56 protein-coding genes, 5 tRNA genes and 1 pseudogene (2 of these 62 cut by a window edge) are annotated in these 56,804 nt (G+C 43.5%); 40 read left to right on the forward strand and 22 right to left on the reverse strand.

The window, feature by feature from the left end; genetic code table 11:
• Nucleotides 1-909 carry the 3' portion of a butyrate kinase gene (gene buk, locus I2F54_RS01995; RefSeq protein ID WP_009122210.1) on the forward strand. It extends 153 nt beyond the left edge of the window, so 909 of the gene's 1,062 nt are visible here — the last part of the coding sequence; the start codon falls outside the window, past its left edge; its stop codon occupies nt 907-909.
• A 323-nt stretch (nt 910-1,232) separates the two neighbouring features.
• Here the strand turns inward: buk and I2F54_RS02000 are convergent, their stop codons facing one another.
• The 5 genes from I2F54_RS02000 to pnp form a co-directional block, all read right to left on the reverse strand.
• On the reverse strand, nt 1,233-2,858 hold the full coding sequence (locus tag I2F54_RS02000; RefSeq protein WP_195500402.1) for a SusD/RagB family nutrient-binding outer membrane lipoprotein: 1,626 nt from the start codon (nt 2,856-2,858) through the stop codon (nt 1,233-1,235).
• A 13-nt stretch (nt 2,859-2,871) separates the two neighbouring features.
• Nucleotides 2,872-6,309, reverse strand: coding sequence for a TonB-dependent receptor (locus I2F54_RS02005; RefSeq protein WP_195500403.1), 3,438 nt, complete (start codon nt 6,307-6,309; stop codon nt 2,872-2,874).
• Nucleotides 6,310-6,498: 189 nt separating this feature from the next.
• On the reverse strand, nt 6,499-7,431 hold the full coding sequence (locus tag I2F54_RS02010) for a FecR family protein (protein WP_162614291.1): 933 nt from the start codon (nt 7,429-7,431) through the stop codon (nt 6,499-6,501).
• Between the two features lie 119 nt (nt 7,432-7,550).
• Nucleotides 7,551-8,111, reverse strand: a complete 561-nt coding sequence (locus tag I2F54_RS02015) for an RNA polymerase sigma-70 factor (protein WP_118046125.1) — start codon at nt 8,109-8,111, stop codon at nt 7,551-7,553.
• 169 nt (nt 8,112-8,280) lie between these two features.
• On the reverse strand, nt 8,281-10,431 hold the full coding sequence (pnp, locus tag I2F54_RS02020) for a polyribonucleotide nucleotidyltransferase (protein ID WP_118466968.1): 2,151 nt from the start codon (nt 10,429-10,431) through the stop codon (nt 8,281-8,283).
• Between the two features lie 199 nt (nt 10,432-10,630).
• On the opposite strand from pnp, the gene I2F54_RS02025 reads away from it, so the two are divergent.
• The 3 genes from I2F54_RS02025 (at nt 10,631) to I2F54_RS02035 (ending at nt 12,883) form a co-directional block, all read left to right on the forward strand.
• Complete coding sequence (locus I2F54_RS02025; protein ID WP_022218452.1) at nt 10,631-11,782, forward strand: TlpA disulfide reductase family protein; 1,152 nt, start codon at nt 10,631-10,633, stop codon at nt 11,780-11,782.
• A 190-nt stretch (nt 11,783-11,972) separates the two neighbouring features.
• The gene (gene greA / locus I2F54_RS02030) at nt 11,973-12,437 is read left to right on the forward strand and encodes a transcription elongation factor GreA (protein WP_009122218.1); all 465 of its coding nucleotides are present in this window, start codon (nt 11,973-11,975) and stop codon (nt 12,435-12,437) included.
• A 53-nt stretch (nt 12,438-12,490) separates the two neighbouring features.
• Nucleotides 12,491-12,883 (forward strand): HIT family protein, encoded by a 393-nt coding sequence (locus I2F54_RS02035; RefSeq protein ID WP_195500404.1) that lies wholly within the window; start codon nt 12,491-12,493, stop codon nt 12,881-12,883.
• Nucleotides 12,884-12,978: 95 nt separating this feature from the next.
• Here I2F54_RS02035 and I2F54_RS02040 read toward each other — a convergent pair whose 3' ends face one another.
• Nucleotides 12,979-14,064: a mannose-1-phosphate guanylyltransferase gene (locus I2F54_RS02040; RefSeq protein ID WP_009122220.1), complete on the reverse strand. Its 1,086-nt coding sequence runs from the start codon at nt 14,062-14,064 to the stop codon at nt 12,979-12,981.
• 157 nt (nt 14,065-14,221) lie between these two features.
• Between I2F54_RS02040 and I2F54_RS02045 the strand changes: the two genes are divergently transcribed.
• Nucleotides 14,222-14,305, forward strand: a tRNA-Leu gene (locus I2F54_RS02045).
• Here the strand turns inward: I2F54_RS02045 and I2F54_RS02050 are convergent.
• The 3 genes from I2F54_RS02050 to I2F54_RS02060 form a co-directional block, all read right to left on the reverse strand.
• On the reverse strand, nt 14,271-15,830 hold the full coding sequence (locus I2F54_RS02050) for a recombinase family protein (protein ID WP_195500405.1): 1,560 nt from the start codon (nt 15,828-15,830) through the stop codon (nt 14,271-14,273). The two genes, I2F54_RS02045 and I2F54_RS02050, sit on opposite strands and share 35 nt — an antisense overlap.
• Nucleotides 15,827-15,982, reverse strand: coding sequence for a hypothetical protein (locus I2F54_RS02055; protein ID WP_005804039.1), 156 nt, complete (start codon nt 15,980-15,982; stop codon nt 15,827-15,829). Before I2F54_RS02055 ends, I2F54_RS02050 begins: the two co-directional genes overlap by 4 nt.
• Before the next feature lie 214 nt (nt 15,983-16,196).
• Nucleotides 16,197-16,823 carry a recombinase family protein gene (locus I2F54_RS02060; RefSeq protein WP_195500406.1) on the reverse strand — a complete coding sequence of 209 codons (627 nt, stop codon included), beginning with the start codon at nt 16,821-16,823 and terminating at the stop codon, nt 16,197-16,199.
• 131 nt (nt 16,824-16,954) lie between these two features.
• Here I2F54_RS02060 and I2F54_RS02065 point away from each other — a divergent pair, with 131 nt between their 5' ends.
• The gene (locus I2F54_RS02065) at nt 16,955-17,173 is read left to right on the forward strand and encodes a hypothetical protein (RefSeq protein ID WP_016268865.1); all 219 of its coding nucleotides are present in this window, start codon (nt 16,955-16,957) and stop codon (nt 17,171-17,173) included.
• A gap of 5 nt (nt 17,174-17,178) precedes the next feature.
• Here I2F54_RS02065 and I2F54_RS02070 read toward each other — a convergent pair whose 3' ends face one another.
• Nucleotides 17,179-17,415 carry a helix-turn-helix domain-containing protein gene (locus I2F54_RS02070; protein WP_017141732.1) on the reverse strand — a complete coding sequence of 79 codons (237 nt, stop codon included), beginning with the start codon at nt 17,413-17,415 and terminating at the stop codon, nt 17,179-17,181.
• 89 nt (nt 17,416-17,504) lie between these two features.
• On the opposite strand from I2F54_RS02070, the gene I2F54_RS02075 reads away from it, so the two are divergent.
• Nucleotides 17,505-17,987, forward strand: coding sequence for a hypothetical protein (locus tag I2F54_RS02075; RefSeq protein WP_005804045.1), 483 nt, complete (start codon nt 17,505-17,507; stop codon nt 17,985-17,987).
• Between the two features lie 102 nt (nt 17,988-18,089).
• Here the strand turns inward: I2F54_RS02075 and I2F54_RS02080 are convergent, their stop codons facing one another.
• Together I2F54_RS02080 and I2F54_RS02085 are read right to left on the reverse strand one after the other, a co-directional pair.
• Nucleotides 18,090-19,088: a phage/plasmid replication domain-containing protein gene (locus I2F54_RS02080; RefSeq protein WP_195500407.1), complete on the reverse strand. Its 999-nt coding sequence runs from the start codon at nt 19,086-19,088 to the stop codon at nt 18,090-18,092.
• 106 nt (nt 19,089-19,194) lie between these two features.
• The gene (locus tag I2F54_RS02085; RefSeq protein WP_032571534.1) at nt 19,195-19,392 is read right to left on the reverse strand and encodes a hypothetical protein; all 198 of its coding nucleotides are present in this window, start codon (nt 19,390-19,392) and stop codon (nt 19,195-19,197) included.
• A gap of 646 nt (nt 19,393-20,038) precedes the next feature.
• Here I2F54_RS02085 and I2F54_RS02090 point away from each other — a divergent pair.
• The 8 genes and pseudogenes from I2F54_RS02090 (at nt 20,039) to I2F54_RS02125 (ending at nt 26,716) form a co-directional block, all read left to right on the forward strand.
• Nucleotides 20,039-20,947, forward strand: a complete 909-nt coding sequence (locus tag I2F54_RS02090; protein WP_007479974.1) for a hypothetical protein — start codon at nt 20,039-20,041, stop codon at nt 20,945-20,947.
• Nucleotides 20,948-21,071: 124 nt separating this feature from the next.
• The gene (locus I2F54_RS02095) at nt 21,072-21,359 is read left to right on the forward strand and encodes a helix-turn-helix domain-containing protein (protein WP_149946031.1); all 288 of its coding nucleotides are present in this window, start codon (nt 21,072-21,074) and stop codon (nt 21,357-21,359) included.
• Between the two features lie 5 nt (nt 21,360-21,364).
• A complete protein-coding gene (locus tag I2F54_RS02100; protein WP_195500408.1) occupies nt 21,365-22,438 on the forward strand; it encodes an AAA family ATPase in 1,074 nt (357 codons plus the stop codon).
• 164 nt (nt 22,439-22,602) lie between these two features.
• Nucleotides 22,603-23,568: a toprim domain-containing protein gene (locus I2F54_RS02105; RefSeq protein ID WP_195500409.1), complete on the forward strand. Its 966-nt coding sequence runs from the start codon at nt 22,603-22,605 to the stop codon at nt 23,566-23,568.
• Between the two features lie 147 nt (nt 23,569-23,715).
• Nucleotides 23,716-24,099, forward strand: a complete 384-nt coding sequence (locus I2F54_RS02110; RefSeq protein WP_195500410.1) for a MobC family plasmid mobilization relaxosome protein — start codon at nt 23,716-23,718, stop codon at nt 24,097-24,099.
• On the forward strand, nt 24,065-24,982 hold the full coding sequence (locus I2F54_RS02115; protein ID WP_195500411.1) for a relaxase/mobilization nuclease domain-containing protein: 918 nt from the start codon (nt 24,065-24,067) through the stop codon (nt 24,980-24,982). The genes I2F54_RS02110 and I2F54_RS02115 overlap by 35 nt, the downstream gene beginning before the upstream one ends.
• A gap of 4 nt (nt 24,983-24,986) precedes the next feature.
• A pseudogene (locus I2F54_RS02120) lies at nt 24,987-25,705 on the forward strand (hypothetical protein).
• A gap of 129 nt (nt 25,706-25,834) precedes the next feature.
• Entirely contained in the window at nt 25,835-26,716 is an 882-nt protein-coding gene (locus I2F54_RS02125) for a hypothetical protein (RefSeq protein WP_195500412.1), read from the forward strand.
• Between the two features lie 285 nt (nt 26,717-27,001).
• Here the strand turns inward: I2F54_RS02125 and I2F54_RS02130 are convergent, their stop codons facing one another.
• Together I2F54_RS02130 and I2F54_RS02135 are read right to left on the reverse strand one after the other, a co-directional pair.
• Nucleotides 27,002-28,141, reverse strand: coding sequence for a PDDEXK nuclease domain-containing protein (locus I2F54_RS02130; protein ID WP_195500413.1), 1,140 nt, complete (start codon nt 28,139-28,141; stop codon nt 27,002-27,004).
• A 25-nt stretch (nt 28,142-28,166) separates the two neighbouring features.
• Nucleotides 28,167-29,390, reverse strand: a complete 1,224-nt coding sequence (locus I2F54_RS02135; RefSeq protein ID WP_195500414.1) for a site-specific integrase — start codon at nt 29,388-29,390, stop codon at nt 28,167-28,169.
• Nucleotides 29,391-29,544: 154 nt separating this feature from the next.
• Between I2F54_RS02135 and I2F54_RS16255 the strand changes: the two genes are divergently transcribed.
• The gene (locus tag I2F54_RS16255) at nt 29,545-29,679 is read left to right on the forward strand and encodes a hypothetical protein (protein WP_262894499.1); all 135 of its coding nucleotides are present in this window, start codon (nt 29,545-29,547) and stop codon (nt 29,677-29,679) included.
• Between the two features lie 50 nt (nt 29,680-29,729).
• Here I2F54_RS16255 and I2F54_RS02140 read toward each other — a convergent pair whose 3' ends face one another.
• Entirely contained in the window at nt 29,730-30,692 is a 963-nt protein-coding gene (locus I2F54_RS02140; RefSeq protein WP_195500415.1) for a FimB/Mfa2 family fimbrial subunit, read from the reverse strand.
• A gap of 181 nt (nt 30,693-30,873) precedes the next feature.
• On the opposite strand from I2F54_RS02140, the gene bas-suc reads away from it, so the two are divergent.
• From bas-suc to I2F54_RS02165, 5 genes are all read left to right on the forward strand, one after another.
• A complete protein-coding gene (bas-suc, locus tag I2F54_RS02145) occupies nt 30,874-32,382 on the forward strand; it encodes a 3-succinylated cholic acid synthase (protein ID WP_195500416.1) in 1,509 nt (502 codons plus the stop codon).
• Between the two features lie 54 nt (nt 32,383-32,436).
• Entirely contained in the window at nt 32,437-33,069 is a 633-nt protein-coding gene (locus tag I2F54_RS02150) for a hypothetical protein (RefSeq protein WP_195500457.1), read from the forward strand.
• A gap of 35 nt (nt 33,070-33,104) precedes the next feature.
• Nucleotides 33,105-33,668 (forward strand): cob(I)yrinic acid a,c-diamide adenosyltransferase, encoded by a 564-nt coding sequence (locus I2F54_RS02155; protein WP_022217657.1) that lies wholly within the window; start codon nt 33,105-33,107, stop codon nt 33,666-33,668.
• 71 nt (nt 33,669-33,739) lie between these two features.
• A complete protein-coding gene (locus I2F54_RS02160; protein WP_002558131.1) occupies nt 33,740-33,961 on the forward strand; it encodes a DUF2795 domain-containing protein in 222 nt (73 codons plus the stop codon).
• 122 nt (nt 33,962-34,083) lie between these two features.
• The gene (locus I2F54_RS02165; RefSeq protein ID WP_195500458.1) at nt 34,084-36,519 is read left to right on the forward strand and encodes a DEAD/DEAH box helicase; all 2,436 of its coding nucleotides are present in this window, start codon (nt 34,084-34,086) and stop codon (nt 36,517-36,519) included.
• On the opposite strand, the gene I2F54_RS02170 is transcribed toward I2F54_RS02165, so the two are convergent.
• From I2F54_RS02170 to I2F54_RS02180, 3 genes are all read right to left on the reverse strand, one after another.
• Entirely contained in the window at nt 36,516-36,875 is a 360-nt protein-coding gene (locus tag I2F54_RS02170; RefSeq protein WP_022217659.1) for a DUF488 domain-containing protein, read from the reverse strand. The two genes, I2F54_RS02165 and I2F54_RS02170, sit on opposite strands and share 4 nt — an antisense overlap.
• A complete protein-coding gene (gene ric / locus I2F54_RS02175) occupies nt 36,872-37,603 on the reverse strand; it encodes an iron-sulfur cluster repair di-iron protein (protein WP_195500417.1) in 732 nt (243 codons plus the stop codon). Before ric ends, I2F54_RS02170 begins: the two co-directional genes overlap by 4 nt.
• Before the next feature lie 108 nt (nt 37,604-37,711).
• A complete protein-coding gene (locus tag I2F54_RS02180; protein ID WP_195500418.1) occupies nt 37,712-38,203 on the reverse strand; it encodes an N-acetyltransferase in 492 nt (163 codons plus the stop codon).
• A 249-nt stretch (nt 38,204-38,452) separates the two neighbouring features.
• On the opposite strand from I2F54_RS02180, the gene I2F54_RS02185 reads away from it, so the two are divergent.
• The 3 genes from I2F54_RS02185 to I2F54_RS02195 all read left to right on the forward strand — a co-directional run bounded on the left by I2F54_RS02185 (nt 38,453) and on the right by I2F54_RS02195 (nt 42,135).
• Nucleotides 38,453-39,031 (forward strand): porin family protein, encoded by a 579-nt coding sequence (locus I2F54_RS02185; RefSeq protein ID WP_195500419.1) that lies wholly within the window; start codon nt 38,453-38,455, stop codon nt 39,029-39,031.
• Nucleotides 39,032-39,112: 81 nt separating this feature from the next.
• Complete coding sequence (gene priA / locus I2F54_RS02190; protein WP_195500420.1) at nt 39,113-41,575, forward strand: replication restart helicase PriA; 2,463 nt, start codon at nt 39,113-39,115, stop codon at nt 41,573-41,575.
• 68 nt (nt 41,576-41,643) lie between these two features.
• A complete protein-coding gene (locus I2F54_RS02195; protein ID WP_195500421.1) occupies nt 41,644-42,135 on the forward strand; it encodes a low molecular weight protein-tyrosine-phosphatase in 492 nt (163 codons plus the stop codon).
• Between the two features lie 36 nt (nt 42,136-42,171).
• Here I2F54_RS02195 and I2F54_RS02200 read toward each other — a convergent pair whose 3' ends face one another.
• Both I2F54_RS02200 and I2F54_RS02205 read right to left on the reverse strand, forming a co-directional pair.
• Nucleotides 42,172-42,939 (reverse strand): hypothetical protein, encoded by a 768-nt coding sequence (locus I2F54_RS02200; protein WP_195500422.1) that lies wholly within the window; start codon nt 42,937-42,939, stop codon nt 42,172-42,174.
• A 5-nt stretch (nt 42,940-42,944) separates the two neighbouring features.
• Nucleotides 42,945-45,008: an HD family phosphohydrolase gene (locus tag I2F54_RS02205; RefSeq protein ID WP_195500423.1), complete on the reverse strand. Its 2,064-nt coding sequence runs from the start codon at nt 45,006-45,008 to the stop codon at nt 42,945-42,947.
• Nucleotides 45,009-45,105: 97 nt separating this feature from the next.
• On the opposite strand from I2F54_RS02205, the gene gltX reads away from it, so the two are divergent.
• Together gltX and I2F54_RS02215 are read left to right on the forward strand one after the other, a co-directional pair.
• Nucleotides 45,106-46,632, forward strand: coding sequence for a glutamate--tRNA ligase (gene gltX, locus I2F54_RS02210; RefSeq protein WP_195500424.1), 1,527 nt, complete (start codon nt 45,106-45,108; stop codon nt 46,630-46,632).
• 70 nt (nt 46,633-46,702) lie between these two features.
• Nucleotides 46,703-47,923, forward strand: a complete 1,221-nt coding sequence (locus I2F54_RS02215) for a 3-deoxy-D-manno-octulosonic acid transferase (RefSeq protein ID WP_022217667.1) — start codon at nt 46,703-46,705, stop codon at nt 47,921-47,923.
• A 123-nt stretch (nt 47,924-48,046) separates the two neighbouring features.
• On the opposite strand, the gene I2F54_RS02220 is transcribed toward I2F54_RS02215, so the two are convergent.
• Nucleotides 48,047-48,559, reverse strand: coding sequence for a gamma carbonic anhydrase family protein (locus tag I2F54_RS02220; RefSeq protein ID WP_009122237.1), 513 nt, complete (start codon nt 48,557-48,559; stop codon nt 48,047-48,049).
• A 1-nt stretch (nt 48,560) separates the two neighbouring features.
• Nucleotides 48,561-50,351, reverse strand: coding sequence for an aminopeptidase P family protein (locus I2F54_RS02225; RefSeq protein ID WP_195500425.1), 1,791 nt, complete (start codon nt 50,349-50,351; stop codon nt 48,561-48,563).
• Between the two features lie 266 nt (nt 50,352-50,617).
• Between I2F54_RS02225 and rpsU the strand changes: the two genes are divergently transcribed.
• From rpsU to rplL, 14 genes are all read left to right on the forward strand, one after another.
• On the forward strand, nt 50,618-50,809 hold the full coding sequence (gene rpsU, locus I2F54_RS02230; RefSeq protein ID WP_002558090.1) for a 30S ribosomal protein S21: 192 nt from the start codon (nt 50,618-50,620) through the stop codon (nt 50,807-50,809).
• A gap of 70 nt (nt 50,810-50,879) precedes the next feature.
• The gene (xerA, locus tag I2F54_RS02235) at nt 50,880-51,764 is read left to right on the forward strand and encodes a site-specific tyrosine recombinase/integron integrase (RefSeq protein WP_195500426.1); all 885 of its coding nucleotides are present in this window, start codon (nt 50,880-50,882) and stop codon (nt 51,762-51,764) included.
• 17 nt (nt 51,765-51,781) lie between these two features.
• Nucleotides 51,782-52,081, forward strand: coding sequence for a ribosome hibernation-promoting factor, HPF/YfiA family (gene hpf / locus I2F54_RS02240; RefSeq protein ID WP_087412071.1), 300 nt, complete (start codon nt 51,782-51,784; stop codon nt 52,079-52,081).
• A 93-nt stretch (nt 52,082-52,174) separates the two neighbouring features.
• Nucleotides 52,175-52,248, forward strand: a tRNA-Thr gene (locus I2F54_RS02245).
• A gap of 84 nt (nt 52,249-52,332) precedes the next feature.
• Nucleotides 52,333-52,415, forward strand: a tRNA-Tyr gene (locus I2F54_RS02250).
• Nucleotides 52,416-52,431: 16 nt separating this feature from the next.
• Nucleotides 52,432-52,503 (forward strand) — tRNA-Thr (locus I2F54_RS02255).
• 50 nt (nt 52,504-52,553) lie between these two features.
• Nucleotides 52,554-53,738: an elongation factor Tu gene (gene tuf / locus I2F54_RS02260; protein WP_009122242.1), complete on the forward strand. Its 1,185-nt coding sequence runs from the start codon at nt 52,554-52,556 to the stop codon at nt 53,736-53,738.
• A 55-nt stretch (nt 53,739-53,793) separates the two neighbouring features.
• Nucleotides 53,794-53,866: transfer RNA gene (locus I2F54_RS02265), tRNA-Trp, on the forward strand.
• A gap of 14 nt (nt 53,867-53,880) precedes the next feature.
• A complete protein-coding gene (gene secE, locus I2F54_RS02270; RefSeq protein WP_004291288.1) occupies nt 53,881-54,069 on the forward strand; it encodes a preprotein translocase subunit SecE in 189 nt (62 codons plus the stop codon).
• Between the two features lie 12 nt (nt 54,070-54,081).
• Nucleotides 54,082-54,624 (forward strand): transcription termination/antitermination protein NusG, encoded by a 543-nt coding sequence (nusG, locus tag I2F54_RS02275; protein WP_004291287.1) that lies wholly within the window; start codon nt 54,082-54,084, stop codon nt 54,622-54,624.
• 57 nt (nt 54,625-54,681) lie between these two features.
• Nucleotides 54,682-55,125 carry a 50S ribosomal protein L11 gene (gene rplK, locus I2F54_RS02280; RefSeq protein WP_004291286.1) on the forward strand — a complete coding sequence of 148 codons (444 nt, stop codon included), beginning with the start codon at nt 54,682-54,684 and terminating at the stop codon, nt 55,123-55,125.
• 15 nt (nt 55,126-55,140) lie between these two features.
• Complete coding sequence (rplA, locus tag I2F54_RS02285; protein ID WP_005656564.1) at nt 55,141-55,839, forward strand: 50S ribosomal protein L1; 699 nt, start codon at nt 55,141-55,143, stop codon at nt 55,837-55,839.
• A gap of 15 nt (nt 55,840-55,854) precedes the next feature.
• Nucleotides 55,855-56,376: a 50S ribosomal protein L10 gene (gene rplJ / locus I2F54_RS02290; RefSeq protein ID WP_009122244.1), complete on the forward strand. Its 522-nt coding sequence runs from the start codon at nt 55,855-55,857 to the stop codon at nt 56,374-56,376.
• Between the two features lie 60 nt (nt 56,377-56,436).
• On the forward strand, nt 56,437-56,804 hold the 5' portion of the coding sequence (rplL, locus tag I2F54_RS02295; RefSeq protein WP_009122245.1) for a 50S ribosomal protein L7/L12. It continues 10 nt past the right edge of the window; 368 of the gene's 378 nt are visible here — the first part of the coding sequence; the start codon lies at nt 56,437-56,439; its stop codon lies off the right edge, out of view.

The raw sequence follows: 56,804 nt of genomic DNA on the forward strand, positions 1-56,804 counted from the left end.
TTGGTGCTGAAAGAGTTGGAAGCCAATAATATCCCTTTTGAGTTTGACGCCATAGTGGGGCGCGGCGGACTGCTGAAACCCATACCGGGCGGCGTATACGAGGTGAATGATGCCATGCTGGACGATATTCTTCATGCCATGCGCACCCACGCCTGCAACTTGGGATGCCTCATAGCTTCCGAGCTTGCCGCGCTGCTTCCCGGCTGTCGTGCCTTCATTGCCGACCCCGGCGTTGTGGACGAGCTGGACGAGATAGCCCGCATCACAGGTTCTCCCCTTATGCCCCGCATCACCATCTGGCATGCGCTGAACCAGCGTGCCATTGCCCGCCGCTATGCCGCCGAGCATGATACGCGCTACGAAGAACTCGACCTGATTGTCTGCCATTTGGGCGGCGGCATATCCGTCGGCGTTCATCATCATGGCAAGGCTGTCGACGTAAACAACGCGCTCGACGGTGAAGGCCCGTTCTCGCCGGAACGTGCCGGTACGCTCCCTGCCGGGCAGTTGATAGACCTCTGCTGTTCCGGTCGCTACACAAAAGACGAACTCAAAAAGCGCATCTCCGGCCGTGCCGGACTGACAGCCCACCTGGGCACGACCGATGTTCCCGCCATTGTCCGCCGGATAGAGGAAGGGGACAAACATGCCGAATCGGTGCTGGATGCCATGATTTACCAGATTGCCAAGAGCATCGGTGCGGCTTCCGTTGTGCTGTACGGCCGGATAGATGCCATTCTGCTGACAGGCGGCATGGCACATTCCGATTATATCATTTCCCGTCTGAAGGAGCGCATCTCGTTCCTTGCTCCGGTGCACGTCTACCCGGGTGAGGATGAAATGGAAGCATTGGCGCTGAACGCGCTTGGAGCATTGAGGGGAGAGCTTCCGGTACAGGAATATAAGTAATCTCTCATAGCGCTTACAATCAATAAGATACGTGTACCAGGTTTGTACCAAGCCGTGGTACTTGCCGTACCAACCTTAGGTACACGTCGTACCATTGGTTGGTACGAGAGATACCAACCGTGGGTACATCCCGAAACCCGCGGGCTTATCCGCGTCATCCCCCGTACTTGGGCAAAGAAGCTTCCTGCCTGCTGCCCGCCACTTTCTGCCTACCCTATAAAAAGAAGGAGCAAAGCCCCCCGACTCTGCTCCTTACAACCTTTTTCCCGTAATAACTAATACGGAGAAAACACCACTGATTAAAAAATATATCTTTGTATCATTTAAAAGTTATTCCGTCCGGTATCCCACCAAAGACGTGTGCCGCCATTGTCTGCACCGCCCAGCTTGCCTACTAAAGCGTCATACAACGCTTTGTTGTCCGTTTTGTAGTCTTGGTTGAAGAATACGCGGCGAATCATATCGTCGGTGCTGATGGTGTTGCCGCTGTTGTTCACTGCGACCTTGATGAGCCGGGGATAGCCGGTACGGCGTTGTTCCGCCCATGCTTCGCAACCTTCCGGATAGAGAGCCAGCCACTTTTGGGTGATGATTCTCTCCAGTTTCTGTTCCGGTGTGGCGCTTTCATCCCATTTCGGAGTAATGCTTGTCGGTGCGTCCGCATCGAATTTCTTATCGAATGCGTCCACATAAGCCGCCGGAGTTTCTTCGCTTTCCAGATAGTCGCTTACGCCGTTGGCATCCCATTGCGAGAAGGATACGGTGATACCCTGCTTGTAGCAGTTCTCCACGTCCTCGGAAGTGTAGCCTCTTAAAGCTGCTTCTGCACGCAGGAACCATACTTCGGCCGCACTCATGACAATGATTTTACTGCCGGTGGTAATGGTGGTTTGAGAGTGTGTGGAGTAGCGGTTGTCGGCTACGCCTGTTCCCTGGCGGACACCTTTATAGTCGCCTTCGAGGCTGCCGAGCTGTTTCACGCCGGCCACTTCCTTGATAATGTTGCCGTCTTTGTCTCTGCCGTCTTGCGCGGGATTGAAGTATGATTTGAGACGAGGGTCGTTATAACCTTTTAAGAAAGATTCCAGGTTTGCGTTCATGTATACCTCGCTCCAGCCGGCAACACCGCCCAGCGGATTACGGATGCCGTATTCGCCTACCGTTTCGTTGGCGGTTTCCAGTACGCCGCCGTTGGCTGCATCCAAAGCTGCCTTGGCTTGTTCCTCGGCCAGTTCGGGAGCTGCGTTAGACACGCGCATGGCCAGACGCAAGCGGAGGGAGTTGGCGAATTTCAGCCATTGCGCGGGAGTGCGTTTGCCTTCCGGCATCATGAAGTCGGCGCTTTCAAAGGATACGCCGCCTTTGTAATCTTTCAGTATATTCACGGCTGTGCCCAAATCCTCAAAGAAACGTTTGTAGACTTCTTCCTGCGACTGCGGCTTCTGGTCGGCTGTTCCGAATCCGTCGTAAAGGATGGGGCCGTAATAGTCGCTTACACGATGAAGGGTGGCTACTTTCAGAATCTTGGTAATGGCATGGTAAAGAGGCCATTCCTTTTCTGTATTCAACGCTTCCGCGTCGGCGATGGAAGGCATGACATATCCGTAGGTATACACCCACATGGCGCTGGTCCAGCCGTTGTTCAGATTGTAGGTGGAGTTGTTGGCGTTGAACGAGCCCGTCATGTCGTGGAAATATCCGCAGAACATATCGGCCACCAGGTTCTGTACGATTTGGTATTGCCAGTCGGTGCCGTCCACACCCGTTTGATAGATGATGCCTTTCTGAATGGTGGAGAAAGGTACGAGGTTGGTCTGGTTATCGTATTTCTGCAATTCGTCTGTATAGGCTCCTTCGGTGCTGTTGAAATCGGCAAAGTTATCGGTACAAGATGAAAAACTCAGGAGTCCGCCGAGGAGTAGTGCGGTTGTATATTTTATCTTATTCATATTGTTCGGGTATTTAGAAGGTAAATTTAATGTTGAATCCAATGTTTCTCGTTGAAGGCATGCCGAAGGTGTCCAAGCCTTGGTTATCATTGCCTACCGACATTGTCGCATCCGGATCGAACGGGGCGTCTTTGTAGATGAAGAACAGGTTGCGGGCTACCAGTGAGAGGTCTACACCCTTGATGAAGCCTGTCCTTTCGAGCATCTGTTGCGGGAAGGAATAGCCTAATGAGATTTCGCGCAAACGAATGTTCGTTCCGTCGTAGCGGTAGAATTCCGTGGTACCGTTACCGCGGTCGCCTACCATTTGATAGAATTTCTGCACGTTGTCAATCTTTTGTCCTTCGAGCATATAGTAACCTGCGTTGCGGGCATCGCCGGTAGCTTTGCTTACACCTGCATAGTCCAGTCCGGCTTGTGTCAGCGAGATAACGTCACCGCCTACGCGTGCGTCAATCAGGAAGTAGAGGGAGAAGCCTTTGTAGGTTACGGTGTTGCTCCAGCCCAGTGTCCAGTCGGGATTGAAGTTACCGATTTTGGCGGCTTTGTCGGTAGTTACCTGGGGCAAGCCGGCTTTTGCGTTGGGGTTGCCGTCTTTGTCCGTTGCAGGTTCCAGCAGGATTTTGCCGTTTGCGTCGCGTACGAATACGTTGCCGTAGATGTCGCCCAGCGAACCGCCTTCTACAACCATCATTTTATAAGGCATGCTTACATTGCCCGAAGCGTATTGGAAGTTGGGAGTGCCGCCCAAGGAAACAATCTCGTTCTTGTTGGTAGCGAAGTTGAACTGGGTTTTCCAACGGAAATTATCGTTCATCAACGGAGTGGCTCCCAACGTGATTTCAACCCCCGTATTACGTATCTTACCTGCGTTAATCCAACGGTAAGGGCGCTTTTCGGCGGTAGTGTTTACGCGAATCAACTGGTTCTTGGTGTCGGTACGGTAGAACGTGAAGTCGAAATCCAGACGGCTGTTGAAGAACTTCCATTCGGTGCCTACTTCGATGGAATTGCTGATTTCCGGTTTCAGGTCTTCTGCAAAGTAATAGTCGATGGGTTTCACTACGCCACCTGCCGTGATAGTCTGTGCGGGGCTGGTGATGCCGATGGGAAGGTCGTTACCTACCTGCGCCCATGAAGCGCGTACCTTGCCGAAGCTGATCCATTCCGGCAGATCGAGCGTCTTGTTGAGAATCCATGAAAGACCTACCGAGGGATAGAAGAAACCGGAGTTTTCGCTCTTGGTGTTGGCAAGTGTGGAAGACCAGTCGTTACGTGCGGTAACATCCAGATAAACGCTTTCTTTCCAGCCGATTTGCGCGGTGGCGAATATGGATTGGATGGTACGTCTTTGGTCGGCGGTTTCGTCAATGAATGAAGTGCCCGCACCGCTGAGGTTCATGTTGGGAACCGTAAAGACATTGGCTTTGTACAATCCCGATTTACCGGAGTCGAGGCTCAAGGAGTTGACCTTGGTAGTGTTGATGCTGCTGCCTACGGCCGCGTTCAATGCCCAATCGTTCCATGTTTTGTTGAACATAGCCATGAAGTCGCCGTAAATCATGAAGTCCTGACGGTTCATTTTGATGTAACGGCCGTTTTGGTGCGCTACGTCGGCTGCCGTACCGGCATACATCTTCTGGTCGTAATTGTCGTTGATATAGTCTACGTTACCGCGTGCCTGGACGCTGAACCAGTCGGTTATTTTCAGGTTGGCGCTTAAAGAAGCCAATGTACGGAAACGCTTGTCGGTGCTGGTTACTCTGTTTGTCAGCCAGTAGGGGTTCTGGGTGAAGCCGCTGATGTCTGTGTACCAGTTTTGCAAAGGCATGGCCCGGTTTTCATCGTACTTTTCAAAACCGTTGTCGTTGCGGTAAACTCCGAGGTCTTCACCGCGCGGGAAAGTGTACAGACCTACCAACGGGTTCATGTAATATCCGCCGGAAGTGGGGCGGTTCTTGATTTTCTGGGTCATCAGGTTGACGTTGGCATCCAATGTCAGGCGGTCGTTGAATAAGGAGGCTGTTTCCCGGAACGTGATATTATGTTTTTGCAGTTTGTTTACGTCGACAATACCTTTTGCGGTGGTATTGGCGTAAGAGAAGTAGGTCTGCATTTTTTCCTTACCTGTCATGACAGACAGCGAGTTGGTGGCGGTAACTCCGTTACTGAAATAGTCGCCAACGTTGTCGTAAGCCTTTATGGGTTTTGAGTTTGCATTTTCCGGAACCGTGCCCCAGCTTGTGGCGCCGCTTGCGCCGTATCTGTCTTGGAATTCGGGTAGGCAAATGGCATGGTCTACGGTCAGGTTGGAGTTGAATACGATGCGTTGCATACCGGCTTTCCCTTTCTTGGTGGTAATCAGGATTACGCCGTTGGCGGCCTGAGAGCCGTAGAGGGCTGCTGCGGAAGCGCCTTTCAGAATACTCATGCTTTCAATGTCGTCCGGATTCAAGTTGGAGATGCCGTCGCCGGAGTCGCGGTTGCCGGCATCGTTGTTGCCGCCCATGGCGGAGAATGCCTGTTCGGCCACGTTGTTCAGCATAGGTACGCCGTCGATGACGTATAGCGGTTGGTTGTTGCCGTCGGCATTGGCGGAACGGATACCGCGGATGGAAACTTTGGCGGAACCGCCCAAACCGGAGGAGTTGCGGGTGATGGATACGCCTGCTGTTTTGCCGGCAAGGGCGTTAATCATATTGGGGTCTTTGGCGCGCGTCAGTTCGTCGCCGCCTACCTGTTGGGTGGAGTAGGTAAGAGAGGCTTCTTTTTTCTTGATGCCCATGGCTGTTACGACAACGGTTTCCAGAGCCAGAGCTTCTTCTTTCATTTGGATTTTCAGCGATGTACGGCCGTTAAGCGCAACGTTTATAGGCTCATAGCCGATATAGGAAATGGCTAAAGTGGCATTGGCAGGTGCGTTGAGGGTGAATTCACCGTCCAGATTGGTAATGATGCCGTTGGTCGTTCCCTTCTCCAATACGTTGGCGCCGATAATAGGTTCGCCTTTGGAGTCGGTGACAACACCTTTTACGGTGACTCTTTCTTGTTGTACACCAGCAAGGCTTTCAATATTTTCGCCTTTCTTGGTCAGAACGATGTTCTTGCCTTCCATTACATATCTGATGTTGGTTCCGGCAAAAACTTCGTCCAACAGTTCGGCTACCGATTTGTTTTCAGCTTCCACGTTAACAGTGCGGCGTACATCTACGCTTTTCTTGTTATACACAAACAAATACTCTGTTTGAGATTCGATTTTGGAAAGCACCTGACCCACTCTCAGTTGGGAATTGGGGATACTGACTTTGGCATTCTGAGAGTAACTATTCCCGCAGTATGCTTGGAATGTTACAAACAGGAGAAGGAATAGTGTGATCTTCATAGTACGCAATAATTGCTTAATTTCGAAACTTTTTGGACAAAAAAGCCCATTCAAAGAAATTTTTCTCATATCTTTGTCACTGTGTTAAGTTAATAAATTGATTAAGGTCGATTTTTGACTGTTTCGGATCGGAAAGTATGGGGGTACTTTCCGATCTTTTTTTATCAAAAAAGGGGGAAGTGAATTTTCAGACTGTTTCTGCTATGGTTTCATACTATTTGGTTTTAAGGGGTTAGTACTAAATTTAAAGGTTCTTATTTATTCATATATGATTATCGAGTCTTTCGCTTCATTGATGCTGAACTTGAACGGATGTTCTTTGGAGATGGTTCGCAAGATGTGTTCGATGCCGTCCTGCTCCCTGAATTTGCCGGTCAGCCCTTCGTGGGTCAGTAGTCTGGGGCTGGTAACGCTTATCTTTACATTGTAGTATTTCTCGAGTTTATCTAAAATGCCGCTGAACGGGACGTCGTCGAAACAATACAATCCTTCTTTCCAGCGGAGATACTCGTATGAGGGGAGAATCGTTTTCTTGCAGCGTCCGTCATAGTTGGCGAAGAACTCGTCTTTTTGCAGGCGGGTGATTACCTGGTCGTTGCAGCTTGGATAAATATCTACGATACCCTCTACCAGTGTTGTCTCGAACTCTTTGCTGCCTTTGTATGCGCAGACGTTGAAGCAGGTGCCGACTACTCTTACCTTATTCATCTCCGTATGTACGTAGAATGGTAATTTCTTGTTTTTGGTAACCTCGAAATAGGCTTCGCCGTCCAGTTCTACGTTGCGTTCTTTGCGGCCGAAGTTGGAGGCGTAGGTAAGCGTTGATTGGGCGTTCAACCATACGCGTGTGCCGTCGGCAAGCGTGATTTGGGCGCGTTGTCCGGCAGGAACGGTAATGGTTTGAGGTTGTGCATTCTTATTATATATATAATCTGTGGTCATATAGTAACCGGATACGGCAATGACGATAGCTGCCGCGATACGTGCCGTCCAGCGGAGCATCGGCATGAGGCGCATCGGTTTTTTCTTGCTGTCTTGCTTTGTGGAGAATAGGGATACGTCGAACAGCATACGTTCTTTCAGGTAGGCCTCCCGATTTTCTTCGGAGGCTTCAACCCAATCCAGAATCTGCTTTTCCTCTTCAATGGAGGCTGTTCCTTTAAAATATTTATATAGTAATTCCTGATTCATCATAAAAAGTCGCTTGGTTAAAAGGAGAGCTTTCAGTGCCCTTCTGTATATATAACCGATGAGATGTGGACAACCCTATCGAAATATGGGACTTTTTTGAATAAAAGTGATTTTAATGTTTAGAGGAGTATGGAAGCCAGGTAATCTTTCAGCTCTAATCGCAGTATGCGTAGGGCTTTGGTGATATGCGCCTCTACGGTTTTCAGCGAGATGTTCAACTGCTCTGCGATTTGCTTGTTGGGGAGATTCTGGTAACGGCTTAGCATGAAAATGGTACGGCTCTGCTGAGGCATCTGCTCTAATGCCTTATGGACGATGTGCTGTATCTCGGTGTTGAATATCTGTTCGGGTTCGCAGGCTTTCAGGGTCGATATACGTAAGTTCAACTCCCGCCGGCTGTGGCTGTCGATGTCTTCTTCCGCTCGCAGCCGTATCTGTTTGTGTTCTAAAAGATTGAGGGATTTATTCTTGATAATGGTCAGTAACAAGGCGTGCAGGTTACTGCCTTCTTCCCAGCGTTCGCGGTTCTCCCATAAAGCAATCATGGATTCCATTAACACATCTTCGGCTTCCGCTTTATCTCTGAGATAGGAGTAAGCAAAAGTCAGGAACTTTTCTTGGTTCTCTTGGAAAAAACGCGAGAAAAGGTCCATTGCATGTAATCTGGTAAGATCGGACATTCGGTTTGGGGTTTTTTCGTACGATTTAAGGTTTCGTATGACAAAACAACGCAATCTTTTCGTAATATGCAAACAATGTTTGTTGTTTTTTTGACTTCCGTTGTGTGAGAGGGTAAAAAGAAAGCCCGACAGCAGGCTGTCGGGCTTATATATCCTTATTATATAAGGATTATTTTTCTTTCTTTTCCGGTCTTTCTTGTCTTTCCGGTCTTGGAAGCAATACTTTGCGGGACAGTTTGAATTTACCGGTTTTCGGATCGATGTCGAGTAACTTCACGTCGATTTCGTCACCTTCCTTGATTCCGGCTTCTTCTACCGTTTCCAAACGTTTCCAGTCAATTTCGGAAATGTGGAGTAAACCGTCTTTACCCGGCAAGAACTCAACGAATGCACCGTAAGGCATGATGGAACGTACTTTACCTTTGTAGACTTCGCCTACTTCCGGTACGGCTACGATACCCTTGATGATACGCATTGCGTCGTCAATGGATTTCTTGTTGGTTCCGGCAATTTCAATTCTACCGATGTTGTCTATTTCTTCAATGGTGATCGTTGCGCCGGTCTCTTCCTGCATTCCTTGGATAATCTTTCCGCCCGGGCCGATTACAGCGCCGATGAATTCTTTAGGAATAGTCATGGTTTCGATACGGGGAGCATGCGGTTTCAGGTCGTCATGCGGTTCCGCGATACATTCGGTGATTTTGCTCAGAATGTATTCGCGTCCTTCTTTAGCCTGCAGCAATGCCTTTTCAAGGATTTCATAAGACAGACCGTCTACCTTGATATCCATCTGGGTAGCAGTGATACCGTCTTTTGTACCGGTTACCTTGAAGTCCATATCGCCAAGGTGGTCTTCATCACCGAGGATGTCGGACAGTACGGCATATTTTTCTTCGCCTGCGTTCTTAATCAATCCCATCGCGATACCGGATACGGGTTTCTTGATTTTTACACCGGCATCCATCAGAGCCAATGTTCCGGCACATACGGTAGCCATGGAAGAAGAACCGTTTGATTCGAGAATATCGGATACTACACGTACTACGTACGGATAGTCGGCAGGAATTTGTCCTTTCAATGCACGCCATGCAAGGTGACCGTGACCGATTTCGCGACGGCCTACGCCACGCTGTGCTTTAGCTTCACCCGTAGAGAACGGCGGGAAGTTGTAGTGCAACAAGAAACGTTCTTTTCCGTGTTCCAAAACGTCGTCGATAATCTTTTCGTCCAGTTTTGTTCCTAAAGTAACGGTAGACAAAGACTGGGTTTCACCACGCGTGAAGATGGCGGAGCCGTGAGGGCCGGGCAGATAACCGATTTCACACCAGATAGGACGGATTTCGGTAGTCTTACGTCCGTCGAGACGTTTGCCTTCGTCCAGGATAGAACGGCGCATGGCCTCTTTCTCAACATCGTGATAGTAACGGTCGATAAGCGGAGCTTTTTCTTCCAGCTCTTCTTCGCTGAACTGCGCTTTGAATTCTTCGCGGATGGCATCGAAAGCATCCATGCGTTCGTGCTTGTTCTTATTGCCGGAAGCGGCGATTGCATAAGCCTTGTCATAGCAAGCGTCGTGAACAGCCTTGCGGAGCTCTTCGTCGTTTACTTCGTGGCAGTATTCGCGTTTTATGGTAGAACCGACCTCTTCTGCCAACTCCATCTGGGCTTTACATTGTATCTTGATCGCTTCGTGAGCGGCTTTCATGGCTTCCAGCAAATCTTTTTCGGACACTTCGTCCATTTCACCCTCTACCATCATAATGTTCTCATAAGTGGCGCCTACCATAAGGTCCATATCGGCTTTCTCCAGTTGCTCGAAGGTAGGGTTGATAACGAATTCACCGTTGATACGCGCTACACGTACTTCGGAAATCGGTCCGTTGAAAGGAATATCTGAAACTGCGAGGGCGGCAGAAGCTGCAAGTCCTGCCAATGCGTCCGGCATGTCAACGCCGTCTGCTGAGAAGAGGATGATGTTTACATATACCTCTGCATGAAAATTGTCGGGGAATAAAGGGCGGAGAGCACGGTCTACGAGGCGGCAAGTAAGGATTTCATAATCGGAAGCGCGACCTTCGCGTTTTGTAAAACCTCCGGGGAAACGTCCGAATGCGGAGAATTTTTCTTTGTACTCTACCTGTAACGGCATGAAATCTGTTCCGGGAACTGCGTCCTTGGCGGCACAAACAGTAGCTAGAAGCATGGTGTTGCCCATACGAAGCATTACAGAACCGTCTGCCTGTTTTGCCAGCTTTCCCGTTTCGAGCGTGATGGTTCTGCCATCAGGAAGCTCGATCGTCTTAACAATTGGGTTAATCATAAAAAATGTTTTATATCTATTTTCTTTCAAAATTCCCGCAAAGATACATATTTTATTCGTGTAATGCGGTGGGAATGAGATAAAAAGTTTGTATTTAGCTGTTTTTTGCACTTTTATAAGTGTAAGAAGCGGGAAAATGCTTTGACTAACCGTGAAAAGGAGTATATTTGCACGTTCTTTTTAGAAAAATACACGAAATATGAAAAAGATTCTTTTTGTAGCGTTGGCTGCTCTGGGCCTGAGCGCATGTGATTCCGAACCGAAATTTAAAGTGGAAGGCGAAATATCCGGTGCTGACGGCAAGACGCTTTATCTGGAAGCTTCGGCTTTGGAAGGTATTGTTCCTTTGGATTCTGTCAAGTTGAAAGGTAACGGTACGTTTGCTTTCAAGCAGACGCGCCCGGTATCTCCGGAGTTTTATCGTTTGCGGGTGGATGACAAGGTGATCAACTTTTCCATAGATTCTACGGAAACAGTTCGATTGAATGCACCGTATACGGATTTTTCTACGGCTTATACCGTAGAGGGATCGGCCAACAGTGCGAAGATAAAAGAACTTACCATGAAACAAATGCAGTTGCAAACCAATGTGAATGCGTTGATTCAGAGCATGCAGGCGCATAAGATGGGTGCGGATGTGTTTGAAGACAGCCTTGCTACATTGATGAAGAACTATAAGGATGAAGTGAAGATAAATTATATTTTTGCTGCTCCCAATACGGCTGCCGCTTATTTTGCTTTGTTCCAGAAGCTGAATAATTATCTGATATTCGACCCGTTGAACAATAAAGATGATGTGAAATGTTTTGCCGCTGTGGCAACCAGCTTGAATAACTACTATCCGCATGCCGACCGTTCAAAGAATCTTTATAATATCGTGATAAAGGGAATGAAGAATACCCGAGCTCCGCAGCAAAAGGTAGTGGAGCTTCCTACAGAAGCTGTTTCGGAAACGGGCATCATCGACATTAACTTGCGCGATATGAAAGGTAATATGCATAAGTTGAGTGATTTGAAGGGCAAAGCTGTCATTTTGGATTTTACAATCTATCAGAGTGCGGTTTCCCCTACACATAATTATATGCTGCGTGATTTGTATGACAAGTATGCCGGACAAGGTTTGGAGATTTATCAGGTTTCTTTGGATGCGGATGAGCACTATTGGAAAACAACCGCTGATAACTTGCCTTGGGTATGTGTGCGTGATGCCAATGGGGTGTATTCCAGCATAGCTGCCGCTTATAATGTGCAGTCGCTTCCGGCTGTCTTCCTTATCAATAAAAAGAGTGAATTAAGTGCTCGTGGTGAGTCAATTAAAGATTTGGATGCAGCGGTGAAGGCTCTGTTGTAACGTGTTATAAATTAGAAGATTTCATTTAAATATGTTACAAAGCACTACTTTTTGCTTGACACGCATTATTTAAAAGGCTATCTTTGCAAAGGAAAATAGGAAAGAGGGTTCCAGCATGCTGACCATGTTGGAATTCTTTTTTGTTTATAATACCATTAAAAAAACAATATAAATAAGAAGGAGGAAAAGTATGGCTTATATGTCAGAAGAAGGCTACAATAAATTGTTAGCCGATTTAAAACAGCTGGAAACGGTAGAACGCCCGAAAATTGTGGCAGCTATCGCTGAAGCGCGTGACAAGGGTGACTTGTCGGAAAATGCGGAATATGATGCAGCAAAAGAAGCTCAGGGTCTTCTTGAAATGAAAATCAATAAACTGAAGCAGGTGATTGCCGATGCCAAGATTATTGATGAGTCCAAGTTGAAGACCGACAGTGTACAGATATTGAATAAGGTGGAACTGAAGAATGTGAAAAATGGTATGAAGATGACTTATACTATTGTGTCTGAAAGCGAAGCCAACCTGAAAGAGGGCAAGATTTCTGTAAACACTCCGATTGCACAAGGTTTGCTTGGCAAGAAAGTGGGTGATGTTGCTGAAATTAAAGTTCCGCAGGGTATGATTAATCTGGAAGTAGTAAACATATCGTTTTAAAGGAAAGGCAGGTCCGTATGCGGGCTTGCCTTATTTTATACATATATAAAGTTATGGCAACAATATTCAGCAGAATTATCGCAGGTGAGATACCTTGCTATAAGGTAGCGGAGAATGATAAATTCTTTGCATTTCTTGATATTAATCCGTTGGTGAAAGGTCATACGTTGGTCATTCCCAAGCAGGAAGTGGACTATATCTTTGATTTAAGCGACGAGGATTTGGCTGCAATGCATATCTTTGCAAAGAAAGTGGCATTGGCTATCGGTAAGGCTTTTCCTTGCAAGAAAGTAGGTGAAGCTGTTTTAGGTTTGGAAGTCCCTCATGCACATATCCATCTGATTCCTATGCAAGACGAAAAGGATATGATTTTCTCCAATCCGAAGCTGAAATTGACAGATGAAGAATTTAAGGAGGTAGCCGAAGCCATTCGCATGGCACTCTGATAGATTTTATTTCCTCCCCTATATAAAAATGAAAGCGGCAGTTGTTGTATTCAACTACCGCTTTTTATTATACTTTCCTGTTATCGGAGAATCGTTTAAATATAATCATCTCCCAGTTTGATTTGAGCATCGTTTACATACTTACGTATGGAATGTTCTTCATCCTTTTTGCAAATCAGCAGTACATTATCCGATTCAGCGATGAGGTAGCCTTCCAATCCGTCGATGACGGCAAGTTTGTTTTGCGGAAGAACGACAATATTATTTTTGCTATTGTATAATAGAGACTGGCATTTCAGAGTAACATTCTCCGATTCATCTTTTTGAGAAAGGTCGTATAAGGAGCCCCATGTTCCTAAATCAGACCAGCCGAAATCGCCCAATGATACATATACATTATCTGCTTTCTCCATAATACCGAAGTCGATGGATACATTAGGACATGCAGGGAAGTTCTCGTCTATGAATTTCTTTTCTTCCGGTGTTCCGTATACATCCTTTCCGGCTGCCAGTTTGGTCGCCAATTCGGGCAGAAGTGATTCACCGGCTTTGATGATACTATTGACATTCCACATAAAGAGACCGGCATTCCAATAAAACTCTCCGCTTTCTACGAAAACCTTGGCTAATTCCAGTTCGGGCTTTTCTGTAAAGGTTTTCACTTTATAGAAGTTGCTGTCTATGTGTTCGGCTATCTGTATATAGCCATATCCTGTTTCCGGACGATTGGGCTTGATACCAAGAGTTAGAAGTTTGTCCGATTTTGCAACAAATGCCAAACCTTTTTCTATGGCTGAAAGGAATTCGCTTTCTTTTAGGATGAGATGGTCTGAAGGAGCGACTACTATATTGGCATTCGGATTCAATGCGCGGATATGATAGGCGGCCCATGCAATGCATGGAGCTGTGTTTCTACGAGTAGGCTCTAATAAAATCTGTTCAGGTTTTAACTCGGGAAGCTGTTCTTTTACTAAGTCTGCATATAAGTCATTGGTTACAACCAGTATGTTCTCTGTAGGAATTACTTTGCTGAATCGATCAAATGTCTGTTGCAATAATGAACGCCCTGTGCCAAAAAAGTCTAGAAATTGTTTCGGAAGAGTTTTACGGCTGAAAGGCCAGAAACGGCTACCGATTCCACCACCCATGATTACACAGAAATTATCCTTATTGGTTATCATATGAAATGTTTTAAAAGTTTCTGCTAAAGTACTGCATATTTTATAAACAAGGAATGTTTGCAGGATATTTTCTTACTTTTTTCGCCTTTTTTTGCAGAAAGTATTGCAGGTTTCAAAAAAAGCCGTATCTTTGCACCGCATTTGAGAAATCAAGCATGCCCAGATGGCGGAATCGGTAGACGCGCTGGTCTCAAACACCAGTGGATTCACTTCCATCCCGGTTCGACCCCGGGTCTGGGTACTGAGGCGGAGAAAGTTGAAAAACTCTCTCCGTTTTTCTTTTCTACTCCTCGTAACTCGTTGGTTTGCTGATAAATTAAATCAAGCACTTTGTTATAAGAATTGGTTCGATATGTTTTTCCGTCAAATTCGATTTTTTCGGGAAACATCGAACTTATTAGCTTAATCTTCACCCCTACAGACGCATTTCTTATATAGCTATCTATATTGTTTATCAGATTGATAGAGTAGTTTAGTTTTGGTTCGATATTACTACGGTTAGGGTTCTCACGCATTTCAACTTGTTGTTGTATGGTTGAGGCTTCTTTGGTGTATCTCTCCAACATTCTGTTATATTCTTCTTTGGTTAAATCTCCGTCCAGATATTTATCTTCAATGCTGTTGATGCGTTTTTGGACAGTAGAAAGTTCATTTTGTAGTGCTACTACTTCTTTCTTACTTTCTCCTTTGCGTTCGTTTTGCAAATCCTTTAGAATTTCGTTATACAAGTTCAATACCGTTTTATTGGGCTTTAATTGGGCTGTGTATCGAGCGAACTCTTCGTTTACGTTCTCTGCTCTCATTCTTATATGTTTTTGATTGTTACAACAAAAGTAGTAGGTGTATTTGCCGCCATTGCCCGAACTTGTCGCACCAGTTAGGGCACAACCACATACGGGACAGATTAAAAACTTCCGCAAATACAAATCGGGATTTATGGCTTTGGATAGTTTGGGTGTTTTCTTTCTTTTACCGTCCAAAATCTCTTGAACTTTATAGAATGTTTCTTCGTCTATAATTGCTTCATGTTCACCGTTTACATAATATTCGGGTTCTCCTTTGTAGGCTGGCACACGAATTTTACCGATATAAAATTTGTTACGTAGCATTTCAAGAAATGAACTTTCGGGTATATTATATCCTTTTCTAGCAAACTTCCTACGGATATAGCAAGGTGTTTCAATACCTTTAGCCACTTCTTTAAACATGGCTTGTATAAATGGTGCTGTATTGGTATCTATTTCTACATGGGTTTCATGTTTGCTAATACGTACATTCTTATATCCTCTTGGTGCTTTATTAGCACATTTTCCTTTTGCCAATGTTCCATGAATACCGTCCATTGTGGCTTTTGACCTCTTGATGTTGTCGCATTGTGCCGAGCCTATGTGTACTCCCAATAATAGGGGCCAAGTGTCTGAATTGAAGTCTAAAGGTGCTTCGATTGCATTTGGTTCAACTCCCAATTTAAGTAATTCTTTTAGGTTCTCACTGGCACTGATAATGTCTCGTGAATATCTATCCCACCGTAAGAATAGTAATTTGTTTACTCTACCTTTGTTTTTACGTATATAATTCATTATTCCTTGTATGACAGGGCGTTTTTCAAATGTTTTAGCACTCTCATCCTCTCTGTATGGGATATTGTTAATGATGTTATATCCCATTTGGTTACAATATTTCCGTAGGCGTTCTTCTTGTACGTCTAAGCTGGCTCCTAATGTTTGTTCGTCTGAACTTACTCTGCAATATATTATTACATTCATAATTCTTGTTTTTTAGTTAATTCTATTTTTTCATTCTCTATCTGCAATTCTGCTAATAGGTATAGATACTGTCTAATTATTTTTACTTTCTCATTATCGTATTTCTTTTTACCTTTATTGAGTATTGTTGCGCATTGTTCCAGTGGTATCATTAGATACTGGTATTATTGTGTTGCAATGTGTGATGCAACTTATTCTTACACATTCAATCAATCCACAAGGCAAGTAAGTGCTTAGGCATGAATGTGCTTCTTGCCCCATATATCATTCATTGTTTGAAGTAAAAGATATTTTTTAAAGTGAATTGATGTACCAACATTGCAAATATACGACCTATAGATACGATTACCACTTTTGATACGTAAATTATGTTAATTGGGTTAATTTTCGAAGGGTGTTGATACTTGTTCCCGTCAGTTTTGAGGTATTTCGCAGTGAATACCCTCTTTTCAATAGTCTAATTTCTTCTGCATATTCTTCTTTCATGGTTTCATTGCTTTTACTATATCCAACTTTTCGTCCTACCTTACCGCCACTGTTACGAAAGTTCTGATAACCACTTGCCACACGTTCACGAATTGTTTTGCGTTCCATTCGTGCTACTTCGGCAAGTATAGTGATAAGAAACTGGCTCATAGGATTGATTTCTCCCTCTGGAGTAAGCGTTTCAATATTATAATTTTGAATGAATACTGATACTTTGTTTTGATTGAGTATCTCTATAGCTTGCAAAACTTGTAAAGTATCACGTCCAAGTCTGGACAATTCGGTTACTAGTACCTTATGTATGTTGTGTGAATTGATATAGTTTATCATATTCATTAATTCTATGCGTTCAGTATTCTTTTTCGCTCCAGATACCTTTTCTGCAAATACAGCCTCAACAGTCCAGTTGTTTGCTGAGGCTAATGTCTGCAAATCATTTATTTGACGTTCATAGTCTTGTGTTCCGTTGGTGCTTGATACTCTTGCAAATATTACTACTTTTTTCATGGTGTTACTTGTTTATGATGCAAAGATAGTGATGTATATTTAATATAAATCATTTCTGGTGTTAAATAAGGCTAGAGATATGGTAAATATTAAATATTTATCATTTCTTTGTGGAGTAAAATATGCACAATATGGATAATAAACAAGAAAGAACAGTTGTTCACGTTGAATACAACGGACAGCATTACTATTTTGGCTCACTCTCTGCAATTTATACGAAATTCAGTCCTAAAGACTTGGGTATCGCATTGGGGACATTAAGAAATTATGGATTGAAAGAAGAAAAGCCGTACCAGAACTCTCTGTGTACTATAAGAAAAGGTTTTTTGATAACGATGCCTAAAAAGTAAAATAGTTATTCTACATCCAATAGGTCTTTTAGTCTAACTCCTAAAGCAAGACTTATTTTATATGCGTTTTTTATTGTTAGATTGGTGCGCCCTGCTTCAATCCGTGACATATTAGCTTTCTCAAAGTTGCATTTAGCTGCCAAGTCTTGTTGGCTTATTCCTTTTTCAAGCCTTATTTCCTTTATTTTATCTCCTATTTTAATGAAAAGTTGCTGTTCATTCATTTTTTCTATAGTTATCATTTGTGATAACAAAGGAAAGGGCTTATCTTTGCAGACTGGTTATCATATATGATAACTAATAAATTCTTAATTAATTAAACTCTTATAAGATGAAAAAGAATGTATTTATTTTGTTTGTAGTTCTTTTAACTACTAGTGTGTTTATGTCTTGTTCCAGTGATGATGACAATGACAATGGAAAAGTTGAAAATACCATTATTATCAATGGTAAAGAGTACCTTAATGATGAGTCTGCATCTGTGTCGTACAACTCTTATAGCCAGTCTATTAGTTTTGAAGCAGGCTTTAGTAATCCAGAAAGTCTTATGGATATAAGTTACTTTACGATTGCAAGTAATGATGCTGCTAGTGTAGATAAGCTAACTAACGGAATGGAACTTAATGCTAAAGTTAAAGAATTTGTAAAAAATACAGATTTAGGCTCTAGCTATACTTATACTACGGTAGGTGGAAAAGTCGTTGTGGATAATGTTACCTCTGAAAGTATAACGCTTCGTTATGATGATTTTAAGTTTACAAAAAATGGTGGTGAATATACGATAAAAGGTAGAGTTCTTTATCATAAGAATTAATCACAATAATCTTTTAGATTAAACTGACACAAAAAGAAGTGTATCAATAGGTCTTTTGATAGATTATATTGATACACTTTTTGTTTTGATACACAAGCCTCATCAAAGTAACAGATTACGTATCTTTTCAATAGGGTTTTCGCTGGTTGAGGCTGATGTCATTGCATGATAAACCGTTTCAAACTTTTTCATTCGTTTACTTGCACCACTGCGTGAGTTGAATTTGTTCCTAACATCTTGCTCCAGTAGTTTTAAGTCACCATTATACCTTTCAAGAATGATTTTCATCGCCCAATTCTCGTAATCGTCAAAAATAGTGTTTGGTATATTGGCTGTGGAGTTGCCAAAAACCTTGTCAAATAGAATAAGAATAGGGTTTGTGTCAGAGTTTAGGACACTAGATATTTTGGTATCAGTTAAATTCAGATACTTCATTATCTTTTTAGGCGTGTCTAATGTAATTTCAAATCTGGTTTTCTCTTTGAAATAGTCTATTATTGATTGTGGTTGTGATAGGCTATTTAAAAAGTCTTTATTGTGGCTGGTACATATTTCTTTTTCTTTATTATATAAGGTGATTGTCTCCGTACAATCTTTGGATTTCACATCTTTTGTAAAAGTGATGCCCTCTTTATCGTAATGTGCCCACTTGAAGCGTCTATAGTTGTTTACTTGCGAATTAAGAACGTCCAGAAGATTGTCACTTAGAATAAGGTTTGCGTCATAAGTTACATCTACTGATGTAATTGCCCCATTTAATAAGATACTATCTACGTCAATCTCACAAATATTTAGTTGGTTTATATTGGTTAGACATTCTTTAATTGTATCTCTTGAAATTAAGTCTGGATATTTTTCTTTCAAAATCTTACTGGAAAATTCAAGAGTTAAGGTTTGTTTTACATAACTGACAGCTATATAAAGGTTATAAGATATATTTATATCATCTTTAGAACTGTAAAATATACCTATTCTTTCTCCACTACGTGAATGAAACATTTCATTAAACTTCACTTTTGTAGCAAGAAGATATTTATAGTTGGATTTAATTTTAATTCTATCAAAAGTGATTAATCGTTTCTTTTCATATTGCGATTTCATTAAAAAATTAAAGTTATTCTTTTATTCTTGTGGGAAATGTACTCTGTAGGCTACAATTTCCCCCTTTGATAATGGAATATTTCAAAGGATTATGAAAAGAGAGGGGTTATTGCCCCTCTTTTTCTGTTTTATCACTTGGATTATCATCTGGTTTGACTGGTATAGTCTTCCAGTAATTAGTCATGCCTTGTGATATTGCTTGGATATGCGAAGCTGACTTACTTCTACCTCTTAATGATTGACTGATTTTTGCTTTGGTATCGTCTCCAAGATTGCGATACATTCTTTTTCCTATATTATCCATATTAATTGATTTTATACCAGATAAATAGTAAAATGAAGTAAGAATGTAAAGAATAGTAGGTTGATTTCACAGAAAAAATATCTGGACCAGAAAATTTAGATACAGAGTCGTTTGTTCTTATTAACCATACCTGCTAAAATGGGGTATTTTAAGAGCCGAGTTACGGTGCTATGTCTTGTCTATTAACCACATAAGAGATAAACCTTAATTCACTTACAAACTAATATGTTATTTACCATACTTGCTTTGTATCATTAAATATTTTATCTTTGTGGCTGAGAAATAGTTAATTTGAAATGATGTAATCTAAATATAAAAGGTAGGCTTTTATATTGGTATCCATTCCCGTAGTTCCCAAATTAAGTCCAAATCATGTAGGAATTGGTTCGAGAACAGAACGGTTAAGGGTACGAATAAACCCTGATAATCGCTTGGTTATCAGGGTTTTCTACTTTCATAGGGCGTACTAAATGTGTACTGAATGACGAATACAAAGAAAAGGTGTACTTTTATAGTTTTTCTCCCTGCGTCTTTATGATTTCTTAACTATTACCTTATCTTTTCTTCCTTATTATTGCCGATGTTTTCGGGAAAAGTGAGATTCTTACCTTATATTTGTAGTAAGAACGTTTAAAGGCACACGATTATGGAAAATCATATAGAAACCAATTTCAGAGAAATACAGAAGATATTAGATAGTTGTATAGCGCATGACTATAAAACTAAAGTAGATGCACTATTTTTAAAACGTGAATATTTGACGCAAGCCCAGCTAAAGGATTATTTGCGGCAAGAAATTTTCCGTGTGACTGAAAATATTGTAGCCATCCAACAAAAATACCGTGTCGTGCGTAACATTGTATTGGACATGGATATTCCCGATTTTTTGTGGGAAAGTGGTTATTTTGAGGACTTGAATTCTGATGAAAGAAAAAAGTATATCGGTTTCCGCTGCTCTGATTTTGATATGGATGCATATTTGCATGAACCGTCCTGTTATGATGGGCGGCTTCCTTATTTGTCCATTATCGTTAATCTTGTCGTGCTTTCCAAATATTTGCGCTATCTGCAAGAACAGGAAAGCAATTACCATACAGATGCGGTTGCCATCCAAGAGCAAGCCTTGCCAAAAGAGAAAGAGGAAAGTGCAGATACTAATCCAACCAAGATTGTGGGCAAAAGCAATCCTTTCAAGTCCACGTTGAAAGCTAATGAAATCAAACTTCTGACCGACTGTGTGAATGAAGCGAATATGTTTACTACTACCGTCAGTGCCAAAATACTTACCGATTTTTTCAACTGCAAACTGAATGGGGTATTGAAAGTTAATAATACCCGTCTGTTAGCCTATCTTATGATGCAACTTAGCTGTTATAATTACATCGTTTATGAATGGCAGTCTGTCATAGCAAACAATAAGCTGATATTGAAGAAGATAAAAGGTGAACCGCTTACACGTACTGACCTGTCGAGTGCGACAGACCAAGCAAAAAACATCTATCCGAAAGGATATGAAATCATAGACAAATACATCAAACAACTGCAAAAAGGTTGAGCATAGATTGAACGCTCAAACAAAGGTCAATTAGACTTCATTTTCAAGCTCTTAACTTTGCCCCCGTTAACAAAAAAACGAGGGTGCGCACCTTCATATTGTTTCACCTAAATTCCTAAACAATATGGAAAGAGATTTAGAGTTAAGAGTTTCCGAACTCGAAAAAATGTTGTTCCTTTCAAAGAACGTGCTTAGCTTCGATGAAGCGAGCAAGTTTTTGAACCTTTCTAAAAGTTACCTGTACAAGCTGACTTCGGGTAACTTGATACCTCATTACAAGCCGCAGGGCAAAATGCTTTATTTTGAGAAAGCGGAGTTGGAAGCATGGTTACGTCAGAACCCGGTCAAGACGCAGGCGCAGATAGAGCAGGAAGCGCAGAAGTATATCCTTAACCATCCTCTAAAGAAATAACGGCTATGGAAAATAGAAAAGCGACAGAAGCCGGGCAGGACGTCACCATGCAGAAAGAGGATTTCGCAGCCCTTTGGAAAACCATTCATCTAAAGGTAACGGACACTTACGAAGTACCGCCCGAAATACTCTGGGTGAACGGCTCTACCATTGGCACGCTGGGTAATTTCAGCGCATCCACGGGTAAAGCCAAGAGCAAAAAGACATTCAACATTTCCGCTATCGTTGCGGCAGCGTTGAAGAATGACGAGGTACTGAAGTATTCGGCATACCTGCCACCGAACAAACGGAAAATCCTCTATGTAGATACCGAGCAGAGCAAATACCATTGCCACAAGGTCATGGAGCGTATTTTGCGGCTTGCCGGACTACCTACCGACAAGGACAGGGACGATTTTATTTTCATCGTGCTAAGGGAGCAGACACCCGACAAGCGGAAACAGATTATTGGCTATATGCTTGAAAATATGCCCGATGTGGGGTTGCTCATCATTGACGGAATCCGTGACTTGATGTATGACATCAACAGCCCCAGCGAATCAACCGACCTAATCAACCTCTTGATGCGCTGGTCAAGCGGATATAACCTGCATATCCATACTGTTCTACATTTAAACAAGGGGGATGACAATACAAGGGGACATATCGGTACGGAACTGAACAACAAGGCTGAAACCGTCCTGCAAATTACCAAAAGCACGCAGGACGGCAACATAAGTGAGGTAAAGGCGATGCACATACGTGACCGGGAGTTTGACCCGTTCGCATTCCGTATCAACGACAGCGCATTGCCGGAAGCTGTGGACGGTTATGTATTCAAGCAGCCCAGCCAAGACAGGGGCTTTCCACTGGCAGAACTGACGGAGCAACAACACAGGACAGCTTTGGAAAACGGTTTTGGCAAACAGGTTATATATGGTTACGAGAATGTCCTAAAGACCTTGAAACAGGGTTATGCGAGTATCGGCTATAAGCGTGGACGCAATATCCATGTGGAACTTAACAAGTTCCTTGTGAACAAGCGTATGATTGTGAAAGAGGGCAAGGGCTACCGCTATAATCCCGATTTCCATTATTAAAAGTCAGTTTGGTTTAGTCCGGGTGTATATATAAGAGGAACGGACTAACTATTTCCCTGTATTGGTAACAAGCAGGTTTAGTATGGTACGGGTATATATATAACGGACTAAACAGGACTGGCGCACTTTTCAACTATTTTTTAATCCCCAAAAAAGAAAATGTTATGAACATCGAAGATGTGAAACAAATACCCATCGCAGACTATCTGCACAGTTTAGGCTACTCTCCTGTCAAGCAGCAGGGCAACGGCTTATGGTACAAATCACCGTTAAGGGAGGAACACGAACCGTCTTTCAAGGTGAATACTGACCGCAACCTTTGGTATGACTTTGGCGCAGGCAAGGGCGGTAACATCATCGCACTGGCAAAGGAACTCTATTGTTCCGACAGCCTGCCATACCTGTTAAACCGGATAGCGGAACAGACACCGCACGTCCGCCCGGTCTGTTTTTCTTTTCCCCAGCGTAGGACAGAACCGAGTTTCCAACATTTGGAAGTCCGTGACTTGACCCATCCGGCATTGCTCCGTTACTTGGAGGGACGGGGTATTAATATCGGACTGGCAAAAAGAGAATGTAAGGAACTCCATTTTACCAATAACGGCAGACCGTTCTTTGCTATCGGTTTCCCGAACATGGCAGGAGGTTACGAGGTTCGCAATTCCTTTTTTAAAGGCTGCATCGCCCCGAAAGACATCACCCATATACGGCAGCAGGGAGAGCCGAGAGAGAAGTGTTTGGTATTCGAGGGTTTTATGGACTATCTTTCTTTCCTCACGCTCCGGATGAAGAACTGTCCGACCATGCCCGACCTTGACAGGCAGGATTATGTCATACTCAACTCTACTGTCAATGTGCCGAAAGCCATTGACGTGCTGTACCCGTATGAACGCATTCACTGTATGCTTGACAATGACAAGGCAGGATATGAAGCGACACGGGCTATCGAATTGGAATACTCCTACCGTGTGCGTGACTTCTCGGACAATTACAGGGGGTATTCGGACTTGAACGATTACCTGTGCGGCAGGAAGCAGGAACAGAAGAACAGCACCAGCCAAGCGCAGGCGATAAAGCAGGAAACCGGACAACGTACCGCCCCAAGACAGAAAAGGGGCAGGGGTATTTAGTCCGGTAGGATTACCAGCGGCAGGCGGTTTAACTTGGAGAGCAAGGTTATGTTTCGGTAGACCGAAACTACCTTTCTTTGCTTGACAGCAAAGAAAATTTCTCCCGTTGGTCGCAATTTTTAAGATACCATTTAAATGTAAAAACCTATGACGAATATAAAAGATAAGCCGGGGGGACGTCCGGCAAAGAAACGGATAGAGAAGCAGCAACGGGTAGTCAGCACGAAGCTGACCGAGTTGCAGTATTACGCCATCAGGAAGCGAGCCGGGGAAGCCGGGTTGCGTATCAGTGAGTATGTCCGGCGGGCGGTTGTTTCGGCAGAGGTCATACCCCGGCTGAACAGGCAGGATGCGGACACCATCCGCAAGCTGGCAGGGGAAGCCAACAACATCAACCAACTGGCGCACCGGGCGAATGCCGGAGGTTTCGCACTGGTGGCGGTGGAACTGGTGAAATTAAAAAACAGGATTGTCGAAATTATAAACCAGTTGTCGGATGATTGGAAAAATAAAAAAGGGAAGCGGGTTTAAGGGCTGCGTAAACTATGTGTTGGGCAAGGAACAAGCGGCTTTACTCCATGCGGACGGGGTACTGACAGAAAGCCGGGGAGATATAATCCGCAGCTTCTGTATGCAAACCGGGATGAATCCCGACTTGAAAAAGCCAGTCGGACATATTGCGCTAAGCTATTCGGCAGTGGATGCGCCCAAATTGACGGACGAGAAAATGATACAGCTTGCGCAAGAGTACATGCGTGAAATGAAAATCGCCGATACGCAGTATATCATCGTGCGCCACCAAGACCGGGAACACCCACATGTGCATATCGTGTTCAACCGTATTGACAACAACGGCAAGACCATTTCGGACAGGAACGATATGTACCGCAACGAGCAGGTATGCAAGAAGCTGAAAGCCAAACACGGGCTTTATTTTGCTAGTGGGAAAGAACAGGTAAAGCAGCACCGCTTGAAAGAGCCGGACAAATCGAAATACGAGATTTACAACGCTGTAAAGAATGAAATCGGCAAATCCCGAAACTGGCAGCAGTTACAGGGGCGGTTAGCGGAAAAGGGTATTACTATCCGGTTCAAGTACAAAGGGCAGACAAACGAAGTGCAGGGCATATCCTTTTCCAAAGGTGAATACACGTTCAAGGGTTCGGAGATAGACCGTAGTTTCAGTTTCTCCAAACTGGATAAATGTTTCGGGGATGCAGGACTGAACGCTGCCGGAAACTACCGACAGACAGTTTCCGTACCTGTTCAGGAGCCAGCGCAGACACCGGGCAAAGCCGACAATCCGTTACTGGCAGGCTTGGGCGGTCTGTTCTCCGCTTCATCCTCTCCGGCTGATGAAATGCCCGATGATTCCTTTTTGAGAAAGAAGAAGAAAAAACAACTAAAGTTATAAGCGTATGGAGGAAAATTTGATTTTAGAGGGGCTTCTTTCAATGGTTACAGAACTGAAAGAGAAGCAGGAAGCACAGGTAACGCCAGCCAGTCGGGAGGAAACTCTTGAAAGGCTGAACACAATCGAACAGGCATTGTCGGAACTGCACAGTAACCCGGCTGTTCCCGAAAAGGATTTGCAGCTATCCGAAGCCAGCTTGACGAGATAAGGAACAGGATGCAAGGTCAGCAGAAACATATCGAGGACACCAAGAAAATAGTATTGGAAACCTACCGTTGTTTCAAGGTAATGATTGATGCTTTGGGCTCTTGCAAGACGGATAAAGAGGAAGCTGCGCCCTTACCGCTCTATCAACGGATTTACAACAAGGTCGCTTCTTGGATTCGTCCGGGATTGTTCCTTTTTTCGGCAGTGCTGGTTATCTGTTCCGTTTCCATATTCTTGAATGTCCGTTTGGCTGAACGTATGCAGCAGTTGCAGGACAACGATATGAAATACCGCTACATTCTGATGAAAGGGGAAGCGGATGGGGGCTGTCTTGATTTGCTGGAAACGAATTTCAGCAGGGAACGGGATAACGCTTTCATCCATAGCCTGACTGATTCGGTGACGGGTTTTGAATACCGCAGCAGGAAGCAGGCGGAAGCGTTGGAACGTGTAAGGCTGCTCAATGAACAAGCCGAGCGGTTGAAAAAGGAAGCCGATAAGCTGGGTAAGCAATAAAAAGTAGGATATGTAAGTTGCAATATTAAAGTTTGCTAATAGATAGAGAAAGGTGCAGTATATTGTTCGTGATATATTGCACTTTGTCTATATTTGTTGAACTAAATGATAAACTTGAAAGAATATACTATGGCTAAGACTTATACATCTCCATCTTTGAAGGTATCTCCATATCCATATATTGGGATTATTAAATCATATGATAAAGTTAAAAAGTATGGCTATATTATGGTGCTGTACAAGCGAGACATTTTCTTTCATATAAAAAATTCTAATATATTGAATCCCAAACCTAACACATTTGTTTCTTTTAAAGTTAGAATATCTGCAGTTTCAGGAAGAGTTGAAGCGTATGCACTTGATACTATTTTCAACTATAAAGATGAGCTTTTAACACACCAAGAAAATCTACTTGTTAGTGATATATCTCTTATTCATTATTGCCATCCGCAGCTAATGGAAGAAGATTTGCATAAACGAATGAAAGAAGAATATGATATACTTAATAATATAGATGATTATATTGACAATTACGATATCTTTAAAGCTATAGATTCTTATAGTGTAGAGGTTGTAACTGGGCATATATATAAACCTGGAGATGATGATGTTGCTTGGGTTAGCTATGGAGGAGATAGAAAAACTGGAAAATTTATAATTGAGAAAAATTTTAAATATGTAAGGGATGTTTATGTAGACACAATATTACCACCTTACCACGAAGAAATATTTCATGATAGAGGATTCTGTCCTTGGGAGCAAATGCTTGAAAGTTTTGGGGATTTAACTTCCTATCGTCAAGAAGCTGTCAAAAAGACAACAGAAATCAGAAATCAGGCAAAAAATCTGTATAATAAACAAATGCATAAAGAAGCTATCGTCAGATTTCTTACCGATAAGATTTTAAATGAATCAATGCAATATCAGCGCAATATTGAGCGGAGTATTAATGATTCATTAGCTTATGGCTATCATTTGAATTTTCGTTTGAATGATATGACATTTTTGTAAGCTATCGCTTATATACGAGGTGTATAGGATAAAATTTGTAAACTGTCAATCGAAGAACAGTACCCAAGAAATTTTTTCAGTTCTCTTTGTATAGAGAATAAAATATCACTTGATGTTAAATTGACGGTATGGCTAATTGATACATAATAAGTATCTTTCTTTCCATTGTATATATATTCTACTTTATATTCCATAATTACTAATTAAAAATCTTTCTGCAAAGATAGCAATAAAGTTTGATCATGTAATCTTATTGCATGTTTAAATGCTGGATTTGTTTTTTTGTTACAAGTTTGTTTGAGAAATGAAGGTTCTAATTTCCTCTTCTGATGGAAGCTCTATCATGTACTTCTGTACAAAGATATTCGGGTCTAATCCGGCAGTGGCATACTTTACCAATGTATCTCCTTTTTCGGTACACAGCAAAATGCCGATAGGCGGATTATCATCCGGCTGCATCACTTCCGCTTTGAAATAGTTCAGATACATATTTAGTTGCGAAGCATACTCATGGCGGAACTTGTCTATCTTCAATTCCACAATAACATGACATTTCAAAATGCGATGATAGAACACAAGGTCGGCAAAGAAATAATCTTCATCAATCAAGATGCGTTTTTGCCGGGCTTCAAAGCAGAAGCCATGTCCCATTTCCAATAGGAAGCGTTGCAAGTTGTCAAGAATGGATTGTTCCAAATCGTTTTCCGTCACTAATGCACGTTCATTCAACCCTAAGAACTCCAAAGTAACAGGGGTATTGATAACATCTTTAGGTTGTAATAAGGTTGCTTGTTGCTGGACTAAAGCGGAGAGGGCTTCTTTGTTTTTGGATAGTCCGCTACGTTCGTAATATAAAGATGCGATTTGTCGCTCCAACTCCTTTACAGACCAGCAGCCACGAATGGTTTCCATTTCATAGAAAGCACGTTTTACCGGGTTCTCAATTCCCGATATAGTGTTTAAATGGGTGGAAGATAATCTGTTGAATAATCTATCAGCCGGAATCATCCATGTTTCGGTTTGTGGGTATTCTGTTGATAGTTTCCAAACGCCATTTTCAGATTCGGCGGTCACCAACCGCCGAATTGGTTCAGTGAATTCGGCGGTCAATGACTGCCGAATTTGAATTTGTGATGCAATGTATTGTGTAACAGGCTCTTTTAGTTGTGGATAAACGAGGTACAGCCGCCTAAATTCACGGAATCTACGTTCATTCAGACCTTTTGTTTTCAGTCGTTGTTCCAGTCTTTTCAACAATTGTTCACCGTAGGCGGCACGGTCTTCTCCGTTCTGCTCAAACTCCACGATATAGCACCCCATAAGCCAGTTACGGGAAGTAAGGGCAAGGTTTACAGCGTGTGCGGCTTGTGCCTGCAACGTGTTCTGTATCGTGCTGATATGTTTTACTAATGCTTCAAAGTTCATAGTTACAAAGATAAGTCTTTTATGGTTAAAACTTTAGCTCGGGCAAGCTGTTTATTGCTTCCTCTTTCAATTTATCCACCGCACGGGTGTACTTCTCCGTATGCTTCAATCCGCTATGCCCTAAAAGGCTGGCTACAGTTTTGATATTAGCCCCATTGTTCAGAATGTTCACGGCAAACGAATGTCGGGCACAATGCCAGCTTATATGTTTGTCTATCCCGGCTCTCTTTACCCAACGCTTTACTGACTTGCAGCAGCTTTCGTAAGTAGGCAAATCGAATATTAAACAGTTTTTATCTGCCGGGGCTTCACCAATGATGGACAATAGACCGTCATTCAGAGGAATAACCACACCACTACTGGCAGAATGTCCCTTTGTCTTGCTTTGCTCAAACTTCAATAACCGATTAGCGTAATCCACATTCTTATAGGTAAGGTCTTTTACATCACAGAAACGCAAACCACTGTATAAGCAGAAGATAAAAGCCCGTCTGACATTCGGGTTCTCGTTGTCATAATGGCAAGCCGCCAACTTTTGGATTTCTTCGGGAGAGAGAACATCTTTTCGAAGCATTTGGCTATCCACTTTACAGGTAACACTTTTACATGGGTCTTTCAACATTACATCATGGTCAATCGCATATCGAATAACTTTCTTGAAACGCTGGTAAATGCTTTTAGCACCCTCGCCCACACTTCGGGATTGCAGATAGGCTACAAACTGCTCCATCATTTCTTTGGTGATAAGTTCCGGTTTGATACTAAACTCATTCATGGGATATTGCTCTTTTAAGAAGTCCTTAAAACGGCTAAACGCAATTTGTACCATGCGAATATCTTTCTTGGTATAACTGTTGATATAGGCTTGGAAATAGTCTAAGAAATTGACCGTTCTATCTTTTTTTAACCGATAACCCAACATACTTTCTTTAAACTCCTGCTCACGCTCTGCACGTATCTTTGTGGCAAGCTCCAATGTTTCTTTGTTCTGCTGGCGTTCCGCTGGGGTGCGGGGCTTCTCTATCAGATACAGACTAAGGTTTTCTTTTCGCCTGTTATGCTTTACTGCAAACTTGGGCTTACCTTGCATTTTTCCACTATCATAGTACACTTGATTGCCGTTTTCATCTAATACGGGCTTTTCCTCTCTACCTAAATAATACTCTAAGTAAAGGCTAATTCTACCATCCGAGAGCTTGTTTTGCTCTAACTTGGGGTTTTCTTTCGTTTTATTTTCTAACTTTGCCATTGTTTAGAGGTTTTATCCCGATTTAGGTACCATAACCGGGTGATTACGCTAAATAGTTGATTTTCTTTTGTTTTCCGATATTGCAAAGGTACAAAAGAAAATGATATTTCAAAGTGTACTAAAAGTGTACTGAATAACGGAAAATGGGCAAAATATGGCAAAAATAGAGAAAATAGGAAATATTCAAGTAATTGATAATAAGGAAGATAAATTCTTTTATTTTCCTATGATTTCTATGGCTTGTACCGGGTCTGGGTACAAAGAAAGAAAGGAAAGCCTTGTAAATTGAACGTTTACAAGGCTTTATCGTTTTTCTACTGAAACATAACTGAAACTCTCTCACTCAATTATCGGTACATCAATATTTTCGTTTTTTTCATTCCAGTTATCGACAGTAAAGTCACCGGAAGATTCTTCAGAAAAGATATTGCCCAAACTTAAAGTCAGAGTCAGCTTGGTATTGGCGTTGAGTGGAGAACTCAACGTTTGCTTAAAGCTTTTTACATTACCGTTTTTGAGTGTGATTGTTAACTGGAATTCAGATTTGCCGGCGGACGGGAATAACATAACCGTACTATTGCTCATTTGAGTACCGTCTATTGAGCGAGCCAATGGGAAAGCGATTGTACGTGGTATCCCTTGCGGCTCTCCTGTATAATAATTGAGCTCGCTATAAATATTGGTAATTCGCACGGCTACACTATCTATACTGGAACTCAGTACTGTATCGTCTTTATCTTTCAAAACAACTTTCAGTCCGGCTACCACTCGCTTTAAAGAGGCTTTGAGGCTTTCACTTCCAATCTTTATCGTTTGTGCTGCATATACCAGGTCGAATACAGGATAGTAAATGGTGTCGGCCGATATTTTAAATAAGCCAAGAGATTGTTTTGACATATCCAGTCCTATACTGTGAGCCGCTTCTTTTATGGCGGGATGGGCGTAAACAGGATCCTGATATTTGGGCGTTCCCCAATAAATCATGTTGTAAGTACCTATCGGTAATGAGATTTCTCGATTAATGGATCCGTCATAGAAAGTACCGTCCTTTACTTGGTAGTAACCGTAGAAAGGAGACAGCTTTCCTCTTACATAGTTTCCATAGTAGATGGAACTGTTTGCATCACATGGTATAACTGTCAGAATACCGGTAAATGAACTTTGTTGTCCGTTGATATTGTCGATACTCATTGCCATGCGCGGACTGATGAGGTGCGAATTGTCCGTAGTGTGATCCTTGTCATCATCCGAACAGCCTGCTATGAGAACGGCAATACCTATAAACATTATTAATTTTTTCATTATCTGTTGAGTTTTAGGTTATTCCCATAGAGAACATTTTGCAGTTAGAATGGTTCTCTGTCTTAAAAAGAAAAATATGCGGACGTTGTGGTATTGAAGTTAAATCCCATAGATAACTTGTCTTTCGTATGTAGATACTGTACATTTGCATTATTTGTTCAACGAATTACCGATTATTGTCATGAGGAATAAAATCGTCTCTTTTTTGTCGCTTTTCTGCTTACTGTATTCTTTTACGCTTTCTGCACAAGTTAATGAACTGCCACGCTCCACGCCTGAGGCGGAGGGTATTCCTTCACAAGCCGTTACTGCCTTATTTGACTCTTTGATGTTACTTCCAAAAACCGAAATTCATAGTGTCATGGTACTGCGTTATGGCAAGGTGGTTGCGGAGATTTATCCGGCTCCCTTTGCGCCTGAGTATAGCCATACGATGTATTCCTGTTCCAAAACTTTTGTCAGCGCTGCGGTAGGACTGGCTGTTGCGGACAATCGTCTGCGCTTGACAGACCGTGTTGCTACCTTTTTCCCGGAATCATTGCCTGATACAATTTCGACCAATTTGGCAGCTATGACCGTGCGCGACTTGCTGACCATGACTTCCGGTATTGCTGCGGACTGGAATATGCGTAATATTTGTACGGACTGGATACGTACGTTTCTTGCAAAACCAGTCAGAGAACCCGGCAAACAGTTTGAGTATGACTCGATAGCCACTTACCTGCTTTCTGCCATTGTACAAAAAGTAACGGGGATGACCCTGCTGGATTATCTGAAACTGAAACTTTTCAATCTGATGAATATCATGGAAGTGGCGTGGGAAATCAGTCCCGAAGGTTACAATACAGGTGGTTGGGGACTTTATATCCAAAGTGAATCGTTGGCCAAGTTCGGTCAACTCTTGTTAAACCGTGGAATGTGGAAAGGCAGGCAGCTACTCCCTGCATCATGGGTAGAGCAGATGATGACCAAGCAGATGTCTACTTTGGGAGATGATTACGGTTATCAGATGTGGCTTTGCGAATATCCCGGAGCTGTACGTGCCGATGGAGCACTCGGGCAATATATCCTGATTATCCCGGATAAGGATATGGTAGTGGTTATAACGGAATGTACACGGACCAACGGTCGTGCACAACGTAGGTTGGTGTGGAACCGTTTGCTGCCTGAAGTGACTGACACTCCCTTAAAAGTCGGTAAGGCTTATGGACAGCTGCAAAAGAAACAACAATCCTGTCGGCTCCCTTTTGTGCAAGGTAAGACAATATCCCCCGAAGCACAGATATATAACGGCAAACGTATCACTCTCGAACAGAATAAATTCGGTTGGCAATCTCTTACACTGAATTTCAAACCAAGAGAAGTTGTAATGACAGTAACGGAAATGAATGATAATACTTACGACCTGCTGTTCGGTTATAAACAATGGCAAATGGCAGTAATAAAGGCTTATCCTCCTTATTCTATTATCCCAAAAGGACGTTTCTGCGGTATCGAAGGCCCTTTTCGGGTGGCAGGAAGTTATGCTTGGCAGGCATCAAAAACGCTTGAACTGAAAGTGCATTATGTCAATTGGGTATCAGCTCTTGACCTCGTCTTTCATTTTGACGGAAAGAATGTTGCTTTGACGGTTCAGGAAAATTATTCATCCGGTACGGGTATGGTTATTAAAGGAAAGGTGTGTGATTAGCTTCCATTTCCGGTTTTTCTGTATTTTTGCAACGTAATAAAGAATCAATTTATGATGAACCGTATATTACTTGCACTGAAACGTCCTTTCATTTGGCTGTATCGCTTCCGCCACCGTTGCGGTTACGGGGTACATTCACCTTTCGCTTTCAATTTGATAACACACGTTATCTATGAATCCACTCCTTATTATAAGTATGAGGAGCTGGTAACCGTACAAAAGAAGCTTGCGCCGCAGAAAGACCGTACGTGGAGTTACGAATCCTTAAAAGTAAAGCGGCTTCTATTCCGTTTAGTGAATTACGTACAACCGACTACAGTTGTGGATGCCGGCAGACAGTCAGCCTCTTCTCTTTATCTGAAAGCCGCTAAAGAGGGGGCGGATTATACAGCCGCTTCCGAGTTGTCCGAACTTTTTCTGGAGAGTGGCGCTCCTGTCGATTTTCTATACTTGCACGATTACCGTCGCCCGGAATTTGTAGAAGAAGTATTCCGTATCTGTATTTCCCGTACTACTAAAACATCCGTTTTTGTAATCGAAGGTATCCGTTATACATCTCGGATGCGTGCTGTTTGGAAATGTATCAGTCAACACGAAAAGGCTGGTATTACTTTCGACCTTTATGACCTCGGCATTATATTCTTTGATAAAACCAAGATAAAACAGGACTACATTGTCAACTTTTGATTACCTTTAGGCGTTTCAAAGGAAAAATGACTATTATGAAAAAGAGCCTTGTATATACGAAAACCGGAGATAAGGGAACAACCTCCCTTGTGGGTGGTACCCGTGTTTCCAAAACTCATATCCGCCTTGAAACCTACGGCACGGTAGATGAGCTGAACTCTAACTTGGGTTTTCTCATTACCTATCTTTCCGATGAGCGTGACAAACAGTTCTTACGACAAGTACAGGATAAATTGTTCGCAATAGGTTCTTACCTTGCGACAGATCGTGAAAAGACCAAACTCCATGAAGTGAGTATTACCACCCCGGAACAAGTGGAAGCGGTGGAATATGAGATAGACCGTTTGGATGATACGCTTCCTCCGCTGACCTCTTTTATCCTTCCGGGCGGCTGTCGTGGGGCTGCCGTTTGTCATATCTGTCGCACCGTTTGCCGTCGTGCTGAACGCCGTATTCTTGCTTTGGCGGAGCAGGTAGACATTTCTTCAGAATTATTAGCCTATGTCAACCGTTTGTCTGACTATTTGTTTGTTCTTTCACGAAAAATGAATCAAGACGCGGAAAAAGAAGAAATATTTTGGAATAATAGTTGCAAGTGAAATATTTTGTTATACTTTTGCCGAAAAATAAAGATAGGAATTAGTATTCACAATTTTAATACTTAGAAACTATGTATTGGACATTGGAATTAGCATCTAAATTGGAAGATGCCCCTTGGCCGGCAACTAAGGACGAACTGATAGATTATGCCATGCGTTCGGGCGCTCCGCTTGAGGTTATTGAGAATCTGCAAGAAATGGAAGATGAAGGCGAGATTTATGAAAGTATTGAAGATATTTGGCCTGATTATCCCAGCAAAGAAGATTTCTTCTTCAACGAAGAGGAGTATTAATATGCTTTGATTGAATCTTATCCATCGGTTTACGGATAAGACAAATTATAGAAAGAGGTAGTACGAAGGCCTTTGCTATGGCTGGGATACTATCTCTTTTCTTTTTAATCCCCATTGTATTGATGATGACACAAACAGGAGAGGCATGCCGTTTGCCCGAATTAAAAGAACGCCATTTGCCCGAAGACTGTCGGCAGAGTATAACGGAACTTTTGAAAGAAACCTATGGTTACGACCGCTTTCGTAATCTTGAAATTTACGATGATTTGTTTAAAAGCAGGGAAACACTCTGCATCTCTCAAGGGCAACTGATTGAAAATGTAATCCGTGAGGCGGAAAAGGCGCGGAAAGAAGAAGTGCAACCGGATAATATTCTGCTGACCGCCCCGACGGGTTCGGGTAAATCTCTGTTGTTCCAACTCCCGTCTATCTATCTGGGAAAAGAATATAATCTGCTAACCATTGTTGTTTCTCCTTTGAAGGCACTGATAGTAGACCAGGTAGAAGGTTTGCAAGACTTGAGTTATGAACGTGTGGCGTATGCATCTTCTGACCTTTCACCGGAGCAGAAGATGGAGGTTTATCGGGCGGTGCGTGAGGGAGAAATCGACCTGTTTTATCTTTCGCCGGAGTTGTTGCTCTCCTACGACATCAAACATTTTGTCGGCAATCGCCGTATTGGCATGGTAGTTATTGATGAGGCGCATACGGTAACCACCTGGGGTAAAGAGTTCCGTGTAGACTATTGGTTTCTGGGGCGCTATTTAAGTGCTTTGAAGCAGAACCTCGGTTATACATTCCCGTTGTTTGCCTTGACCGCCACTGCCGTGTGGAATCCCAAAGGGGGCAATGATATGGTATTCGAGACGATCCGCTCCCTACAGATGGAGCCTTGCGTGCTTTATGTCGGTACGGTAAAGCGTAAGAATATCGGTTTCGATATCCGACAGCTCACATTGGAAGAGGGGGAAACCTACGATAAAGGTAAGCAGCGCGTCATATCCGGACGTGTGGAAGACTTCCTCAACGGGCATAAAACCTTGCTTTACTATCCCTTTGCCGGTAGTATAGATATGCGTATAAAGACTTGGGTACGCTCTGCCGACTGGCATTGGGTAGCTTCCTATTACGGTAAGAAAGAAAAAGAGCAGAAAGCCGCCATTGTGCAGGATTTTAAAGAGGGCATGAAGCGGATGATTGTCGCCACAAAAGCTTTCGGCATGGGTGTGGACATCAGCGATATTGATCGTGTCTACCACGTAGCGCCTTCGGGTACGTTTGTCGATTACATTCAGGAAATAGGCCGTGCAGCCCGTGATGCGGATGTTCAAGGCATTGCCGCCACTGACTATCACGAGCGTGACTTTTATTATATGAAACGTCTGCATCAAACCGGTAATATTGCACAGGAACAGTTGGAGCTGATTCTGAAAAAGCTCATGGAAGTATATCGGATGAAAGGAGAGAAAAAGGAAATTCTTGTTTCCCTGTCCGACTTTGAGTTTGTGGTGAAGTTGCCGCGTACCAAGAACAAACTGGAGTATGAGGCCGAACTGGGACAACTTATTAAGACCGCTTTACTGTGGTTGGAAGATGATTTGTCGCAGCGGTACGGAACGCATTTGTTGGAAGTCAGTCCGCAAAATCTGCTGGCGGAGGGTTACGTTCAGGATAAGACCGGTGATACCTTTGCATGCGAGTTTCAGAGCTATCTTACAAGAGTGGAAGGTGAAGAAGACGTCTATCGAGCCCGTCTGGATACTCTTTGGGAAGAGTGTTTTCCCGAGTTGGGATATAGGGAGTTCAAACAGAAACTGAATAGTGGTACCTTGCGGGAAGGTTCCCGTGCCGTCTCCGTGGGTAAGCACGAAGTTCTGCTGAAAGAAGATGCAACGATTATCCGACAGCGTATGGACGCTTTGTTCAAGAGTTTGGTGACGATGCTGAAGACGGCTTTGCTGAAATCGAAAGGACGTTTCGATGAAGAAGAACTGCGTGCGGTATTTGCCGAGCACGGCATGGATGTGCCGTCTGCCAAGCGTTTCATCGGTTCGCTATTGGAAAGCCGCACCGAAGAGGGACGTAGCGTAAGCTATATCAGCAGTATCAAGAAGAAAGACTCGAATGAGCTTTCATTTACTGTAATCAAAGGCTTCGACCTGCTTTTGTCCCGTTATCAAAAGTTGTTTACCCAACGTATCACAGGCAATAAGGGCGCGCGTTTACAGTTCTACTGCACTCCGTTCTCCGATTTGAATATGCTGCTCAATCTCCTTTCCATGCTCGACTGCCTTTCGTTCAGTGTAGAGGGTGGTGGTACCCCCTGCGTACACGTCCGGTTCGACAATCCGGAGCTTCTGCAACAATTGGCGGATTCCAATGAATATCATAATCTCATTCTGGATGCCAACGAGCGTATTTTTGAGGAGCAGATAGATTTATTTTCCTCTTTCTTCGGTACCGATGCTCTGACGGACGAACAGCGTTGGGACTTCGTGGAAGAGTATTTTACCGGAACCGGTGTGGAAGAACTGAAAAAGAAGTATATCGTTCGTTAGGCCATGTGAGCCGAAAGAAACTGTTGAAGGATGCGCGCGTGATTGCGTATGGGATCTTTTGATGCATACAATAAGGTTACGGTGTCATACGTTTTTATTCTTTCCATAAATTGCCGTACGGCATCTGAGCCTTCCAATTCCGTTCGATACATATTCGCAAAGTCTTCCCAATGTTCCGTCGTATTTTCGTGAAACCATTTACGCAGTTTGGCGGAAGGAGTGATGTCCTTTTCCCATACATCACTTTTCAGATGCTCTTTTTTTATACCGCGAGGCCACAGGCGGTCTACCAATACACGATAACCGTCTGCCGCATCGGGGGCTTCATATACTCGTTTGATTCTGATTTGCGTCATGGATGCTCTTGTAATTCCGCTTCCAGTTGTATGGCACGCGGGAAAACGATGTTGTTTTCCAAATGGATGTGCTGATGCAGGGCGGCTTCAAACGCTTTGAGTTGTTGTAATACCAATTGGTAGCTGTTGCAGGCATCTTCCGGAGCAGAATATCCGTTTGTTAGTTTCTCGATGTGGCGGAAGCGTTCACCTTCGGTATCATGCTCGGACATCATTACGGATATGGGATCCTGGATGCTGCCGCAGTGAAATTCGGGGATTGTGGCACCGTCAAGTTTGGCTTTCACCATTTCGTAGATGTATGGAAACAATACCAGCTCTTCCTTGTCGAGGTGTTGGTTGAGATCGGAAAGCGATTGCCGGAGCAACACTTGCACATTGTATAGTGCAGGATGATTTTCGCCATGTACCTTACATACTTTGTCGAGCAGTTCCTGTATCTTCGGTCCGTTCTTACGGATGTTGCGGTGATGTATCTTCAAAATGTAATCTGCGAGTAAGTCCAGCGGCCAATTCTTGAAGTCGATGTTTTCGGTAGTTATCGGAGCAAGGTTCTCAATGTCTTTGATAATCTCATCCATATCCGCTCCCGCTTTTTGGCTGGCTTCGGGCAAAAGAATAGAACCGTGGCAGCAAAAGTCGATGCCATACTTATCGAATACTTCGGCATTACCGAAATTGTCGGCAACAATCTCGCCGACTGTCATTGTTTCATAATCTTTCTTCATACAGAATTTTGTTTTATCTTCCTTGACGGAAATTGTTCGGCATTATTACAAATGTCCTGTATGGAATGTTTGAGAGATTATGATTATTTGAATTTACTTATCCTGCCTTTACAGTTTCTGGAAAGCCAGCCGTTCGTCTCCGTTCAGCAAGTAGATGATGCCGCAATATTGGAAGCCGTGTTTCTTGAGGATATATTGCAGGATATGATTATCGCAATGGGTATCGGCACGCAAGTTGGGTATTTGGCGGTAACACCATTGCAGGCAGGCAGATGCTATGCCTTTACTGTCTTCCGTACTTGCCAGACGGTGGATAACGCCATACGGGCGGATATCGTCTATCCATTCACCGTCGTAGATTTGCACATAGGTAGGGTCGTTTCCTTGTATAAAGGCGAAAGTTCCTACGATATTCTGTTCTTCATCGAGGCATACATAGCTGTTTCCGTTTTCGATATCTTTCTTGATAATTTCTTCGGTGGGGTAGCCGCCGGTCCACTGTTTCATGTTCCCGTCTTTGCGCATGATGTGTTTTCCCTGCTCGAAGATGTCCATGAGGGTATTGAGCTCTGTGATGTCTGTTTTTCTAATCTTTATCATAATGTGTTAGCCGAATCCGAATAAGAAGATATTCTCCGAATGCAAAGATAATTATTAATTTTATATTTTTTGCGGGTACACAGCACTAATGCCGCTCTCTCCCTTTGCCGGTAGGTGTTTGTATGAGTGCTGCTAAATAATTTGCCGATACTGTGATTGTCATCTCTGCATGAACAATTTGGAATGCTAACTGTTCTTTTTAGGGATAATTTACATATATTTGTCCCGATTATTTAAACATATTGAATTATGAAAAAGATCTTTAGTGTTTTTATGATAGCTATATGCTGTTTGGCAGTGGCTATACCGGCTCAGGCTCAATTGCTTAAGTTTGGTGTCAAAGGTGGTGTGAACTTGTCGAAACTTAAACTCGAAGGGATGAAAGATAATTCTACCGGATTCTTTTTCGGCCCTATGGCGGAAGTAACGATTCCCATTGTTGGTTTAGGTGTGGACGGTGCTTTGCTGTATTCTCAAAGAGGTGATAAAACGGAAGGTATTGATATGAAGCAAGCTGGCTTGGACATACCTGTCAATCTGAAATATTCTATCGGCTTGGGCAGTATGCTGGGCATTTATGTTGCTGCCGGTCCGGACTTCTTTTTCAACTTTAAGGGTGATAAGAACTTTGAGGGGGGAGATAAGATAGAGAGTAAAAAGGCCCAAGTGGGCATCAATGTAGGTGCAGGTGTGAAGCTGATTCAGCATTTGCAGATTGGTTTCAACTATACGATTCCTTGCGGAGACTCATTCACTTGGAAGAGTGCAGGTGAGGCTATCGGTGCAAAGAATAAGACTTGGCAGATTTCCGCCGCTTACCTATTCTAAGGATATAACGAGACTATCTTTGGATGGCGTTGTCGATTTTGATTGGCAACGCCGTTTTTTTACGTTATCTTTGTCGCTGCAATGGAAAAGTTTGTAGATGTCATATTGCCCCTTCCTCTGCATGTCAGTTTTACGTATTTACTACCGGAAGATATGGCAAGGGAAGTACAGATTGGCTGCCGGGTAGTAGTGCCTTTCGGACGAAAGAAGTACTATACGGCCATTGTGCGGAACATACATTATTCCGCACCGACCGAATATGAGGTAAAGGAAGTGAGTGCCCTGCTGGATGCACATCCTATCTTGTTGTCCGAACAATTCAGGTTTTGGGAATGGCTGTCGGATTATTATCTCTGTACTCAGGGTGATGTCTATAAAGCGGCTCTTCCATCCGGTCTGAAATTAGAGAGTGAGACAATGGTGGAGTACAATCCCGATTTTGAATCGGATGTGCAATTACCGGAAAGAGAACGGAAGATACTGGACCTGCTTTCCGCAGAACCGGAACAGTGCGTTACGAAATTGGAAAAGGAGAGCGGTATCAAGAATATCCTGTCTGTGATAAAGGCCTTGCTGGACAAGGAAGCTATTTTTGTGAAGGAAGAGTTGAAGCGTACCTATAAGCCCAAGACAGAAACTCGCGTGCGCTTGACTGAAGCGGCAAGCAACGAACGACGTCTACACTTTTTCTTTGATGAATTGCAGCGCCGTGCTCCCAAACAGTTGGATTTGCTGATGAAATATATAGAGCTCTCCGGTTGTTTGGGCAAAACACCGAAAGAAGTCACCAAGAAAGAGCTTTTACAGCGGGCTTCCGCTACTCCCGCTGTGTTCAACGGATTGGTGGAGCGTGGAGTTTTTGAGGTTTATCAGCAGGAGGTTGGCAGACTGAATACCACTTTAACCAAAGCGACATTCCCTTTAAATCCTTTGAACGAGCATCAGCAACGGGCTCACGATGATATTGCGGAGAGTTTTCAGACTAAGAATGTCTGCCTGCTGCATGGGGTTACATCCAGCGGAAAAACGGAAATTTATATTCATCTGATAGAAGAAACTCTCCGTCAGGGAAAGCAAGTGTTGTATCTGTTGCCGGAGATAGCCCTGACGACACAAATCACCGAACGTCTGCAACGGGTATTCGGAGCCCGTCTCGGTATCTATCATTCTAAGTTTCCTGATGCCGAGCGGGTGGAGATTTGGCAGAAGCAACTCTCGGACGGCGGGTATGACATTATCCTGGGAGTACGTTCTTCCGTATTTTTGCCTTTTCGTAATCTGGGGCTGATTATTGTGGACGAGGAGCATGAGAATACCTATAAACAGCAAGACCCAGCACCCCGCTACCATGCGCGTAATGCCGCTATTGTGCTGGCTGCGCTGTATGGTGCCAAGACTTTATTGGGTACGGCAACCCCGTCCATCGAAACCTGGTATAACGCTATGTCTGGTAAGTATGGATTGGTGGAACTGAAAGAAAGGTATAAGGAAATACAGTTGCCGGAGATTATTCCGGTGGATATAAAGGAACTGCAGCGCAAGAAGCGGATGAACGGCCCGTTCTCTCCTTTGTTATTGCAATATATTCGTGAAGCGTTGGAGCAGAAAGAACAGGTTATCCTGTTTCAGAATCGCAGGGGGTTTGCCCCGATGATAGAATGTCATACGTGCGGCTGGGTTCCCAAATGTAAGAATTGCGATGTCAGCCTGACATATCATAAAGGACTAAACCAGTTGACCTGTCATTATTGCGGATATACCTACCAACTGCCTCGCATCTGCCCAGCTTGCGAGGGTGCGGATTTGCGTAACCGAGGTTTTGGTACGGAAAAGATAGAGGGTGACATCAAACTTCTGTTTCCCGAAGCTACCGTTGCCCGTATGGATTTGGATACAACCCGTACGCGTGCTGCTTATGAGCGTATTATTGCAGACTTTGAACAAGGAAAGACAGATATTCTTATCGGTACGCAGATGGTTTCCAAGGGATTGGACTTCGACCATGTAAGTGTAGTGGGCATTCTGAATGCCGATACTATGTTGAATTATCCGGATTTTCGTGCCTATGAGCGTGCTTTCCAGCTTATGGCTCAAGTGGCGGGACGTGCAGGACGGAGGAACAAACGGGGTAGGGTAGTGCTGCAAACCAAAAGTATCGATCATCTTATCATTCCCCAAGTAATAGCCAACGATTACGAAGGTATGGTAGGCGGACAGCTTGCCGAACGACAAATGTTCCATTACCCTCCTTATTATCGTCTTGTGTATGTGTATTTGAAGAATCGCAATGAGATTTTGCTTGACTTAATGGCGCAGACGATGGCGGGTAAGTTACGTGCCATTTTCGGCAATCGGGTGTTGGGACCGGACAAACCGCCTGTGGCACGTGTGCAAACCTTGTTTATCCGTAAAATCGTTGTGAAGATTGAAATGAAAGCTCCTATGGCGCGTGTTCGGGAGTTACTGATACAGGTGCAGAAAGAGATGGTTATGGAAGACCGCTTCAAGTCGCTGATAGTGTATTATGATGTAGACCCGATGTAGGGAGTAATGGAGAATGAATAATTGGTGTACTTCATGGATGTAAACTGATAATTATTAATATATGTAATATGTTGCAAACCAAAGGAAAAACTAAGATATTGTTTGTGTGTTTGGGTAATATCTGCCGTTCTTCTTCGGCGGAAGGTGTAATGAAACAACTGATTGAACAGGCTGGACGTGAAGATGAGTTTATTATCGATTCGGCAGGTATTCTTTCCTATCATCAGGGAGAACTGCCCGACAGTAGGATGCGTGCTCATGCCGCTCGCCGCGGTTACGACCTAACGCATCACTCCCGTCCGGTATGTACGGATGATTTCTATGATTTCGATTTAATCATCGGAATGGACGACCGTAATATTGATGATTTGAAAGACCGCGCCCCTTCTGTCGAAGCGTGGAAAAAGATACATCGCATGACGGAATATTGCACGAAGTTTACTCATGCTAACCACGTTCCCGACCCTTATTATGGTGGGGCCGAGGGGTTTGAATATGTGCTCGATGTATTGGAAGATGCTTGTGCGGGACTACTCGAGATGGTTGGGAGCAATGGATAATCGCCGGTTGTCAATCACTAATCATCCGATAGCCAATCAATGTCTCTCATCCTGATAAAAGCGTTTGTTGTCGTTGAGGCTGCACGTTGCATCCACTCCGACTTGTTGTAACCGTTCGGCTATTTCATTCAGTTTCTTTCTTGAAACCCTGCCGATGTAAAAAAGGCGGTAACGGTAATCTTTATCAAGCAGTTCCATGATATGGGTAAATGTCTGCTCTCGGGCAAAATCGAAGTTTACTTTCCGCAATTCCGCATAGGGGTAGCGGATTGTCCTTCCTACGCTGTGTACGGTAAGGGCTTCATTGTCCAATGACAAATAGCAAAAACAGGTCATTAGCATACAGATGAAGAAAAGGCTCAATCCGAAAGACAGTATGGCCGGAATGAATCCCCACCATACGTCACCGCTGATGGAGTAGTACCCCAATATTAAAAACATAAGGAATAATATAAAGAACCAGAACATATACAGCGAGGGACGCTGGTAGGTTGTTGCGGGAAGAAAGTCCGTATTTCGTTCATGCGGGGTGTAGTTGGTAAAAGGTATTCCTTGAGATACCAAAAAACGGACGAGGGATGAAGGATGCTTGAAAGGCGGCAGATATAATACTTTATCCTGTTTGTCTTTCAGATGAAAAACGAATATTCCCGGACCATATTTATCTTTTCCTGTCGGGACATCCTTGTGCGATGCCTGATGATACCGTTTCATGAAACTGAAACTTTTAATCCGGTGCAGCTGAATCCGTTGGCTTTGCAACAGATGTCCCGCTCTTTGTCGTTCTTTGGCGCTTACTTTCATAGGTTTTACTTTTTAAGTTCCGGGTAACTGATACGGGTGTGATAGATTGTTTTCAACTTCTCTTTGAAAACGGCTTTCACCGTCGCTATATCCTTGAAGGTGATAGGGCATTCTTTGAAATAACCTTCCTCTACCTGAGAATCGATGATTTTGTCTACCAGATTGCTGATGCTTTCTTCCGTATATTCGGGCAGGCTGCGTGATGCTGCTTCTACGGAGTCGGCCATCATCAGGATAGCCTGCTCCTTGGTGAACGGATTGGGACCAGGATAAGTGAACAGTTCGTCGTTAGGCTCCTCACCGGGATGTTCGTTTTTCCAAGAAATGTAGAAATATTTTGTTTTTCCACGACCGTGATGTGTGGTGATGAAGTCTTTGATGACTTTGGGCAGGTTGTTTTTCTCTGCCAGTTTCAGTCCGTCCGTTACGTGGCTGATAACGACTTGCGCGCTTTGTTCGTAGCTGAGGTTCTTGTGTGGGTTGACACCGCCCGACTGATTCTCGGTGAAGAATACCGGATTCTCCATCTTGCCAATGTCATGATATAGAGCGCCTGTACGTACCAGTTGGCTCTTTGCACCGATACGGTTAGCGGCTTCGGCGGCGAGGTTGGCTACCTGCATGGAATGTTGGAATGTACCCGGTACGGTTTCCGACATACGTCGCAGTAAGCTGTTATTGATATTGGACAATTCCACTAAAGTAACGTTCGATGTAAAGCCAAAAGCTTTTTCTACCAGGAAAAGCAACGGATAAGTAAAGAGCAGCAATACGCCGTTTATGACAAAATAAGTGTACATGCTGCCGTTCAGCTTCGATAAATCGTTTTCCGTTATCAGTTCGAAGGCGAAGTAAACGGCTGCATAGGTCAGAATTACCAGAATGGCGGTGCGGAATAGCTGCGAGCGTTGTGATAACTCTCTCAAACTGAAAATGGCAACCAGTCCGGCCGTAAGCTGCAACAGTATAAACTCATGCGGATAGCGCAGGCAGATGGAACATATCAGTATCGTGACGACCTGCGTGAGGAAAGCCGTCCGGGAGTCGAGGAACACGCGGATAATGATAGGCAGCATGGCATAAGGAATGACATATACATTGAATATGTTGTTTGCCACCATAACGGCCGTTATCACACAGTAAAACATGATAAGGGCGAAGAGCAGCGAGAGACTGCCCTTGCGGTTATAATAGTCCTTACGGAAAAGGTCGAGATAGAGCATGAAACAAAGCATGAAGATACTGACGTATAATACTTGTCCTGCCAGCATCAACCGTTTCTGCCCGATGGATTCGCTACGCTGGATGGACTCTTTGCGCAGGCTTTCGAGGATGTTGTAGGTTTCTTGGTTCACTATCTCGCCGCGGTCGATGATTTTCTGTCCGCTCAGTACGATACCGTTTGCCCATGAGTAGTTGTCGAGGATTTCTTTCTTGGCGGTTTCCGTCCGCTGGGCATCGTAAGTGAGGTTGGGCGACAAGTACTCGTTGAGAGAACATTGCCGGAGTATGTTCGGATGATAGTGAGTGGTATCGGCAGTAAGGAGATAGGCGTATGCCTGTTTTACGGAATAGAGTTTATCGATATTCCGTTGGTTGGCAAGCTTGTCGTCTATCACCATGATGGCGGATGTACTGTCTTTGTGCAATTGGGCAAGTTCTTCGGTAGAAAGTATTCCAGCCTGATATACTTCGGAAAGTATCCTTTCTATATGGCGGATGTAATCGGCAGAAGGCAGGACGTCGCGCAGGTGCATTTGATAATCGTCTTTCAATTTTTTGAGCGCCTGTTTCTCCGTACTTTTATTCAACTGAAAATAGGGTTGGAAAGAAGACAGGATGCTGTCTTGCTCTCTTTTTACTACTTGGTCGTCTTTGTAGATAGGGAAATCGAAAGTGGCCATCAGCTGTCCGTACTTCCAGGGTTTGTCAATATCAAACTGGTAATTGAACTTGCCGTCCCTTGGCAGGAAGTACACGATAACTCCGACGGTGCCTATAAAAATAAGTGCCCTGTATATCAAATCTCTGAACGATAACTCTTTGTTTTTGCCTTTGAAATAACTCATATCGGTTGAAATTTTTGCGAAAAGTACAAAAAAAAACAATAGTATGGAAAAAAAGGTTTAATTTTGCCGTCTAATTTATTTATAAGTGAGATAGATTATGACAGAAAGAAAGGTCAGAGTCCGTTTTGCCCCAAGTCCTACGGGGGCGTTGCACATCGGCGGTGTGCGTACTGCGTTATATAATTATCTCTTTGCGCGTCAGCATGGAGGAGATTTAATTTTCCGTATTGAAGATACTGATTCTAACCGGTTTGTACCGGGAGCGGAAGAATATATATTGGAGTCTTTCAAGTGGCTGGGTATTCTTTTTGATGAAGGTGTCAGCTTCGGCGGAGAACATGGTCCGTACCGTCAGTCCGAGCGTCGTGAAATATACAAGAAGTACGTGCAGGTGCTGTTGGATGCTGGTAAGGCTTACATCGCTTTTGATACTCCGGAAGAATTGGATGCCAAGCGTGCGGAAATAGCCAATTTCCAGTATGATGCTTCTACGTGTATGCAGATGCGCAATTCGTTGACGCTCTCCAAAGAGGAAGTGGATACGCTGATTGCAGAGGGCAAGCAGTATGTAGTACGTTTCAAGATAGAACCGAATGAAGATGTGCATGTGAACGACTTGATTCGTGGCGAAGTAGTGATAAACTCGTCTATCCTTGACGATAAAGTTCTTTATAAATCGGCAGACGAACTGCCTACCTACCACTTGGCGAATATTGTGGACGACCATTTGATGGAAGTCTCTCACGTTATCCGCGGTGAGGAATGGTTGCCTTCCGCTCCGTTGCACGTGCTGTTGTATCGTGCTTTCGGCTGGGAAGATACGATGCCGGCTTTCGCGCATCTGCCGTTGTTGCTGAAGCCCGAAGGTAACGGCAAGCTCAGCAAGCGTGACGGTGACCGCCTCGGTTTCCCGGTGTTCCCGTTGGAATGGCACGATCCTAAGTCGGGTGAGGTGTCTTCGGGCTATCGCGAATCGGGTTATCTGCCTGAGGCCGTTATCAACTTCCTTGCCTTATTGGGCTGGAATCCGGGCAATGACCAGGAACTGATGTCGATGGACGAACTTGTGAAACTGTTCAATCTGAGCCATTGCAGCAAATCGGGTGCCAAGTTCGACTATAAGAAAGGTATCTGGTTCAACCATGAATATATTCTTCAAAAATCGGATGAAGAACTTGCGGAACTTTTCAAACCGGTGCTGAAAGATAATGGTGTAAATCCCGATGCATATAGCGATGCATTCCTTACTACGGTAGTTTCTTTGGTAAAGGGACGCGTCAATTTTGTAAAAGAGTTGTGGGATCAAACCCGTTTCTTCTTTGTCGCTCCCCGGCAATACGCTGAGAAGGATGTGAAGAAGCGCTGGTCGGAAGATACTCCGCGCATCATGACAGAGCTTATGGAAGTGCTTCGCGGCATTGCGGATTTCTCGTCAAAACCATCAGAAGATATTGTAATCGGTTGGATTACGGAAAAGGAATATCACATGGGTAATGTGATGAATGCTTTCCGTCTGGCAGTGGTGGGCGAGTGCAAGGGACCGCATATGTTTGATATTACCGCGTTGCTGGGCAAGGAAGAAACGCTCTCCCGTATTCAGCGTGCTATCGAAACATTGAAATAAATAATCAGGAATGAGGGATTTCTTGTCATACCGTTTGCATTCTTCATTATTCATTCTTAACTGAGATAGTATGCTTTATAATTTGGCAATAATAATCTATGATATTGTGGTACATCTGACTGCTCCTTTCAGCCGTAAACCACGGAAGATGATGAAGGGACATTGGGTGGTGTATGAGCTTCTTCGGCAACAGTTGGAGAAGGATGCGCGCTATATCTGGTTCCACGCGGCTTCTTTGGGCGAGTTTGAGCAGGGGCGTCCGTTGATAGAGAAGATACGTGCCAAATATCCCGATTATCGTATTTTGCTGACATTCTTTTCGCCGTCGGGTTACGAAGTGCGTAAGAATTACCGGGGGGCGGATATTGTTTGTTACCTGCCTTTCGATAAGCCACGCAATGTGAAGAAGTTCCTCGATTTGGTGAATCCCTGCATGGCATTCTTCATCAAGTATGAGTTTTGGAAAAACTATCTGGATGAGTTGCATAAGCGTCGCACACCTGTTTATAGCGTGTCTTCCATCTTCCGTCGCGGGCAGATTTTCTTTAAATGGTACGGCGGAACGTACAGAAACGTGCTGCGTAACTTCGACCATATATTTGTGCAGAATGAACGTTCCAAGCGTTATCTGTCGAAAATCGGCATCAATAAGGTGACTGTAGTGGGTGATACCCGTTTCGACCGTGTACTTCAAATTCGGGATGAAGCCAAGGATTTGCCACTGGTTGAGCTGTTTAAAAATAATACAATGACTTTTGTTGCCGGAAGCTCCTGGCAACCCGATGAGGATTTGTTCATCGAATATTTTAACCGGCATCCGGAAGTGAAGCTGATTATTGCTCCGCACGTAATTGATGAAAACCATTTGGTGGAGATAATCCGCAAACTGAAACGTCCGTATGTACGTTATACCCGTGCGGATGAGAAGAATGTCCGTAAGGCGGATTGTCTGATAATAGACTGTTTCGGGTTGCTCTCTTCCATCTACCGTTATGGGGAGATTGCCTATATCGGCGGTGGTTTCGGAGTGGGCATTCATAATACGCTGGAAGCTGCTGTGTACGGTATTCCGGTAATCTTCGGCCCGAAGTATCAGAAGTTCCAAGAAGCCATCCATCTGTTGGAAGCGAAGGGCGGGTTCTCTATCAAGAGCTATGAGGAGTTGAAAATATTGCTTGACCGTATGCTGGGAGATGAAGATTTCCTTCGTGAAGCCGGTAAAAATGCCGGAGCTTACGTAACCGATAATGCCGGGACTACGGATAAGGTTCTGGGTATGATAAACTTTTAGCAGATTGATTGTTATCAATCGAACAACCTATACTACCTGTCATTCAGAGCGAAGCGAAGAAGCTGCTCCTTCTACATATAGAGGAGAGTAGCTTCTTCGCTTCGCTCTGAATGACAGGTAGCCTTATTTATACCAATCGGAATACATCAGGTAGTTGTGCGCAATCTTCTGATTTAATTCTTTAGCCTGTTCAGGGTCTACCTTTTTGATGAATTTGGCAGGTACGCCTCCCCAGATGCTCCCCGGCTCTATTATGGTATTGCTAAGTACCAACGAACCGGCGGCTACAATAGCACCTTCGCCTACTACGGCATTGTCTAAGATAGTGGAACCCATGCCTACGAGTGCGTAATCCTTGATTGTGGCTCCGTGAATGGTGACATTGTGTCCCACAGAAACATGGTCTCCTATCTCAATTGTAGATTTCTCATACAGGGTGTGCAGTACGCTTCCGTCTTGAATGTTTACACCGTTGCCGATACGAATGGAGTTGACGTCGCCACGCAGTACGGTACTGAACCAGATACTGCAATCACGTCCCATTTTTACATCTCCGATGATAGCAGCGTTATCTGCTAAAAAACAGTTCTCTCCGATTTCCGGAGTAAAGCCTCTTACTGATTTTATTAGTGCCATTTTATTTAGTGATTATTGCTTTACATGCTTCTTTCAACCATTCCCTTTCATCATTGTTCAAGTCCGGCGCCAATTTTTCGTATACAGTCTGGTGGTACTTGTTCAGCCACTTGATTTCTTCTGCTGTCAGCAGCTCTTTGATAATACCTTTCCGGCAGATGGGACATAGGGTGATTGTTTCAAATTTCAGGTAATTGCCGAACATGCCTTTGCCCGCAGGAACGGTCAATACAAGGTTTTCGGTACGGATACCATGACTCCCGGCTTTGTACACACCCGGTTCGTTGGAAGTAATCATACCCGGTTGTAAAGGGATGGGATTCTCGTTCATCCGTATGCTTTGCGGTCCTTCGTGTACATTGAGGAAATGTCCTACTCCATGTCCGGTTCCATGCAGGTAGTTCATGTGCTGCTGCCATATCGGCATGCGTGCCAACACATCCAGTTGCGCTCCGCGGGTACCTTCGGGAAATACGGCCATTGCCAATGCGATATGTCCTTTTAATATTAAGGTATAGTCAAGCTTTTCTTCTTCCGTCAGGTTGCCGAGCGCGATAGTGCGGGTTATATCTGTTGTTCCGTCCAGATATTGTGCTCCGGAATCCAGTAGTAGAAAACCTTCCGGTTTTAGCGCTACGTCCGTTTCTGGAGTGGCTTCATAATGAATGATGGCTCCGTGTTCTTTGTAGCCGGCAATCGTGTCAAAACTTTCTCCCATGTAGAGCGGCTGGGCTGCCCGGAATTCATGCAGCTTTCTGTCTACGCTGATTTCCGTTTCTCTGCCTGCAGGAACGGCCTCTTCCAGCCATTTCAAAAACCTGACTAATGCTATTCCGTCTCTTTGCATCGCTGCGTGGATTCCGATTATTTCTTGCTCATTGCGAACCGCTTTCAGCAAAGCAATGGGAGATGTACCGTTGATTATCCGGCATGCGGGACAAATCGCCGAATAGATGGCATAATTTGTTTTTACTGGATTTACCAGTATGCTTTCCGCATGAGTATTGCTAAGGTAATCTTCTATTTCTTTGTATCCGTGTATGGAAATACCGTTTGCTTTGAAATATGAAGCCAATTCGGCTGTGACCTTTTGCGGCTGGATGAAACAGTGTATTTCGTATCTCTCAATCAGCAGATAACTTACAACAACCGGATTACAATGCACGTCACTTCCCCGGATGTTGAGCAGCCATGCTATCTCGTCCAGTGCCGACAGCAATAAAGACTCTGCACCCGCCGCTTTCATTTTTTTCCGGACGGCCGACAGCTTTTCCGTAAAACTCTTACCTGCATACTTCGTGTCGTAAACAAATGCCGGAGCCAACGGCATTGCCGGTCGGTCGCTCCATAACAGTTGCATGGGGTCGGCAATGCTTTTTACATAAATGCCGCTTTGCCTCAGTTCCCGTTGCAGATGTTGCACTTCGTCGGCAGAAAACATTTTTCCGTCTATGCCCACTGTGTCGCCCTTCTGTAATAGCGAACTCAAAAATGCGGGAATACTTGGCGTTTCGGGTAACATCTCTTTGTATAATGCGATACCGGTTCCTTCTATTTGCCGGTCGGCTTGCAGGAAATAGCGGGAGTCGGTCCACAACCCGGCCTCTTTTGCTGTGACAACTACCGTACCCGCAGAGCCGGTAAAGCCTGAAATCCATTCTCTCGACTGCCAGTGCGGCGCTACATACTCACTGAGGTGAGGGTCTGTACTTGGAATGATGAATGCTTGTATGTTTTCTTTGGCGATGTGTGCCCGTAGGGCAACAATGCGTTCGTTTATTATTGAATTCATACTATAAAGGTATTGGTAAGTGCTTTCAAAGATACTCACTTTACTTCAATTATGGACGAGATCCGGTTATTTTATTATGGTCGCTGCCGCAAGTGCAACTTCTTGTACGGATGATTTTGATAACTGCCAGTAATAAAGGCAGGTATTTTATATCGGGATTATCGTTTTTTTTGCCGAAAGTTTTGTGAATAAAGAAAGTATGTGTAATTTTGCCGCTCAATTTGATCGTGAGATTTTATAAACCATTAAATTTTAAAAACAAAAAAATGATTGTAGTACCTGTAAAAGAAGGCGAAAACATTGAAAAAGCGCTGAAGAAATTTAAAAGAAAATTTGAAAAGACTGGTATCGTTAAAGAGTTGAGAAGCAGACAGCAGTTTGATAAACCGTCTGTGACTAAAAGACTTAAGAAAGAACGTGCAGTTTACGTTCAGCAACTTCAACAAGTAGAAGATTAATAATTCGTAATTTCCTTTGAATTATTGGATTCTTTTTCATACATTCGTTGCATGATTTAGATGTAACGATATGTTGTTGACAGATTCTTTTCTTGACTATCTTCTGTATGAGCGGAATTATTCCAAATATACCGTAGAATTCTACCGGACGGATATTCTTGAACTGCAGAAGTTTGGCGAGGAGCTGTTGGGTGATTTAACTCCGTCGGATGTAGATGCGGAACTTGTTCGTGAATGGATTGCTTCCTTGATGGATAGAGATTACGCTTTTAATTCGATAAATCGAAAGTTGAGTTCTATCCGTACTTATTATAAATACCTTTTGCGAAAAGGGGTGGTTGAGTCGGATCCATTACAGAAGATAACGAGGCCGAGGAAAAAGAAGTCGCTTCCGGTTTTTCTGAGAGAAAGCGAAGTGAATAGGCTGTTGGATGATATCGACTTTGGAGAAGGATTTGAAGGGTGTCGCGACCGTATGATTGTCGAAATGTTTTATGCGACCGGCATGCGACTTTCGGAATTGGTAGGGTTGGATGATAAAGATGTTGATTTCTTGGCTTCCCTAATTAAAGTGGTGGGAAAACGGAATAAACAACGTCTGATACCTTTTGATGAAGAGTTAAGATGTTCTATGCAGGAATATGTCAATGAGCGAAATAAATCGTTTCCGGTTCGTTCGGATGCTTTTTTTATTCGAAAGAACGGAGGACGGATTACTCGTAGTATCGTAGCATATATTGTGAAACGGAACCTGTCGAAGGTAGTAACTGTAAAAAAAAGAAGTCCCCATGTGTTGAGGCATACCTTTGCAACGGCTATGCTCAATAACGGTGCTGATTTAGGCTCGATAAAAGAGTTGCTTGGGCACGAAAGTTTGGCGACTACCGAAGTTTATACGCATGCTACTTTTGAAGAACTTAAAAAAGTGTATAATCAGGCTCATCCTCGGGCCTAAAGAAAAAGGAGGTAAGTATGATAGTTAGAATTCAATCGATTCACTTTGATGCGTCAGAGCAGTTGCAGTCTTTTATTCAAAAGAAAGCTGCCAAATTGGAGAAATATTACGATGATATAGAGAAAGTAGAGGTGTCATTAAAGGTAGTTAAACCGGAAACGGCTGAAAATAAAGAAGCCGGAGTGAAAGTGTTGGTTCCCAATGGCGAACTTTATGCAAATAAGGTTTGTGATACGTTTGAAGAAGCAGTCGATCTTTGTTTGGAAGCTTTGGAAAAACAGCTGGTTAAGTACAAGGAAAAACAACGGAGCAAATAAAATTCCGCTAAAATTTTGCGGGTAAAAAATAAATGTCTAAATTTGCAGCCGTTTCGCTCACGCTAGAACGTTACGGTTGCATTTTTTAAGCCTGCCTCTTTAGCTCAGTTGGCCAGAGCACGTGATTTGTAATCTCGGGGTCGTTGGTTCGAATCCGACAAGAGGCTCAAAAGAACGTGGATTGTCGTCGGAGAATTGAAATATATCGTACGAGGATTCCGGTAGAGGGAAGAAAAGAGTTCTATAGTATTGGGCAAATACCAGAGTGGCCAAATGGGGCAGACTGTAAATCTGCTGGCTTACGCCTTCGGTGGTTCGAATCCATCTTTGCCCACAACTCCGGTTTCCCTGCTGTTATAGCTCAGCGGTAGAGCACTTCCTTGGTAAGGAAGAGGTCCCGGGTTCAAGTCCCGGTAACAGCTCATAAAGATGTAAAAGCTGATTATTAATCAAATAAATAACAAGTAAAGCTATGGCTAAAGAGAAATTCGAACGTACCAAACCGCACGTAAACATTGGTACAATTGGTCACGTAGACCACGGTAAAACCACATTGACTGCTGCTATCACTACTGTGTTGGGCAAAAAAGGTTTTTCTGAAGTAAAATCATTTGATCAGATCGACAACGCTCCTGAAGAAAAGGAAAGAGGTATTACTATCAATACTTCACACGTTGAGTATGAAACCGCTAACCGTCACTATGCTCACGTAGACTGTCCGGGTCACGCTGACTACGTTAAGAACATGGTAACTGGTGCTGCTCAGATGGACGGTGCTATCATCGTAGTTGCTGCAACCGATGGTCCGATGCCTCAGACTCGCGAACACATCCTGTTGGCTCGTCAGGTAAACGTTCCTAGACTGGTTGTATTCATGAACAAGTGCGATATGGTAGATGATGCTGAAATGTTGGAACTCGTTGAAATGGAAATGCGTGAGCTGCTTTCAGCTTACGAGTTCGATGGTGACAACACTCCTTTCATTCAAGGTTCTGCTCTTGGTGCATTGAACGGTGTTGAAAAGTGGGAAGAAAAAGTTATGGAATTGATGGACGCCTGCGATAATTGGATTCCATTGCCTCCGCGTGATGTTGATAAACCGTTCTTGATGCCAGTTGAAGATGTATTCTCAATTACTGGTCGTGGTACTGTAGCTACTGGTCGTATCGAAGCCGGCGTTATCCACGTAGGTGACGAAGTAGAAATCCTTGGTTTGGGTGAAGACAAGAAATCAGTTGTAACTGGTGTTGAAATGTTCCGCAAACTGTTGGATCAAGGTGAAGCTGGTGACAACGTAGGTCTGTTGCTCCGTGGTATCGACAAGAACGAAATCAAACGTGGTATGGTTCTTTGTAAGCCAGGTCAGATTAAGCCTCACTCTAAGTTCAAAGCTTCTATCTACGTTTTGAAGAAAGAAGAAGGTGGCCGTCACACTCCGTTCCATAACAAATACCGTCCTCAGTTCTATCTGCGTACTATGGACTGTACAGGTGAAATCACTCTTCCGGAAGGAACTGAAATGGTAATGCCTGGTGATAACGTAGAAATCACTGTAGAATTGATCTACCCGGTAGCGTTGAACGTAGGCTTGCGTTTCGCTATCCGTGAAGGTGGTCGTACAGTAGGTTCTGGTCAGATTACTGAAATTCTCGACTAATAACCAAATATCTTAATCAGTTCCCGGTATTTTGTCGGGAACTGATTATGTTCACACGGGAGTAGCTCAGTTGGTAGAGCACCGGTCTCCAAAACCGGGTGTCGGGAGTTCGAGCCTCTCCTCCCGTGCTAATATTTTTGAAATGAAGAAGATAGTAGCTTATTTTAAAGAAACTTACGACGAACTTGTTCATAAAGTGTCGTGGCCTACGTATTCTGAACTTACTAACAGTGCAGTAGTTGTTTTATATGCTTCCCTGCTTATTGCATTGGTAGTATTTGCGATGGACTTCTGTTTCCAGCATTTAATGGAATTTGTTTATCCACATTAAAAAGAAGGAGAAATGTCTGAGATTGAAAAGAAATGGTACGTTCTGCGTGCTATTAGCGGAAAAGAAGCTAAGGTAAAGGAATACCTTGAAGCTGACATTAAAAACAGCGACCTTGGTGATTATGTATCTCAGGTATTGATTCCTACCGAAAAGGTATATCAGGTTCGCAATGGTAAGAAAATTGTGAAAGAGAGAAGTTATCTCCCTGGTTACGTTTTGGTGGAGGCTGCTCTGGTAGGTGAGGTCGCTCACCATCTGAGAAATACTCCTAATGTGATAGGGTTCTTGGGAGGATCGGAAAAACCCGTTCCTCTGAGACAGTCGGAAGTGAATCGTATACTTGGTACAGTTGACGAATTACAGGATGCCGGTGAAGAACTGAATATCCCGTATGTAGTCGGCGAGACTGTAAAGGTGAATTACGGTCCGTTCAGTGGATTCAGTGGAATCATTGAAGAAGTGAACACCGAGAAGAAGAAACTGAAGGTCATGGTAAAGATATTCGGACGGAAGACTCCGCTCGAATTGGGCTTTATGCAAGTAGAAAAAGAATAGTACAGGTGTTACGCTGTAATATTCTTCATTAATGTTTATATATAAATCAATTAAAAAATGGCTAAAGAAGTTGCTGGACTAATCAAATTACAGATTAAAGGAGGCGCGGCAAATCCATCACCTCCCGTTGGACCTGCTTTGGGTTCTAAGGGAATCAATATCATGGAGTTTTGCAAGCAATTCAACGCCAGAACCCAAGACAAAGCAGGAAAGATTCTTCCTGTGATTATCACTTACTACGCAGATAAGTCTTTCGATTTTGTAATCAAGACTCCTCCCGTTGCTATTCAATTACTTGAAGTGGCTAAGGTAAAGAGTGGTTCTGCTGAGCCTAACCGTAAGAAAGTTGCCGAGATTACTTGGGAACAGGTTCGTACGATTGCTCAGGACAAGATGGTTGACTTAAACTGTTTCACTGTAGAAGCTGCCATGAAGATGGTTGCCGGTACAGCTCGTAGTATGGGTATCGCTGTAAAAGGGGAGTTCCCGGTTAATAACTAATAAACTTCAATTAGAATGAGTAAACTGACAAAAAATCAAAAGTTGGCTGCAGAAAAAATTGAAGCAGGGAAAGCATACTCTCTCAAAGAAGCTGCTCAATTGGTAAAAGAGATTACTTTTACTAAGTTTGACGCTTCTCTGGATATCGACGTACGTTTGGGCGTTGACCCGCGTAAGGCTAACCAGATGGTGAGAGGTGTTGTATCACTTCCTCACGGTACTGGTAAAGTTACACGCGTTTTGGTGCTTTGTACACCGGATGCTGAAGCTGCTGCAAAAGAAGCCGGAGCTGACTATGTTGGTCTTGACGAATATATTGAAAAGATCAAAGGTGGATGGACTGATATTGATGTAATCATCACTATGCCGTCTATCATGGGTAAGATTGGTGCACTCGGTCGTGTACTCGGTCCTCGTGGATTGATGCCGAACCCGAAGAGCGGCACTGTAACTATGGATGTTGCTAAAGCTGTAAAAGAAGTAAAACAAGGTAAAATCGACTTCAAGGTTGATAAGAGCGGTATTGTTCACACTTCTATTGGTAAAGTTTCATTTAGTGCTGATCAAATTCGCGACAATGCGAAAGAATTCATCTCTACTTTGAATAAATTGAAACCGACCGCAGCCAAGGGTACATATATCAAGAGTATTTATCTTTCTAGCACGATGAGTGCGGGTATCAAGATTGACCCGAAATCAGTAGAAGAAATCTAATAAAACGGAGTAATAATGAGAAAGGAAGATAAAAGTACGATTATTGAGCAGATTGCTGCTACAGTTAAGGAATACGGTCACTTCTATTTGGTAGACACTACTGCTATGAACGCTGCTGATACAAGCGCGTTGAGAGCTTTATGTTTCAAGGCTGACATCAAACTGATGGTAGTTAAGAACACATTGCTTCACAAAGCATTGGAAAGCCTGGAAGAAGATTATTCTCCGCTTTACGACTGCATGAAGGGTACGACAGCTGTAATGTTTTGCAACACAGCGAATGCACCTGCTAAACTGCTGAAAGATAAAGCTAAGAACGGTATTCCCGGATTGAAAGCTGCGTATGCAGAAGAAAGCTTCTATGTTGGTGCTGACCAGTTGGATGCTCTCGTAAGTATCAAGAGTAAGAATGAAGTTATTGCTGAAATCGTTGCTTTGCTGCAATCACCGGCCAAGAACGTTATTTCTGCTCTGCAATCAGGTGGTAACACCATTCACGGAGTTCTCAAGACTCTCGGTGAACGTCCCGAAGCGTAACTTCGGAAACAAAAAAACATCAATTTATTTTAGTAATTAAACAATTAAAATCATACAAAAATGGCAGATTTGAAAGCTTTTGCAGAACAATTAGTTAACTTGACAGTAAAAGAAGTTAATGAACTTGCAACTATCCTGAAAGAAGAATACGGTATTGAACCTGCTGCTGCAGCTGTTGCTGTTGCTGCTGGTCCTGCAGCTGGTGCTGCTGCTGCCGCTGAAGAAAAATCTTCTTTCGATGTAGTATTGAAGAGCGCTGGCTCAGCTAAACTTCAAGTAGTTAAAGCCGTTAAGGAAGCTTGCGGTCTTGGTTTGAAGGAAGCTAAGGACATGGTAGACGGTGCTCCTAGCGTAGTAAAAGAAGGTTTGGCTAAAGACGAAGCAGAATCATTGAAGAAAACATTGGAAGAAGCTGGAGCTGAAGTTGA

The organism is Bacteroides clarus (assembly GCF_015555825.1).
In the GTDB taxonomy this organism is placed as follows: domain Bacteria; phylum Bacteroidota; class Bacteroidia; order Bacteroidales; family Bacteroidaceae; genus Bacteroides; species Bacteroides clarus.

Bases quoted from the DNA above. Each gene is read 5' to 3' on its own strand.
- I2F54_RS02150 (WP_195500457.1), top strand. From the start codon at position 32,437: ATGAACCGTATATTACTTGCACTGAAACGTCCTTTCATTTGGCTGTAT.
- I2F54_RS02000 (WP_195500402.1), bottom strand. From the start codon at position 2,858: ATGAATAAGATAAAATATACAACCGCACTACTCCTCGGCGGACTCCTG.
- I2F54_RS02140 (WP_195500415.1), bottom strand. From the start codon at position 30,692: ATGAAAAAATTAATAATGTTTATAGGTATTGCCGTTCTCATAGCAGGC.
- bas-suc (WP_195500416.1), top strand. From the start codon at position 30,874: ATGAGGAATAAAATCGTCTCTTTTTTGTCGCTTTTCTGCTTACTGTAT.
- I2F54_RS02065 (WP_016268865.1), top strand. From the start codon at position 16,955: ATGGATAATAAACAAGAAAGAACAGTTGTTCACGTTGAATACAACGGA.
- I2F54_RS02225 (WP_195500425.1), bottom strand. From the start codon at position 50,351: ATGAATTCAATAATAAACGAACGCATTGTTGCCCTACGGGCACACATC.
- I2F54_RS02185 (WP_195500419.1), top strand. From the start codon at position 38,453: ATGAAAAAGATCTTTAGTGTTTTTATGATAGCTATATGCTGTTTGGCA.
- rplA (WP_005656564.1), top strand. From the start codon at position 55,141: ATGAGTAAACTGACAAAAAATCAAAAGTTGGCTGCAGAAAAAATTGAA.
- I2F54_RS02080 (WP_195500407.1), bottom strand. From the start codon at position 19,088: ATGAAATCGCAATATGAAAAGAAACGATTAATCACTTTTGATAGAATT.
- I2F54_RS02100 (WP_195500408.1), top strand. From the start codon at position 21,365: ATGGAAAATAGAAAAGCGACAGAAGCCGGGCAGGACGTCACCATGCAG.
- I2F54_RS02205 (WP_195500423.1), bottom strand. From the start codon at position 45,008: ATGAGTTATTTCAAAGGCAAAAACAAAGAGTTATCGTTCAGAGATTTG.
- rplK (WP_004291286.1), top strand. From the start codon at position 54,682: ATGGCTAAAGAAGTTGCTGGACTAATCAAATTACAGATTAAAGGAGGC.
- ric (WP_195500417.1), bottom strand. From the start codon at position 37,603: ATGAAGAAAGATTATGAAACAATGACAGTCGGCGAGATTGTTGCCGAC.
- I2F54_RS02115 (WP_195500411.1), top strand. From the start codon at position 24,065: ATGATTGGAAAAATAAAAAAGGGAAGCGGGTTTAAGGGCTGCGTAAAC.
- secE (WP_004291288.1), top strand. From the start codon at position 53,881: ATGAAGAAGATAGTAGCTTATTTTAAAGAAACTTACGACGAACTTGTT.
- nusG (WP_004291287.1), top strand. From the start codon at position 54,082: ATGTCTGAGATTGAAAAGAAATGGTACGTTCTGCGTGCTATTAGCGGA.
- I2F54_RS02050 (WP_195500405.1), bottom strand. From the start codon at position 15,830: ATGAATGTAATAATATATTGCAGAGTAAGTTCAGACGAACAAACATTA.
- I2F54_RS02160 (WP_002558131.1), top strand. From the start codon at position 33,740: ATGTATTGGACATTGGAATTAGCATCTAAATTGGAAGATGCCCCTTGG.
- I2F54_RS02055 (WP_005804039.1), bottom strand. From the start codon at position 15,982: ATGATACCACTGGAACAATGCGCAACAATACTCAATAAAGGTAAAAAG.
- xerA (WP_195500426.1), top strand. From the start codon at position 50,880: ATGTTGTTGACAGATTCTTTTCTTGACTATCTTCTGTATGAGCGGAAT.
- I2F54_RS02110 (WP_195500410.1), top strand. From the start codon at position 23,716: ATGACGAATATAAAAGATAAGCCGGGGGGACGTCCGGCAAAGAAACGG.
- I2F54_RS16255 (WP_262894499.1), top strand. From the start codon at position 29,545: ATGGCAAAAATAGAGAAAATAGGAAATATTCAAGTAATTGATAATAAG.
- I2F54_RS02010 (WP_162614291.1), bottom strand. From the start codon at position 7,431: ATGAATCAGGAATTACTATATAAATATTTTAAAGGAACAGCCTCCATT.
- I2F54_RS02060 (WP_195500406.1), bottom strand. From the start codon at position 16,823: ATGAAAAAAGTAGTAATATTTGCAAGAGTATCAAGCACCAACGGAACA.
- tuf (WP_009122242.1), top strand. From the start codon at position 52,554: ATGGCTAAAGAGAAATTCGAACGTACCAAACCGCACGTAAACATTGGT.
- rpsU (WP_002558090.1), top strand. From the start codon at position 50,618: ATGATTGTAGTACCTGTAAAAGAAGGCGAAAACATTGAAAAAGCGCTG.
- I2F54_RS02220 (WP_009122237.1), bottom strand. From the start codon at position 48,559: ATGGCACTAATAAAATCAGTAAGAGGCTTTACTCCGGAAATCGGAGAG.
- I2F54_RS02095 (WP_149946031.1), top strand. From the start codon at position 21,072: ATGGAAAGAGATTTAGAGTTAAGAGTTTCCGAACTCGAAAAAATGTTG.
- I2F54_RS02215 (WP_022217667.1), top strand. From the start codon at position 46,703: ATGCTTTATAATTTGGCAATAATAATCTATGATATTGTGGTACATCTG.
- I2F54_RS02085 (WP_032571534.1), bottom strand. From the start codon at position 19,392: ATGGATAATATAGGAAAAAGAATGTATCGCAATCTTGGAGACGATACC.
- rplJ (WP_009122244.1), top strand. From the start codon at position 55,855: ATGAGAAAGGAAGATAAAAGTACGATTATTGAGCAGATTGCTGCTACA.
- hpf (WP_087412071.1), top strand. From the start codon at position 51,782: ATGATAGTTAGAATTCAATCGATTCACTTTGATGCGTCAGAGCAGTTG.
- I2F54_RS02135 (WP_195500414.1), bottom strand. From the start codon at position 29,390: ATGGCAAAGTTAGAAAATAAAACGAAAGAAAACCCCAAGTTAGAGCAA.
- I2F54_RS02155 (WP_022217657.1), top strand. From the start codon at position 33,105: ATGAAAAAGAGCCTTGTATATACGAAAACCGGAGATAAGGGAACAACC.
- I2F54_RS02005 (WP_195500403.1), bottom strand. From the start codon at position 6,309: ATGAGAAAAATTTCTTTGAATGGGCTTTTTTGTCCAAAAAGTTTCGAA.
- I2F54_RS02040 (WP_009122220.1), bottom strand. From the start codon at position 14,064: ATGATAACCAATAAGGATAATTTCTGTGTAATCATGGGTGGTGGAATC.
- greA (WP_009122218.1), top strand. From the start codon at position 11,973: ATGGCTTATATGTCAGAAGAAGGCTACAATAAATTGTTAGCCGATTTA.
- I2F54_RS02170 (WP_022217659.1), bottom strand. From the start codon at position 36,875: ATGACGCAAATCAGAATCAAACGAGTATATGAAGCCCCCGATGCGGCA.
- I2F54_RS02035 (WP_195500404.1), top strand. From the start codon at position 12,491: ATGGCAACAATATTCAGCAGAATTATCGCAGGTGAGATACCTTGCTAT.
- I2F54_RS02075 (WP_005804045.1), top strand. From the start codon at position 17,505: ATGAAAAAGAATGTATTTATTTTGTTTGTAGTTCTTTTAACTACTAGT.
- I2F54_RS02070 (WP_017141732.1), bottom strand. From the start codon at position 17,415: ATGATAACTATAGAAAAAATGAATGAACAGCAACTTTTCATTAAAATA.
- I2F54_RS02025 (WP_022218452.1), top strand. From the start codon at position 10,631: ATGAAAAAGATTCTTTTTGTAGCGTTGGCTGCTCTGGGCCTGAGCGCA.
- I2F54_RS02200 (WP_195500422.1), bottom strand. From the start codon at position 42,939: ATGAAAGTAAGCGCCAAAGAACGACAAAGAGCGGGACATCTGTTGCAA.
- gltX (WP_195500424.1), top strand. From the start codon at position 45,106: ATGACAGAAAGAAAGGTCAGAGTCCGTTTTGCCCCAAGTCCTACGGGG.
- I2F54_RS02165 (WP_195500458.1), top strand. From the start codon at position 34,084: ATGATGACACAAACAGGAGAGGCATGCCGTTTGCCCGAATTAAAAGAA.
- I2F54_RS02090 (WP_007479974.1), top strand. From the start codon at position 20,039: ATGGAAAATCATATAGAAACCAATTTCAGAGAAATACAGAAGATATTA.
- I2F54_RS02015 (WP_118046125.1), bottom strand. From the start codon at position 8,111: ATGTCCGATCTTACCAGATTACATGCAATGGACCTTTTCTCGCGTTTT.
- I2F54_RS02130 (WP_195500413.1), bottom strand. From the start codon at position 28,141: ATGAACTTTGAAGCATTAGTAAAACATATCAGCACGATACAGAACACG.
- pnp (WP_118466968.1), bottom strand. From the start codon at position 10,431: ATGATTAACCCAATTGTTAAGACGATCGAGCTTCCTGATGGCAGAACC.
- I2F54_RS02105 (WP_195500409.1), top strand. From the start codon at position 22,603: ATGAACATCGAAGATGTGAAACAAATACCCATCGCAGACTATCTGCAC.
- I2F54_RS02180 (WP_195500418.1), bottom strand. From the start codon at position 38,203: ATGATAAAGATTAGAAAAACAGACATCACAGAGCTCAATACCCTCATG.
- I2F54_RS02195 (WP_195500421.1), top strand. From the start codon at position 41,644: ATGTTGCAAACCAAAGGAAAAACTAAGATATTGTTTGTGTGTTTGGGT.
- priA (WP_195500420.1), top strand. From the start codon at position 39,113: ATGGAAAAGTTTGTAGATGTCATATTGCCCCTTCCTCTGCATGTCAGT.
- I2F54_RS02125 (WP_195500412.1), top strand. From the start codon at position 25,835: ATGGCTAAGACTTATACATCTCCATCTTTGAAGGTATCTCCATATCCA.